48 protein-coding genes (1 of these 48 running past the window's edge) are annotated in these 57671 nt (G+C 61.1%); 15 read left to right on the top strand and 33 right to left on the bottom strand.

Annotated elements, in window-relative coordinates; genetic code table 11:
- From K6T12_RS02135 to K6T12_RS02100, 8 genes are all read right to left on the bottom strand, one after another.
- Nucleotides 1-164, bottom strand: the beginning of a protein-coding gene (locus tag K6T12_RS02135; protein WP_222219031.1) for a DUF4214 domain-containing protein. It extends 1774 nt beyond the left edge of the window; the window shows 164 of its 1938 coding nt (coding positions 1-164); the start codon lies at nucleotides 162-164; its stop codon lies off the left edge, out of view.
- 485 nt (nucleotides 165-649) lie between these two features.
- Nucleotides 650-874, bottom strand: coding sequence for a hypothetical protein (locus K6T12_RS02130; protein WP_222219029.1), 225 nt, complete (start codon nucleotides 872-874; stop codon nucleotides 650-652).
- A 97-nt stretch (nucleotides 875-971) separates the two neighbouring features.
- Nucleotides 972-5777, bottom strand: coding sequence for an NAD-glutamate dehydrogenase (locus K6T12_RS02125; RefSeq protein WP_222219027.1), 4806 nt, complete (start codon nucleotides 5775-5777; stop codon nucleotides 972-974).
- 386 nt (nucleotides 5778-6163) lie between these two features.
- Complete coding sequence (locus K6T12_RS02120; RefSeq protein ID WP_222219025.1) at nucleotides 6164-6883, bottom strand: ABC transporter permease; 720 nt, start codon at nucleotides 6881-6883, stop codon at nucleotides 6164-6166.
- A complete protein-coding gene (locus K6T12_RS02115) occupies nucleotides 6883-7572 on the bottom strand; it encodes an ABC transporter permease (RefSeq protein ID WP_222219023.1) in 690 nt (229 codons plus the stop codon). Before K6T12_RS02115 ends, K6T12_RS02120 begins: the two co-directional genes overlap by 1 nt.
- 78 nt (nucleotides 7573-7650) lie before the next feature.
- The gene (locus K6T12_RS02110) at nucleotides 7651-8409 is read right to left on the bottom strand and encodes an ABC transporter substrate-binding protein (protein ID WP_222219021.1); all 759 of its coding nucleotides are present in this window, start codon (nucleotides 8407-8409) and stop codon (nucleotides 7651-7653) included.
- Nucleotides 8410-8509: 100 nt separating this feature from the next.
- Nucleotides 8510-9280 carry an ABC transporter ATP-binding protein gene (locus tag K6T12_RS02105; protein ID WP_222219019.1) on the bottom strand — a complete coding sequence of 257 codons (771 nt, stop codon included), beginning with the start codon at nucleotides 9278-9280 and terminating at the stop codon, nucleotides 8510-8512.
- A 366-nt stretch (nucleotides 9281-9646) separates the two neighbouring features.
- Complete coding sequence (locus K6T12_RS02100; protein ID WP_315853553.1) at nucleotides 9647-10684, bottom strand: GlxA family transcriptional regulator; 1038 nt, start codon at nucleotides 10682-10684, stop codon at nucleotides 9647-9649.
- Nucleotides 10685-10985: 301 nt separating this feature from the next.
- Here K6T12_RS02100 and K6T12_RS02095 point away from each other — a divergent pair, with 301 nt between their 5' ends.
- From K6T12_RS02095 to K6T12_RS02045, 11 genes are all read left to right on the top strand, one after another.
- A complete protein-coding gene (locus tag K6T12_RS02095) occupies nucleotides 10986-12212 on the top strand; it encodes an aspartate aminotransferase family protein (RefSeq protein ID WP_222219017.1) in 1227 nt (408 codons plus the stop codon).
- A gap of 330 nt (nucleotides 12213-12542) precedes the next feature.
- Nucleotides 12543-13772 carry a hydrolase gene (locus K6T12_RS02090; protein WP_222219015.1) on the top strand — a complete coding sequence of 410 codons (1230 nt, stop codon included), beginning with the start codon at nucleotides 12543-12545 and terminating at the stop codon, nucleotides 13770-13772.
- Nucleotides 13772-14800, top strand: a complete 1029-nt coding sequence (astA, locus tag K6T12_RS02085) for an arginine N-succinyltransferase (RefSeq protein ID WP_222219013.1) — start codon at nucleotides 13772-13774, stop codon at nucleotides 14798-14800. Before K6T12_RS02090 ends, astA (K6T12_RS02085) begins: the two co-directional genes overlap by 1 nt.
- Before the next feature lie 94 nt (nucleotides 14801-14894).
- Complete coding sequence (astA, locus tag K6T12_RS02080) at nucleotides 14895-15926, top strand: arginine N-succinyltransferase (protein ID WP_222219011.1); 1032 nt, start codon at nucleotides 14895-14897, stop codon at nucleotides 15924-15926.
- A 2-nt stretch (nucleotides 15927-15928) separates the two neighbouring features.
- Nucleotides 15929-17398 (top strand): succinylglutamate-semialdehyde dehydrogenase, encoded by a 1470-nt coding sequence (gene astD, locus K6T12_RS02075; protein ID WP_222219009.1) that lies wholly within the window; start codon nucleotides 15929-15931, stop codon nucleotides 17396-17398.
- An 83-nt stretch (nucleotides 17399-17481) separates the two neighbouring features.
- Complete coding sequence (gene astB, locus K6T12_RS02070) at nucleotides 17482-18816, top strand: N-succinylarginine dihydrolase (RefSeq protein ID WP_222219007.1); 1335 nt, start codon at nucleotides 17482-17484, stop codon at nucleotides 18814-18816.
- A gap of 557 nt (nucleotides 18817-19373) precedes the next feature.
- Entirely contained in the window at nucleotides 19374-19931 is a 558-nt protein-coding gene (locus tag K6T12_RS02065; protein WP_222219005.1) for a hypothetical protein, read from the top strand.
- Between the two features lie 76 nt (nucleotides 19932-20007).
- Complete coding sequence (locus tag K6T12_RS02060; protein WP_222219003.1) at nucleotides 20008-20919, top strand: hypothetical protein; 912 nt, start codon at nucleotides 20008-20010, stop codon at nucleotides 20917-20919.
- A gap of 203 nt (nucleotides 20920-21122) precedes the next feature.
- A complete protein-coding gene (locus K6T12_RS02055) occupies nucleotides 21123-21527 on the top strand; it encodes a VOC family protein (RefSeq protein WP_222219001.1) in 405 nt (134 codons plus the stop codon).
- Between the two features lie 110 nt (nucleotides 21528-21637).
- Complete coding sequence (gene hpaR, locus K6T12_RS02050; protein ID WP_222218999.1) at nucleotides 21638-22063, top strand: homoprotocatechuate degradation operon regulator HpaR; 426 nt, start codon at nucleotides 21638-21640, stop codon at nucleotides 22061-22063.
- A gap of 231 nt (nucleotides 22064-22294) precedes the next feature.
- Nucleotides 22295-22702 carry a GFA family protein gene (locus K6T12_RS02045; RefSeq protein WP_222218997.1) on the top strand — a complete coding sequence of 136 codons (408 nt, stop codon included), beginning with the start codon at nucleotides 22295-22297 and terminating at the stop codon, nucleotides 22700-22702.
- A gap of 199 nt (nucleotides 22703-22901) precedes the next feature.
- Here K6T12_RS02045 and K6T12_RS02040 read toward each other — a convergent pair whose 3' ends face one another.
- From K6T12_RS02040 to K6T12_RS02000, 9 genes are all read right to left on the bottom strand, one after another.
- Nucleotides 22902-23564, bottom strand: a complete 663-nt coding sequence (locus K6T12_RS02040; protein ID WP_222218995.1) for a urate hydroxylase PuuD — start codon at nucleotides 23562-23564, stop codon at nucleotides 22902-22904.
- A gap of 177 nt (nucleotides 23565-23741) precedes the next feature.
- Nucleotides 23742-25421, bottom strand: a complete 1680-nt coding sequence (locus K6T12_RS02035) for a BCCT family transporter (protein WP_222218993.1) — start codon at nucleotides 25419-25421, stop codon at nucleotides 23742-23744.
- Nucleotides 25422-25612: 191 nt separating this feature from the next.
- Nucleotides 25613-26611, bottom strand: a complete 999-nt coding sequence (locus K6T12_RS02030; RefSeq protein WP_222218991.1) for an alpha/beta hydrolase — start codon at nucleotides 26609-26611, stop codon at nucleotides 25613-25615.
- 100 nt (nucleotides 26612-26711) lie between these two features.
- Nucleotides 26712-27719, bottom strand: a complete 1008-nt coding sequence (locus K6T12_RS02025) for an ABC transporter substrate-binding protein (protein ID WP_222218989.1) — start codon at nucleotides 27717-27719, stop codon at nucleotides 26712-26714.
- A gap of 61 nt (nucleotides 27720-27780) precedes the next feature.
- The gene (locus tag K6T12_RS02020; protein ID WP_222218987.1) at nucleotides 27781-29118 is read right to left on the bottom strand and encodes an ABC transporter permease; all 1338 of its coding nucleotides are present in this window, start codon (nucleotides 29116-29118) and stop codon (nucleotides 27781-27783) included.
- Nucleotides 29111-30178, bottom strand: coding sequence for a quaternary amine ABC transporter ATP-binding protein (locus K6T12_RS02015; protein ID WP_222218985.1), 1068 nt, complete (start codon nucleotides 30176-30178; stop codon nucleotides 29111-29113). Before K6T12_RS02015 ends, K6T12_RS02020 begins: the two co-directional genes overlap by 8 nt.
- A gap of 145 nt (nucleotides 30179-30323) precedes the next feature.
- The gene (locus tag K6T12_RS02010) at nucleotides 30324-31292 is read right to left on the bottom strand and encodes a 3-hydroxyacyl-CoA dehydrogenase NAD-binding domain-containing protein (RefSeq protein ID WP_222218983.1); all 969 of its coding nucleotides are present in this window, start codon (nucleotides 31290-31292) and stop codon (nucleotides 30324-30326) included.
- Nucleotides 31293-31308: 16 nt separating this feature from the next.
- The gene (locus K6T12_RS02005; protein WP_222218982.1) at nucleotides 31309-32199 is read right to left on the bottom strand and encodes a BKACE family enzyme; all 891 of its coding nucleotides are present in this window, start codon (nucleotides 32197-32199) and stop codon (nucleotides 31309-31311) included.
- A gap of 246 nt (nucleotides 32200-32445) precedes the next feature.
- A complete protein-coding gene (locus tag K6T12_RS02000) occupies nucleotides 32446-33402 on the bottom strand; it encodes a GlxA family transcriptional regulator (RefSeq protein WP_222218980.1) in 957 nt (318 codons plus the stop codon).
- 484 nt (nucleotides 33403-33886) lie between these two features.
- Here K6T12_RS02000 and K6T12_RS01995 point away from each other — a divergent pair, with 484 nt between their 5' ends.
- Nucleotides 33887-34369 carry a thioesterase family protein gene (locus K6T12_RS01995; protein ID WP_222218978.1) on the top strand — a complete coding sequence of 161 codons (483 nt, stop codon included), beginning with the start codon at nucleotides 33887-33889 and terminating at the stop codon, nucleotides 34367-34369.
- Between the two features lie 240 nt (nucleotides 34370-34609).
- Here K6T12_RS01995 and K6T12_RS01990 read toward each other — a convergent pair whose 3' ends face one another.
- The 9 genes from K6T12_RS01990 to K6T12_RS01950 form a co-directional block, all read right to left on the bottom strand.
- Complete coding sequence (locus K6T12_RS01990) at nucleotides 34610-34957, bottom strand: RidA family protein (RefSeq protein WP_222218976.1); 348 nt, start codon at nucleotides 34955-34957, stop codon at nucleotides 34610-34612.
- The gene (locus K6T12_RS01985) at nucleotides 34947-36365 is read right to left on the bottom strand and encodes an FAD/NAD(P)-dependent oxidoreductase (protein ID WP_222218974.1); all 1419 of its coding nucleotides are present in this window, start codon (nucleotides 36363-36365) and stop codon (nucleotides 34947-34949) included. Before K6T12_RS01985 ends, K6T12_RS01990 begins: the two co-directional genes overlap by 11 nt.
- Nucleotides 36355-36687: a (2Fe-2S)-binding protein gene (locus K6T12_RS01980; RefSeq protein ID WP_222218973.1), complete on the bottom strand. Its 333-nt coding sequence runs from the start codon at nucleotides 36685-36687 to the stop codon at nucleotides 36355-36357. Before K6T12_RS01980 ends, K6T12_RS01985 begins: the two co-directional genes overlap by 11 nt.
- Before the next feature lie 3 nt (nucleotides 36688-36690).
- Entirely contained in the window at nucleotides 36691-37794 is a 1104-nt protein-coding gene (locus K6T12_RS01975) for an NAD(P)/FAD-dependent oxidoreductase (protein ID WP_222218971.1), read from the bottom strand.
- A gap of 118 nt (nucleotides 37795-37912) precedes the next feature.
- Nucleotides 37913-38602, bottom strand: coding sequence for an ABC transporter permease (locus tag K6T12_RS01970; protein ID WP_222218969.1), 690 nt, complete (start codon nucleotides 38600-38602; stop codon nucleotides 37913-37915).
- A complete protein-coding gene (locus K6T12_RS01965; protein ID WP_222218967.1) occupies nucleotides 38602-39294 on the bottom strand; it encodes an ABC transporter permease in 693 nt (230 codons plus the stop codon). The genes K6T12_RS01970 and K6T12_RS01965 overlap by 1 nt, the downstream gene beginning before the upstream one ends.
- Before the next feature lie 110 nt (nucleotides 39295-39404).
- A complete protein-coding gene (locus K6T12_RS01960) occupies nucleotides 39405-40178 on the bottom strand; it encodes an ABC transporter substrate-binding protein (RefSeq protein ID WP_222218965.1) in 774 nt (257 codons plus the stop codon).
- A 122-nt stretch (nucleotides 40179-40300) separates the two neighbouring features.
- Nucleotides 40301-41080 (bottom strand): ABC transporter ATP-binding protein, encoded by a 780-nt coding sequence (locus K6T12_RS01955; RefSeq protein ID WP_222218963.1) that lies wholly within the window; start codon nucleotides 41078-41080, stop codon nucleotides 40301-40303.
- 430 nt (nucleotides 41081-41510) lie between these two features.
- Nucleotides 41511-42440, bottom strand: coding sequence for a LysR substrate-binding domain-containing protein (locus tag K6T12_RS01950; protein ID WP_222218961.1), 930 nt, complete (start codon nucleotides 42438-42440; stop codon nucleotides 41511-41513).
- Between the two features lie 230 nt (nucleotides 42441-42670).
- On the opposite strand from K6T12_RS01950, the gene K6T12_RS01945 reads away from it, so the two are divergent.
- The gene (locus tag K6T12_RS01945; RefSeq protein ID WP_222218960.1) at nucleotides 42671-43951 is read left to right on the top strand and encodes a DEAD/DEAH box helicase; all 1281 of its coding nucleotides are present in this window, start codon (nucleotides 42671-42673) and stop codon (nucleotides 43949-43951) included.
- Nucleotides 43952-44332: 381 nt separating this feature from the next.
- Here the strand turns inward: K6T12_RS01945 and K6T12_RS01940 are convergent, their stop codons facing one another.
- The 5 genes from K6T12_RS01940 to K6T12_RS01920 form a co-directional block, all read right to left on the bottom strand.
- Nucleotides 44333-45061, bottom strand: coding sequence for an enoyl-CoA hydratase-related protein (locus K6T12_RS01940; RefSeq protein WP_222218958.1), 729 nt, complete (start codon nucleotides 45059-45061; stop codon nucleotides 44333-44335).
- A gap of 73 nt (nucleotides 45062-45134) precedes the next feature.
- The gene (locus tag K6T12_RS01935; RefSeq protein WP_222218956.1) at nucleotides 45135-46712 is read right to left on the bottom strand and encodes a fatty acyl-CoA synthetase; all 1578 of its coding nucleotides are present in this window, start codon (nucleotides 46710-46712) and stop codon (nucleotides 45135-45137) included.
- Between the two features lie 44 nt (nucleotides 46713-46756).
- Nucleotides 46757-49051, bottom strand: a complete 2295-nt coding sequence (locus tag K6T12_RS01930; RefSeq protein WP_222218954.1) for a 3-hydroxyacyl-CoA dehydrogenase/enoyl-CoA hydratase family protein — start codon at nucleotides 49049-49051, stop codon at nucleotides 46757-46759.
- Between the two features lie 3 nt (nucleotides 49052-49054).
- Nucleotides 49055-50257 (bottom strand): beta-ketothiolase BktB, encoded by a 1203-nt coding sequence (gene bktB, locus K6T12_RS01925; protein WP_222218953.1) that lies wholly within the window; start codon nucleotides 50255-50257, stop codon nucleotides 49055-49057.
- A gap of 183 nt (nucleotides 50258-50440) precedes the next feature.
- Nucleotides 50441-51619 carry an acyl-CoA dehydrogenase family protein gene (locus K6T12_RS01920; protein ID WP_222218951.1) on the bottom strand — a complete coding sequence of 393 codons (1179 nt, stop codon included), beginning with the start codon at nucleotides 51617-51619 and terminating at the stop codon, nucleotides 50441-50443.
- 192 nt (nucleotides 51620-51811) lie between these two features.
- On the opposite strand from K6T12_RS01920, the gene K6T12_RS01915 reads away from it, so the two are divergent.
- Complete coding sequence (locus tag K6T12_RS01915) at nucleotides 51812-52861, top strand: AraC family transcriptional regulator (protein ID WP_222218949.1); 1050 nt, start codon at nucleotides 51812-51814, stop codon at nucleotides 52859-52861.
- 132 nt (nucleotides 52862-52993) lie between these two features.
- On the opposite strand, the gene K6T12_RS01910 is transcribed toward K6T12_RS01915, so the two are convergent.
- Nucleotides 52994-55894 carry a DEAD/DEAH box helicase family protein gene (locus K6T12_RS01910; RefSeq protein WP_222218947.1) on the bottom strand — a complete coding sequence of 967 codons (2901 nt, stop codon included), beginning with the start codon at nucleotides 55892-55894 and terminating at the stop codon, nucleotides 52994-52996.
- Entirely contained in the window at nucleotides 55839-56498 is a 660-nt protein-coding gene (locus K6T12_RS01905; protein ID WP_222218945.1) for a class I SAM-dependent methyltransferase, read from the bottom strand. The genes K6T12_RS01910 and K6T12_RS01905 overlap by 56 nt, the downstream gene beginning before the upstream one ends.
- Before the next feature lie 399 nt (nucleotides 56499-56897).
- Between K6T12_RS01905 and K6T12_RS01900 the strand changes: the two genes are divergently transcribed.
- Nucleotides 56898-57671, top strand: a 774-nt coding sequence (locus K6T12_RS01900; RefSeq protein ID WP_222218943.1) for an IS256 family transposase, incomplete at its 3' end; no start/stop codon positions are given.

Raw genomic sequence — 57671 nt, 5'->3', positions numbered from 1 at the left:
ACCCCGGTTTGATATTCGGTGCTGTCGACAAACGATTGGGTAATGGCGCTGATATCCGTTCGACCGCTGCTGAATTCCTCTTTCCACCAGGCTTTGCCGGCATCGTCCGCCTGACGGAAGAGGAATCGGTTATAGAGCTGATCGATAAATGCTGATGTAGACATAAGGCATCCCTGCTGAAGATCTTCCGAACCGATCGGCTACCTGCGCCAGGGCGCGTATGCCGAACCGGCTATGGTATTCATCAATATTCGGCAGCAAAAGGGACAGCACGCCAAGATCCTGAGGGTACAGCTAACGGGATACTCTCCATACTCTGAACTGAGTACCGTTAACTCGTGATCAGGAAATATTAAAAAAGAAAAAACCACCCGGCCCATAAGGGCCGGGGCTGACAAGATGTCAGGCAAGAGTGAGTTGAGATTAAGCCTACAAGGCTCAGGGCATACGGGGCCATGGGCATGCGCCCAAAGCCGATCTGCCCGATGCTCAGCGTCCAGCTGAACGAGGGACATGGAACACTGCGAAAGCCAATGAATTTCCCAGGCGCGGAACCCCTTCAACACCCGGGTCGATTCAAACAGTGCCCCATGAAGAAATGCGCCCCCGGCCGCCCGGTTAGGGCTGCCGGGGGCGGCTGAAACAGGGATCAGTTATCGGAGAGGACGAATACCGTCTCTTCCTTGTGGCCGGAGATCCAGCGCTCCACTTCGTTGCGGGAGCGGCCGAAGAACACCACCCGCGGCATCGGCTTCAGGTTACCGTCGTTGCCGATCTCCTGGCGGTATACCCACCAGCTGTCGGCAGCGGCTTCGTAGATTTTGTGGACAAAACGGATCGGCGCAAACGGGCGGAAAGCGGTCATCGTTGTCATGGTTTTCGTAGCCGGGTCTTTTTAATTAATTTGGTTAATCGTTATCGGTTTTTATGGCGGCGGTGCTTTACCACCGCCGCCGGTCCTGCAATTGCATTCAGTGGGCCTGGGCCAGCTCCAGCAGTTCGCGGACCGCCACCGTGAAGATGGCGAAGTCCTGCACTGCACTGCTGCGTACCTCGCCCAACAGCCGCTGCCAGCGAACCAGCTGCGGCTCGTTGCCGGCCAGCCACTGGCTGATCAGCTGCTCGCTGTCAGGCTCCCCTTCGGCCCCTTCCAGCACGCTGACGGTGATCGCCCGCTGATGGCTGGTCAGGTCCTCGCGATACGCATCGCGTGCCAGCAACTGCCAATGGTTGGTCGCCTCGAAGGAACGGACCTGCTCATCCAGCCAGTGCAGTTCCAGCTTTTCGGCCAGCGCGTAATGGATCGCCGCCACACAGTCCAGCGGTTGGCCGGTCTGCTCGGTAGCCTGTACCACGCTGAGCAGCGAGTAGAGGCTGTCCGCTGCGGCGGCGTAGTCCGCCAGCTGTTCAGGCACGCCGGCATCTGTCAGCTCGCGGTGCTCAGCCAGCCAGGCATCATGCGACTTACCGATCAGCAGCTGCGGCAACTTGGCACCGATTGCACGGACGCCCGGCTGGAACTTCTCAACCACCGCGGTAACGTTGTTCTCCAGCTGGGTATTGCGCAGGAACCAGTAAGCGGCGCGGCGCACCAGGCGGATCAGGTTGGTCAGCATCAGCTGCTGGATATCGGCGGACACCTTGTTGTCCAGCGCTTCCACTTCCGCCCACAGGCGATCCAGGTCGTAGACATCACGGGCGATCACATAGGCCGCGGCGATGCTGGCGAAATCCATGCCGGAGGTCTGCTGCAGCCGCTGCACGAAGGTGATCCCCATGTGGTTGACCATGCTGTTGGCCACCTGGGTGGCGATGATCTCGCCGCGCAGCCGGTGGTTGGCGATCTGTGCCGGGAACCGTTCGTTCAGCACCGACGGGAAGGCGGTGCCGACCGCGCGGGCCAGGTAATCGTCGTCGGTGATCCAGCTGCTGCTGAGCTTCTCTTTCAGCTCGGCCTTGGCGTAGGAGATCAGCACCGACAGTTCCGGCCGGGTGAAGCCCTGCTGGTCCGCCTTGCGCTGCTGCAGTTCGTCGTCGTCCGGCAGGAACTCCAGCGCCCGGTTCAGCTTGCCCTCACCCTCCAGGCGGTGGATCAGGTGCTGGTACTCGTCCATGTGCTGGCGTGCGTGGCGCAGCGCCAGGCTCAACGCCAGCGCCTGGCTGTAGTTGTTCTGCAGCACCAGCTCGGCGACCTCGTCGGTCATCTCGCGCAGCAGTACGTTGCGCTGCTTGACGGTCATGTCGCCGTTGGCGACCACCTCGTTCAGCAGGATCTTGATGTTGACCTCGTGGTCGGAGCAGTCCACCCCGCCGGCGTTGTCGATGAAGTCGGTGTTGGACTTGCCGCCGTGGGCGCAGAACTCGATCCGGCCGCGCTGGGTGAAGCCCAGGTTGCCGCCCTCGCCCAGCACCTTGCAGCGCAGCTGCCTGCCGTCGATACGCAGGCTGTCGTTGGCCTTGTCGCCGGCGTCGGCGTGGCTCTCGCTGCTGGCCTTGACGTAGGTGCCGATGCCGCCGTTCCAGATCAGGTCGACCGGCGCCTGCAGCAGGGCGTGGATCAGGTCGTTCGGCGACAGCCGGTCGGCCCGGATGTCGAAGCGCTGCTTCATCTGCGGCGTCAGTTCGATCCACTTGGCGGCGCGGGAGAACACCCCGCCCCCTGCGGAGATCAGCTCGGCGTTGTAATCCTCCCAGCTGGAGCGCGGCAGTTCGAACAGCCGCTTGCGCTCGGCGTAGCTGGCCGCCGCATCCGGGTTCGGATCGATGAAGATGTGCATATGGTTGAACGCGGCCACCAGCTGGATATGCTCGGACAGCAACATGCCGTTGCCGAACACGTCGCCGGCCATGTCGCCGATGCCGATCACGCTGAACGCTTCGGACTGGGTATCCAGCCCCAGCTCGCGGAAGTGCAGTTTGACCGATTCCCAGGCGCCGCGGGCGGTGATGCCCATGCCCTTGTGGTCGTAACCCTGCGAGCCGCCGGAGGCGAACGCGTCGCCCAGCCAGAAACCGCGCTCCTCGGCGATCGCGTTGGCGATATCGGAGAAGGTGGCGGTGCCCTTGTCGGCGGCGACCACGAAGTACGGGTCGTCCTCGTCGTGGCGCACCACCTCGACCGGCGGCACCACCTCACCGGCCACCAGGTTGTCGGTGATGTCCAGCAGCGCGCTGATGAAGGTCTGGTAGCTGGCGATACCCTCGGCCTGGATCTCTTCGCGGCTGCCCTTCTCCGGCAGCTGCTTGGCGACGAAGCCGCCCTTGGCGCCGACCGGTACGATCACCGCGTTCTTCACCTGCTGGGCCTTGACCAGACCCAGTACCTCGGTGCGGTAGTCCTCGCGGCGGTCGGACCAGCGCAGACCGCCACGGGCCACCTTGCCGCCGCGCAGGTGGACACCTTCCACCCGGGCGGAGTAGACGAACACCTCGAACATCGGCCGCGGCAGCGGGATATTGGCGATGGCGTGCGGGTTCAGCTTGAACGAGAAGTAGTCCTTCAGCGCGCCATCGGCGTCGCGCTGGAAGTAGTTGGTACGCAGCGTGGCCTTGATCAGCTCCAGGAAACGGCGCAGCAACTTGTCGTCGTTCAGGCTGTCGACCTTGTCCAGCGCGTCCAGAATGCTGTCTTCCAGACGCTGGGCAACCTTGGCGCTCTGACGACCCGGCTCGAAACGGGCCCGGAACAGCGCCACCAGCAGCTTGCTGAGATGCAGATGGCGCGCCAGGGTATCGGCGATATAGGGCTGCGAGAAACCGAACCGCAGCTGGCGGTTATAGCGGGCGTAGGCACGCAGCATCGCCACTTCGCGCCAGCTCAGGTTGGCGCCAATCACCAGCCGGTTGAACTCGTCGTTCTCGGCCTGGCCGTTCCAGATCGCCGCGAAGGCATCCTGGAACACCTCCTTGACCTCTTCCAGCTCGACGGTCTCGGCGTTCTGGTAACTGAGGGTGAAATCGTGGATCCAGAACCGTTCGCCATCACGGCGACGCAACTCGTACGGGTGCTCGCCACGGACGCACATGCCGAGGTTTTCCAGCACCGGGATCACGTCGGACAGCACCAGCGGCTCGCCGGCGTTGAACAGCTTGAAGCGCAGTACGTCGCGGGTCTCCTCCAGCATCCGGTAGAAGCTCATGGTGACCGGGCGACCCGCGGACAGCTCCTCGATCCGCTGGATATCGTAGACAGCGCCGCCAGGCGAGAAGTGATCGCGGTAGGAGTGCGGGAACGCATGGCGGAAGTCGTTGGCCAGACGGTTACCCAGCTCTTCGCCGCAATTCTCGACCAGTGCGTGGTGCAGTTCGTCGTCCCAGGAACGGGATGCCTTGACCACCTCCGCTTCGACCGCGCTGAAATCGAACGCGGCGATCTTGGCCGGATCGGTACGCATCACGAAATGCACCCGCGCCAGGATCGATTCGCTGAAGGTGGTGGTGAATTCGGCGTCGTCGGCCTGCAGGGCCTGGCCGATGATATCCTGCACCTGCAGACGCAGCGCGGTGCTGAACACGTCACGCGGTACGTAGTAAAGGAAGGTACAGAACTTGCCGCAGCGGTCGCGACGCATCAACAGGCGGGCCTTGCGGCGCTCCTGCAGGTTAAAGATGCCCATCGCGATATCGAACAGTTCGGCGTCGGTGGCCAGGAACAGCTCGTCGCGCGGCAGATCGTTCAGAATGGTCAGCAGTGCCTTGCCGCTGTGGGTCTGGGCGCCGAAACCGGACGCCAGCAGGGTGCGCTCCACCTTGCTGCGGATCATCGGAATCAGGCTCGGCCGTTCGCTGTACACCGGCGAGGTGTAGAGGCCATAGAAGCGGTGTTCGCCGATCACTTCGCCCTGCTCGTCGAAGCGCTTGATCACCACCAGGTCCATGTAGGCCGGACGGTGAACGCGGGCGCGGGCGCTGTACTTGGCCAGCAGCAGCGGTGCGCGGTCTAGCATCGAGGCGCGCTCTTCGGCGCTGAGATCTTTATAATCGCGGCGGCGAGCGCGCGAAACCGGCAGTTTCAGGGTACCCAGCTCGCTTTCCTCGACCCGGCTGACGGCGAACGTTTCCCCTTCGCCGCTGAAGCTCAACTCGTCATAGGCCAGGAAGGTGAAGCGGTCCTGCAGCAGCCAGTCGAGGAACGCCGCGGCTTCATCCGCAGTCTCACGACCCAGCCGCTCGGCGTTATTGCCCATCTCGGCAATCAGTTCGCGCACCTTGTCCCGCATCGGCTGGTAGTCGTTGACCGCCGCTTCGACGACGGTCTGCACTTCGGTCAGCACCTGGCGGATCTCTTTCAACCACTCGGCGTCGCTGTGGCGGTCGACCTCCAGGTAGATGAAGGACTCCGGCTGACCGGCTTCGCTGAAGCCTTTCAGTGCCGCGCCATCGCGTTCGACATTGAGAACCGCGTTATGGATCGCATGGATCGACAGTTCGCGCCGGTTCAACTCCATCCGTACCGAGTCGACCAGGAACGGCATGTCGTTGAACAGGATCTGGATCACCGTGTGGTTGCAGTGCCAGCCGTGCTGTTCGAAATCGGGGTTGAACACCCGTACCTTGGGTGCCTTGCGATCGTATTCGGTGATGAACTCCCAACAGGACAGAGTGGCGCCATAGAGGTTATCGAGACGGCGGGCCGACAACTCCTCATCGGGCGAAACCTGATAATACTGTTCTGCGAAGGCTTGGATTTTACTGGCGGCGTCAACGGGCAGGTTCGCCTGGAACTGTTCCGCCAGTTGGGTAAGAAGTTTTTTCTTGTGACTGCGATGCTCGGACATTTTATTTTTCTACCCCGGCCTCTTCCGGTAGCCGCCTGCGGTGCTTGTTGCCCCCGTGTCGGCTGATTCCGCTTGCTTGTTCTGGTCTGATGATCGACGCCACCACCGGCCTGTGGGTCCTCGCCGGTAAGCTTTTGCCGAGCTAAAACTGTAGAACTTTATGACGACAAATTATTGCAAAAAAACGACCCGCTATTTCTATTTCTGTAGATTAAATTTAATTACCAGGCCTGATAAATTTTCTTTTTGGATAGCCAACCACTGACCGGCCCGGGGAATTTGCGCGTTCAGACCCACCGCTCGGCCGCACATTGCACTGCAAGAAAAAACCCGGCTGATCATGGATCAGCCGGGTTTCGAATGATGTATTCGGTTGCTGGCCAGGTTCAGCTGGAAGCTGGCTTGGCACTTACCTTCACGGTCAGCGGTTGCAGGTGGCGGTTGTGCCGCTTCTCCAGCTGACGGAACACCATGATGATGCCGACGCTGATCAGCAGGTAGATCGCACCGGCGGCGAGGAAGATCTCGATCGGGGTATAGGTACGGGCGATGATGGTACGCGCCATGCCGGTCAGGTCCAGTAAGGTGATGGTGGACGCCAACGCACTGCCCTTCAGCATCAGGATCACCTCGTTGCCATAGGCCGGCAGGATCATGCCGAACGCCCGCGGCAGCATAATGCGGCGGTACAGCATCGGCTGGCGCATGCCGATGGTCTTGGCCGCTTCGATCTCCCCTTTCGGAATGGCCCCCAGGGCACCGCGCAGAATCTCGGCGGTATAGGCGGCGGTGTTCAGCGAGAAGGCGATGATCGCGCACCAGTAGGGCTCACGCAGGTAGGGCCAAAGAGCGCTTTCACGTACCGCGTCGAACTGCGCCAGGCCGTAGTAGACCAGGAAGATCTGCACCAGCAACGGCGTACCGCGGAAGAAGAAGATATAGGCATAGGGCAGCGCGTTCAGCCAGCGACGGTGGGAGTGGCGCGCCAGGCCGATCGGCAGCGCCAGCAGCGAGCCGATAATGCCGGAGATCAGTACCAGCTCCAGCGTGGTAACCGCCCCTTCCAGCAGGCGCGGCAGGTATTGAATGACGACGTCGAACTGCATCAGGCTCTCCCCATCCAGCGGTTGTTACGCTTTTCCATGTAGTGGATGAACACCATCGAGACGATGGTCAGGCTCAGGTAGATGAAGGCCGCGAACAGATAGAACAGGAACGGCTCCTTGGTATAGCTGACCGCATCGCGGGTCTTCAGCATCAGGTCGTCCAGACCGACCACCGACACCAGCGCGGTATCCTTCAGCAGCACCAGAAACAGATTGCCCAGCCCCGGCAGCGCCAGCCGCCACAACTGCGGCATAGTGATCCGCATGAAGACCTTGAACTTGCTCATACCGATCGCCAGCCCGGCTTCGCGCTGGCCCGGCGGAATGGCCAGGATCGCGCCGCGGAAAACCTCGCTGGCGTAAGCACCAAAGGTCAGCCCCAGCGCGGTGACACCGGCGGCAAACGGGCCGACTTCGATATACTCGTCGTAGCCGAACATGCCGGCAACGGACATCAGCACCGTGGTGGCCCCGAAGTAGATGATCAGTACGGTCAGCAGCTCCGGAATACCGCGAATCAACGTGGTATAGCCGGTGGAGATTGTGCGTGCCAGCTTATTGTGGGACAACCGGGCGGTGGCGCCCAGCAGGCCCAGTACCAGCCCGAGCGCCAGACTGGCCAATGCCAGCTCGATGGTAATCAGCGTACCGGCCCAAAGCTGATCGCCGAATCCTCTCATATCGATCATCGGGGTAACCTCAAACAATAGGGTGCCGAAACCGGCAGCCAACAGGCTGCCGGGCATCACTTATACAACGGGGCGGTATTAATAGATGGAGAACGGGAAGTACTTGGCGTTGATAACGTCGTAGGTGCCGTCTTTGACAATCGCCATCAGCGCCTTGTCCAGCTTCTCGCGCAGCTTGTCACCCTTACGCACCGCGATACCGATCTTGTCGTTGATATCGATATCGGCGCCCTTGAACTCGAAGCCCTGACCGTCTTTGCTCTGCAGCCAATCATAAGCCGGGAACTTGTCGGACAGCAGGCCGTCCAGGCGGCCGGCGGCCAGGTCCAGGTAGGCGTTGTCCTGAGTGTCGTACAGTTTGACGTTAACTACCTCACCGTATACGTCTTCCAGCTGCTGGCCGGCGATGGTGGCACGCTGAGCACCGATGGTCAGACCTTTCAGGCCATCCTTCGAGGTGTTCAGAGACTTGTCCTTGGGTGCGACGAATGCCAGCACGTTGGAGTAGTACGGCTCGCTGAAATCCACCACCCGCAGACGCTCTTCGGTGATCGACATGGAGGCGATAATGGCATCGTATTTACGCGCCCGCAGACCCGGGATAATACCGTCCCAATCCTGCGCCACGATCTCGCAGTCCGCTTTCATCTCGTCACAGATCGCGCGGGCGATGTCGACATCGAAGCCGACCAGCTCGCCACTGGCATCCACCATGTTGAACGGTGCATAGGCACCTTCGGTGGCGATGCGGATTTTGTCGCCCGCCTGGGCAATACCGGCAGCCAGAGTCAGACCTGCGGCCAGCGCGGCGCCAACCAAAGTGGATTTAAATTTCATACTGTTGATCCTTTGTTATTTTTTGAGGTGTGATCTCGCCCGCCGCTGGGCAGGCAACCACCGCTGCCGGCCAGTAGCCGGCGGCAGTTTCATCGGGAAATCAGAAAATACTGGAGATAAACTCGCGACAACGCTCGGAGGTCGGGTTCTCGAACACCTGCTCCGGCGGCCCGAACTCTTCCACCTGGCCGCGGTGCAGGAACATCACCTTGTTGGAGACTTCGCGGGCGAAGGTCATCTCGTGAGTCACGATCAACATGGTGCGACCTTCGGCGGCCAGGTCACGCATCACACTGAGCACCTCGCCGACCAGCTCCGGGTCCAGTGCCGAGGTCGGTTCGTCGAACAGCAGCACCTGCGGGTCCATCGCCAGGGTACGGGCGATGGCAACACGCTGCTGCTGACCGCCGGACAGCTGGTTGGGGTAATAATCCTTGCGGCTCTCCAGCCCCACCTTGCGCAGCAGCTCTTCGGCGTAGGCCACCGCTTCGTCACGGGAACGACCCAACACCTGGATCGGCCCCTCGATGACGTTTTCCAGCAGTGTCTTGTGCGGCCAGAGATTGAAATTCTGGAATACGAAACCGACCTTTGCACGCATCGCGGCCAACTGACGGCCATCGGCCGCATCCAGGTCGCCGTTCTTGTTACGGGCCAGCTTGAGTTTTTCGCCGGTGATGTAGATCTCCCCTTCGGTCGGGGTTTCCAGCAGGTTGATACAACGCAGGAAGGTACTTTTACCTGAGCCACTGGAACCGATGATCGAGATCACATCATGCTCGTGGGCCTGCAGGTCGATCCCTTTGAGAACTTCGAGATCGCCGAAAGACTTGTGAATATTTTTCAGGCAGATGGCACTGTTTTCAGGCATTTTTATTGTTCTCTTGTTGCCGTGTCATGACCCTGGCAGCTCCCTCTAGCCCGGAAACACAGCCAGGTTTCTCAGTACTTCCCACCACCGCTAGCCGAATGCGGGAAGCCAGGCTCGTCGCCAGCCCCTCGTTGGTTACAGGTTATTTCCAGTTATCAACCTGGCGGGCCGGCCCGCTATGTAAACCAATCGTCCCTGCTGGCGAGACGTCATAACAAAGTAACAAAACGACCGATATGGATATTGCGAAAATCGGCCACCGATTTCAGTCACTGCGACTCAGGGAAAACAGCAAGAAGCAGCAGAAATCAGCGACAAACAGCCAGAAACGGCATTGACAGACTGCTATGAGCGCCGCATTTCTGCTCAGTTTTTCAGCAGCGTCGAGCGGCCCAGCTGTGGGCCGGGCGCACTATCGACCGTCTCATGCTGGCGTTTGCGCTCTTCTCGCGGCGTGATGCCGTAATGGTTGCGATAGGCGGTGCTGAAATAGGAAGCGCTGGAGAAGCCGCAGGCCAAGCCGACCTGCAGTACCGGCTTGTCGCTCTGGCGCAAAAGTTGGCGGGCGTGCTCCAGTCGCAACTCAAGGTAATGCTTGGAGGGCACCGTCTGCAGGTGCTTTTTGAAAAGACGTTCCAGCTGCCGGCGGGAGACGCCAACGTGGTACGCCAGGTCGTCGGTGCTGAGCGGCTCCTCGATGTTGGCCTCCATCAGGGTCACCGCCTCGATCAGCTTCGGCTGACTGGCGCCGATCCGTGCCTTCAGCGGAATCCGCTGCTGGTCGTCACCGGAGCGCATCCGCTCGCAGACGAACTGTTCGGAGATCTTCGCCGCCAGGTCCATGCCATGCTGCTGACCGATCAGGAACAGCATCATATCCATCGCCGCGGTACCGCCACTGCAGGTGTAACGGTTGCCGTCGATCTCGAACAGGTTGTTGGTCACCTGGGTGCCGGGAAACTCCTCCCGCAGGCTGGCCAGATCCCACCAGTGGATGGTGGCGCGGTAGTTGTGCAACAGGCCGGCACAGGCCAGCAGGTAGGAGCCGGTACCGATGCCACCCAGCGCCATCCTGCCGTCGCCCTGGCGACGCAACCAGCCGATCACCGCTTCGTTGCCGGTGCGGGCGATCGGACTGGCGCCGCAGACGAATACCGCATCCAGCGGCGGGATATCGGCCAACGCACAGTCGACCAGGGTCTGTACCCCGAAACTGCTGGCCACCGCTTCGCCGTCGTGACTGATCAGCACCGTTTCATACCACTCCTCGCCGGTCACCCAGTTGGCCATACGCAACGGCTCGATCGCCGATGAGAAGGCGATCAGGGAGAAGTTGGGCAGCAGCAGAAAGCCAAAACGCTGCGGCCTGGAATCCGGCTTGTCGGTCGACAACGGGCTGTCCACCAAAATACTACCTCCTGACAGGAAATTCGGTTAACGTCACAGCGGAAAGGATACTGACCATGCCGGTCCATTACTTCTTTTAGTGCCGTCAATGTCAGCTTATAGCAAGTTCATGTCGCGCTATAGAAATTCCCCCCCTGTTCACCGGCATAGGCTTTTGCTGATACTGAATATAGATGTTCCGGCAGGCCCTCGGGCCAGCGTCGGCGCCAGCGATCCAATCACCGAATAGAATTCCTGCGCTGCAGATATAAAAACCGGATCAACGGCTGCAGCCCGTTAAGCAGAGGTAAGTGACCCAATGACAACACAGCAAGTAAACCGCGCCCTTTTCGATGACGTGATGGTACCGAACTACAACCCGCAGCAGATGGTACCGGTTCGCGGTGAAGGCTCGCGCGTTTGGGACCAGGACAACAACGAATACATCGACTTCGCCGGCGGCATCGCGGTGAACGCACTGGGCCACACCCACCCGGCACTGGTTGCCGCGCTGAAGGAGCAGGCCGACAAGCTGTGGCACCTGAGCAACACCTTCACCAACGAACCGGCGCTGCGCCTGGCCAAAAAACTGAAAGACGCCACCTTTGCCGACAAGGTGTTCTTCTGCAACTCCGGCGCCGAAGCCAACGAAGCGGCCTTCAAACTGGTTCGCAAATACGCCTACGACAACTTCGGCCCGGAAAAGAACGAAATCATCGCCTTCACCCAGGCGTTCCATGGCCGCACCCTGTTCACCGTCTCCGTCGGCGGCCAGCAGAAATACCGTGAAGGCTTCGAGCCGGTACCGGGCGGCATCTCCCACGTGCCGTTCAACGACATCGAAGCGCTGAAAGCGGCGATCTCCGACAAGACCTGCGCGGTAGTGATGGAACCGATCCAGGGCGAAGGCGGCATCCACTCCGCCGACCCGGAATTCGCCCGCCAGGTACGCGAACTGTGCGACCAGCACAACGCCCTGCTGGTATTCGACGAAGTCCAGACCGGCGTCGGCCGCACCGGCAACCTGTATGCCTACATGGGCCTGGGTGTCACTCCGGATGTGCTGACCACCGCCAAGGCACTGGGCGGCGGCTTCCCGGTCGGCGCCATGCTGACCACCGACAAATGCGCGCCGAGCCTGGGCTTCGGTACCCACGGCAGCACCTACGGCGGCAACCCGCTGGCCTGCGCGGTCGCTGAAACCGTGCTGGACACCATCAACACCCCGGAGGTACTGGCCGGCGTCGCCGACAAGCGGGCGATCTTCGTCGAGGAGCTGAACAAGCTGAACGACAAGTACGGCATCTTCAAGGAGATCCGTGGTGAAGGCCTGCTGATCGGCGCCGAGCTGATCGAACAGTGGCACGGCAAGGCGGCCAAGTTCCTGGCCGCGGCCCGCGAAGCCGGCACCTTGCTGCTGGTTGCCGGCCCGAACGTGCTGCGTATGACCCCGTCGCTGATCATCCCGGAACAGGATATCCGCGCTGGCATGGCCGGTCTGGACAAGGCGATTGCCCAGGTACTGGAAGCCGGTCCGGACGCCTGATCGCGTTCTGAGTTAAATTAGAAAACCTTAAAAACCACGCTCCGGCGTGGTTTTTTGTTTTCTGGCAGCCGGTCGCTCCAGCCCGTGGCGATGCAGGGCGTCACCCGGGGCGCCACCACAGCAGGCGATGATGGGGCCGCCAGCCGATACCGGTCGCTCGCGGCGCGAGCTGCCAGGTGCGGCGAAGCCTGCGGCCAAATTTTATATTTGGCCACTTTAGATTCCTCCCCCTGCCCGCCGGTCGCTTATATGAAAAAAAGGTCGCATCACTGACAGAACCTATCGCTGTGATCACCAATAATGACTACAACTGCACAAAAGGATTGAGAGATGACGACTGACTTCACCCCCTGGCTGGAATGGCTGGACGCTCAATACGACGAGATGCTGGCCAACACCATCGAACTGGCCGAAATCAACTCCGGCAGCCTGAACGCTGCCGGCGTCAACCGGGTACGCGAAACCCTGGCCCGTTACTGCGAAGCGCTGGGTGGTGAAGTCGAAGTGATCCCGGTGGCGCCCTACCGCCACCTGAACGCCGGCGGCGAGATCGAAGAGTTTCCGCTGGGCGACGCACTGCGTATCCGCAAGCGTCCGCAAGCGCCGCTGCAGATCTTCTTCTGCGGCCACATGGACACCGTGTTCGCCGTCGACCACCCGTTCCAGCAGGTGACATGGCTGGACGACGAAACCCTGAACGGCCCCGGCGTGGCCGACCTGAAAGGCGGCCTGCTGGTGATGATCAAGGCGCTGGAAGCGCTGGAGCGCAGCCCCTGGGCCGAGCAGATCGGCTGGGAGATCCTGTTCAACCCGGACGAGGAGATCGGCTCGCCGGGCTCCGCACCGCTGATCGCCGACGCCGCCAAACGGGTGCATCTGGGGATGATCTACGAACCGAGCTTCCCGGACGGCAAACTGGCCGGCGAGCGCAAAGGCAGCGGTAACTTCAGCGTGCTGGTTCGCGGCAAGGCGGCACACGCCGGCCGTGAGCACCACCTGGGCCGCAACGCGATCCGCGCGATGTGCGACTTCATCGCCAAACTGGACGACCTCAACGGCCAGCGTGAAGGAGTGACCATCAACCCCGGCTTCATCGAAGGCGGCGGCGCGGTCAATATCGTGCCGGAGCTGTGCATCTCCCGTTTCAATATCCGCCTGGAGCGACCGGAAGACGAGCAGTGGTGCCTGGATCACCTGGAGCGTCTGCTGGCCGAGATCAACGACCGCGACGGTATCAGTATCGAACTGCACGGCGGCTTCGGTCGCAAGCCTAAGGTGCTGAGCGGCGCCAACCAGAAACTGTTCGAACTGGCCCGCGAATGCGGCGCCCAGCTGGGCATGAGCCTGCAGTGGCTGCCGACCGGCGGCTGCTGCGACGGCAACAACCTGGCGGCGGCCGGCATCCCGAACATCGATACCCTCGGCGTGCAGGGTGGCAAGATCCACTCCAGCGACGAGTACCTGAAAGTGAAAAGCCTGACCGAGCGCGCCAAGCTGAGCGCGCTGATGCTGATGAAACTGGCCGCCAGCGATGACCGTCGCTGGCTGGAGGAACGATAATGTTGCTACTGCGACCGCTGAACTTCAACGATATCCAGGGGCTCGAGCGCCTGGCCGTGATCTCCGGCGGCAGTATGACCACCCTGCCGGCCAACCGCGACCACCTGTGCGAGCTGATCAACAGCACCCAGCAGTCGCTCGGTAAAGAGATCGAGCGGGCCGGCAGCGAAAGCTACCACTTCGTGCTGGAGGATACCGACAGCGGCGAGATCGTCGGCGTGTCCGGCATCGACGCGGCGGTCGGCATCGACACCCCGTTCTACAGCTACCGGCTGGAAGAGGTGGTACACGCCTCCAACGAACTGCAGATCCACAACCGGATCCCGGCGCTGCACCTGTGCCAGGATTACACCGGCGTGTCGCGACTGTGCACCCTGTTTCTCGACAAGGCGTTCCGCAACAGCCGCAACCTGCACCAGCTGTCCCGTGCCCGGATGCTGTTCATCGCCCAGCACCGCGAGCGGTTCGCCGCCCGGCTGATCGCCGAACTGCAGGGGATCGCCGACGAGCAGAACCGTTCGCCGTTCTGGGAGTGCCTCGGCCGCCACTTCTTCAATATGGATTTCACCAAGGCCAACTATCTGACCGGCATCAACTCCAAAGGCTTCATCGCCGACCTGATGCCGCACTACCCGGTCTACGTGCCGCTGCTGACGCCGGAAGCCCAGGCGGCACTGGGCAAACCGCGGCCGGACATGGCCGAGGTGATGACGCTGCTGGAGGACGAAGGCTTCAACTACCACGGCTACGTCGACATCTTCGACGCCGGCCCGACCCTGGAAGCGCGTATCGACAGCACCCGCACCGTCAGCCAGAGCCGCAACGTGAAGATACAGGTTGGCGAGCCGGCCGGCGACGCGTTGCAGCCGGTACTGGTCAGCAACAACGGCCTGCGCGACTACCGCTGCCTGGCCACCCGGCTCGACCCGCAGGCGCCGGTGTTGAGCGCCGAGCTGGCCGACAAGCTGCTGGTCGAAGACGGTAGTGAAGTACGGCTGATAGTGCTGGATGAACAGATCCTCGGCTGAACCGCCCGCACCGATACATCCATTCAATAAGAACTGAACACCCCGGACCTGAGCCTCGGCCAGGTCCGGCCAACCGACGGAGTTACAACCGCCCATGATGGTAGTACGCCCCATTCAGGAACACGACGGCCCCGCCCTGCGCGAGCTCGCCCGCAAGACCGGGCCGGGTTTCACCTCACTGCAGGACAACGACCGTCAGGTACAGCAGAAGCTGGAGAGCGCGCTGGCGGCCTTCAATCCGGACGAGGTACCGGAGGAAGCTCTCTACCTGTTCGTGATGGAAGACACCGACAGCGGCGAAGTGGTCGGCATCTGCGGCGTCGAAGCCGCGGTCGGTCTGTCCGACCCCTGGTACAACTACCGGGTCGGCACCCTGGTGCACGCCTCGCGCGAGCTGAAGGTCTACAACCAGATCAACACCCTGACCATCACCAACGACCACACCGGCTACTCGGAACTCTGCACCCTGTTCCTGAGCCCGGATGCGCGCCACAGCAAGAACGGCTCGCTGCTGTCCAAGTCGCGCTTCATGTTCATGGCGGAGTTTCCACAGCGCTTCAACGAGCATCTGATCGCCGAGATGCGCGGCTACTCCGATGAAAACGGCGTGTCTCCGTTCTGGGAGGGGCTGGGCCGCCACTTCTTCTCGATCGACTTCACCCAGGCCGATCAGCTTTCGTCGATGGACAAGGTGTTCATTGCCGAGCTGATGCCGAAGAACACCATCTACACCAACCTGCTGCCCAAGGATGCACAGGAGGCGATCGGCAAGACCCACGAGGCTACCACCCCGGCCCGTCGGCTGCTGGAAAACGAAGGGATGCGCTACACCGGCTACATCGACATTTTCGACGGCGGCCCGACTCTGGAAGCGCGGCTCAATGATATCCGCGCCATCCAGGACAGCCGCTACGTCAAGATCCATATCGACAGCACGCTGGAACCGGAAGGCGAGCTGTACCTGGTCAGCACCACCGGCTTCACCGATTTCCGCTGCTGCATGACCCCGCTGACCGCCGTGGGCAACCACGTGGTCACCCTGCCGGCCAAGGTGGCCGAGGCACTGAACATCACCGAGGGGAGCACCGTACGCGTGGTGCCCCTCTCCTCTGGACGGAGATTCTGATTATGAGCGCTTCACTTTTCATTAACGGCCAGTGGCTGGAAGGCCAGGGCCCGGCATTCGCATCGCTGAACCCGACCACCGGCGACACCATCTGGCAGGGCAAGGCCGCCGACGCCGAGCAGGTTAACGCGGCCGTTGCCAGCGCCCGCGCCGCCGCGACCGACTGGGCCGACCTGGGCTTCGAAGCGCGCTGCGCGCTGGTACGCCGCTACGGCGAGCTGCTAGCGGAAAACAAGGAGCAGCTGGCGGTCACCATCGCTGAAGAGACCGGCAAACCGCTGTGGGAGACCCGCACCGAAGCCGGCGCAATGGTCGGCAAGATCGAGATCTCCATCAAGGCATACAACGAACGTACCGGCGAGCGCAGCAGCGAAATGCCCGGCGCCCGCGCGGTACTGCGTCACAAGCCGCACGGCGTGGTGGCGGTATTCGGCCCGTACAACTTCCCGGGCCACCTGCCGAACGGCCACATCGTACCGGCGCTGCTGGCCGGCAACACGGTGATCCTGAAGCCGAGCGAGCTGACCCCGAAGGTCGCCGAGAAGATGGTCGAGTTCTGGCAGCAGGCCGGCCTGCCGGCCGGCGTACTGAACCTGGTACAGGGCGAAAAGGACACCGGCATCGCGCTGGCCTCCCACCCGGAGCTGGACGGCCTGTTCTTCACCGGCAGCTCGCGCACCGGTCACCTGCTGCACGAACAGTTTGCCGGCCACCCCGGCAAGATCCTGGCGCTGGAGATGGGCGGCAACAACCCGCTGATCATCGACCGGGTCAGCGATATCAAGGCGGCGGTTCACGAGACCATCCAGTCCGCCTACATCACCTCCGGCCAGCGCTGCACCTGCGCCCGCCGGCTGTTCGTGCCGAACGGCGAACAGGGTGATGCTTTCCTGGCCCAGCTGCAGAAAGCGGTCAGCCAGATCAAGGTCGGCGGCCAGTTCGACGAGCCGGCGCCGTTCATGGGCAGCCTGATCTCGGAAGCCGCCGCCGACGGCATCCTGGCGGCCCAGGACAAGCTGATCGAACTGGGCGGCAAGCCGCTGCTGAAAGCCGAGAAGCTGCAGCCGGGTACCGGCCTGATCTCTCCGGCGCTGATCGACGTAACGGCGATCGCCGAGCTGCCGGACGACGAGTACTTCGGCCCGCTGCTGCAGGTGATCCGCTACGATGACCTGAACGACGCCATCGCGCAGGCCAACAACACCAGCTACGGCCTGTCCGCCGGCTTCTTCGGCGACGACGAGGCGCGTTTCGAGCAGTTCTACAGCCGCATCCGCGCCGGTATCGTCAACTGGAACCGCCAGACCACCGGCGCCAGCAGCGCGGCACCGTTCGGCGGTATCGGCGCCAGCGGCAACCACCGCGCCAGCGCCTACTACGCGGCGGACTACTGCGCCTACCCGGTGGCCGGCATCGAAGCCGACCAGCTGAACCTGCCGAAAACGCTCTCCCCCGGCCTGAGCATCGATTAAAGCCAGCTCTGAACCGCCGGCCCCGCGGGGCCGGCCCTCCCCCCGCGGGCATATTCAGAGCCACCTCGCGAGGTATAGATTGAATGAACGCATTTGAAGCAAACTTCGACGGCCTGGTGGGCCCGACCCACAACTACGCCGGGCTGTCGTTCGGCAACGTAGCCTCCCAGAGCCACCAGGCCGAGCTTTCCAACCCGGCGCTGGCCGCCAAGCAGGGCCTGGCCAAGATGAAGGCGCTGCACGACATGGGCCTGGTGCAGGGCGTACTGGCGCCGCAGGAGCGGCCGGACATCCACACCCTGCGCCGGCTCGGCTTCGGCGGCAGTGACGCCGAGGTACTGGCGGCGGCCGCCAAGCAGGCACCGCGTATCCTGGCCGCCTGCTGCTCCGCCTCCAGCATGTGGACCGCCAACGCCGCCACCGTCTCGCCCAGCGCCGATACCGCTGACGGCCGGGTGCACTTCACGCCGGCCAACCTGACCAACAAGTTCCACCGCTCCATCGAGCACGAGGTGACCGGCCGCATTCTGAAGGCCACCTTCAACGATGAACAGCGCTTCGCCCACCATGCCGCGCTGCCGGGTGCCGAACACTTCGGCGACGAGGGTGCCGCCAACCACACCCGCTTCTGCCACCAGTACGGTGACGCCGGCGTCGAGTTCTTCGTTTACGGCCGCTACGCCTTCGACAGCAGCAAGCCGCAGCCAAAGCACTTCCCGGCCCGGCACACCATTGAAGCCTCGGAAGCGGTCGCCCGGCTGCACGGCCTGAACCCGGCCAAGGTGGTCTACGCCCAGCAGAACCCGGACGTGATCGACCAGGGCGTGTTCCACAACGACGTGATTGCGGTCGGCAACCGCAACCTGATGTTCTGCCACGAGCAGGCGTTCCTCAACCAGGCCGAGATCAAGCAGCAGCTCGACCAGGCACTGGGCGGCGGCTTCCAGGTGGTCGAAGTGCCGAGTTCACGGGTAACCGTCGACGATGCGGTGCGCAGCTACCTGTTTAACAGCCAGCTGCTCAGCCTGCAGGACGGCCGCACCCTGCTGGTAATTCCGGAAGAGTGCCGCAACAACGCGGCGGTCTGGGACTACCTGTGCGAACTGCGCGACGGCGACAGCCCGATCGACGAGCTGAAAGTGTTCGACCTGAAGCAGAGCATGAGCAACGGCGGTGGCCCGGCCTGCCTGCGCCTGCGCGTGGTGTTGAACGACGCCGAACTGACGGCCTTCAACCAGTCCACCCGAATGAGCGACAGCCTGTTCGACACCCTGAACCAGTGGGTCGACAAGCACTACCGCGACCGCCTCAGCGAAGCGGACCTGGCCGACCCGGCGCTGCTGGTCGAATCCCGCACCGCGCTGGACGAACTGACCCAGATCCTCAAGTTGGGCTCGGTCTACCCGTTCCAGCGCTGATAGCGTCTTCGTTCTGCTTTATCCGTTTAAAAGCCGGTCTTCGAGACCGGCTTTTTTTGGTTCATCGCGGAATGGAACTTTAGACACCAAGTTTCAGGCTGCACGCAGCCCGCTCGGAGGGCGCACTTATCCGTCTGCGCCAGTCCCGTGGCGGTCGGAGCCCATCGCTACGGGAGGCGCGTTTAGTAGCAGCCCGCTCCGCGGGCGACACACGCGAACTATACCTTGCCAGTCGCGGTTGGAGCCCGCCGCAACAGTTGCCGCGCCCGGGACGTTCAGCGGCGGCATAAACGGAGGTGCCCGGCGAGGGGTGCCCGGATAGGGGCGCCTGGCTAAGGATCCAACGCCAAGCTTATGGCTGATGCGGATGTTTCCCGCTAATCCGCGAAGGATCATTTTTTAACTTCTCGAATATCTTTGTCAAAAGTGCCCCCCTCCCTCTGTCAATAATGCCACCCCGCTGATACTAAAATGATACCGAATTGATACTGCCCACCCTGCCTTCCATCTTTACAATGATTCAAGATCAAACCAAAGCCATTACAAAGGAAACTGTGATGCCTACTAAACGACATGCCCAAGCCCGAATCATTAACCAGACCGGCAAAGATATCCTCGTCGCGAACATCGCCCACAAATACAGCGACAACTATCAACAAAAGAAAGACTTCAAGTTGATCAAGAACGGGGAGACCAGCACTGAATCACTGGACGTCATGTACAATACCGGCGCCTTTACCACCGGCCGCGACTGGTGGCTGGTATCCTGGATAAATAGCGACAATGAATTCTGCTATACGGACCCCAATAACTTCAGGGGCCTTTTCGATTTTGCAGAACAAGCCCTCAAAGACGGGATCAATATCTCAGCAGCAATTGGCACAGCAATTACTGATCTGCCGATGGATAAAACGGCCCCTTCTCTGCTCAGCAAAGCCGTATTGAACGACAGCAGCACAGCAGGCTTCAAACAGCACATTCTCCGGCCGGAGGATGAGGGTCATTATGTCGACTTCATTCTGAAGAAAGGCAACCAGGTGCTGATCAAATCACCGTCCGGCCCCTCAGAAACCGTTTACTCGGTTAACAAAGCCAAGACAACCGCCACCGCGTAGCGTCTGTTTGCCAAGCAGGGGACAGCGATCCGTCGCTGCCCCCTCCTGTTCTTTAATTACCCCCTGGAGATTAGAGATGAGATTGACAATCCTTGGCTTCTTGTTGGCCGTATTCGCTCTGTCCTCTGCCTATGCCGATGAAGAATCGGGCTTCTTCAACATTGCCCATATGACCAATACGGTGGAGGCGGTCGAATACGCACTCGCCAGCGGCGCCAATGCGATCGAGATCGACCTTCAATTCGCGGGTGACCAGCCGGAGGCATTTCAGCACAGCACCAACATAACTCAACCCTGCGACTGCAGTTTCGAATTCACCGCCAAAACAACAACCGACATCTGCGGCGTTTTGAAAAGCTGTCGCGCAAAGACTGACGCCCGCACACTGCTTAACCATATCGCACAGAATAAAAATATAGCGCTGGTCATCATTGACAGCAAAGTATCATCCAGAGACAAAGACCTAGAAGAAAAAGGCAAAAACGCGGTAAAACTAATCAACCAGGAACTATTTAACAAAGGCTACCGTGGCAATCTGATTATCGGTGTATCTAAATCAGAGTCCTTTGCCTACTTGAAATCCGCCGCAAAGCAAGCCACCCAATATCCAAATAAAAGCAATTACTATTTCAGCATAGATCAGGAGGGTAATAATGTTCCTGAGACCATAAACCTACTCAAAACACTCAGCCCAATCACAGAAAACAGGGTCTATGGAACCGGCATCACAGCACTCCTTCCTGATCAACATGAACGCGCCATTTATTTTGCAAGCCTGTACTATGAAAATAAAGATATAGGAACAATCTATACTTGGACCATCGACAAAGAGTCAACGATGAAAAGCCATATAGAAAGCGGCGTCTTGGGCATCATAACCAACAAGCCGAAAACCTTAAGAGATATTCTGATTCAAAAGAAAATCTCTCTCGCCAAACCCGGCAGCAGAATTCCATCCGCCAATGTAGCCTATCAGGCAGAAAGATAAGCGGGCCCATAGCTCAGCTGCCAAAACCCATGCATTCTGCAGCTATGGAGATAGCAACCGCGGGATTTACCACAGGACTGCGTTCGATCTCGGCTCTCTGATTTGCAACATCGCGTCCTGCCAGAGCGGCTACACTAAAACATCATTGCGGATCAGTCGCAGACCACCTGGTCTGCGAGGCCCGCATTCACAGGGAGCCACCCATGAAGATCGAACCCTACCTCTGCTTCAACGGCCAATGCGAACAGGCGATCGAGTTCTATCGCCAGGCACTGGACGCTGAAGTGCCGCTGATGATGCGCTTCAAGGACAGCCCGGAACCGCACAATTGTGCCGATGTCGACCCGGAACTGATCATGCACGCCAATGTGCAGATTGGCGGCAACACGCTGATGATGTCGGATGGCAATGGCAAAGGCGGGCCGGAGTTCCGCGGCTTCTCGCTGACAATCGCCCCCGCCGACCGGGCCGAGGCGGAGCGTCTGTTCAATGCGCTGGCGGACGGCGGCACCATCGAGATGCCGCTGAGCGAGACCTTCTGGGCCACCTGTTTCGGCATGGTCACCGACCGCTTCGGCGTCTCCTGGATGATCAACCTGGAAGGCTGAGCAGGGGCAAGCAGTGCTGCCGGTTGCATAACCACGCCAAGATGGACGGCGGGGCCACTTGTTAATATATTAAGCACCACTGCCAGCAGCCTGATGCAAGCCTGAGCCCGATGCGCAAATTCGACGACTCCCTGCCCCTCCAGTTACTGAAAGCCCGTGAAGCGGCAATGAGCTTCTTCCGCCCGCTGCTACAGGAGTACGCCGTCACCGAACAGCAATGGCGCATCCTGCGGGCACTGGACGAGTACCAGGAGCTGGAATCCAAGCAGCTGGCCGAACGTTGCTGCATTCTCAGCCCCAGCCTGACCGGCATCCTCAACCGGCTGGAACAGGTGGGTTATATCCAGCGCCGTAAATCCAGCGAAGACCAACGCCGCAGCTGTATAAGCCTCAGCGAACAGGGTCGCCAGCTGGTCGACACCCTGAGCCCACAGGTCGAACAGCGCTACAAGCAGCTCACCGACAGTCTGTCGCAGCAGAAACTGGAGCAGCTCAGTACCCTGCTGCATGAGCTGAGCCAGCTGCGCAGCCTCTGATCCGCCCCAGAGCCGAGTCTATCGATCGGCATCAGTACTGTTTCATCGGAGTCGTTCCAGAGCGTCACTTGACACTAATGAATACATTGACGACTTCAGTCGCCAAATTTCAAATATATTGATTAACCTATTACGGCTTGCTTATCTGCCTGCCGGCCGCCTGTCCGGCCAGCGCCTTCTCTGGCATTATCGCTGTCAAGCAATTGTCAGGATAGATAACCGGAGGGAACCATGCCTGAGACCTTGACCGGCAGCTGCCTGTGCGGCGCCATCGCCTACCAGATCGACAGCATCGATATACCGATCGGCCACTGCCACTGCCGCACCTGCCAGAAGGCCCATGCCGCGCCATTCGCCAGCTACGCCGGGGTGATGCGCGAAAACTTCCGCTGGCTGCGGGGCGAAGAGTTGCTAAGCACCTATGAATCTTCACCGGGGAAAAATCGACACTTCTGCAGCCGTTGCGGTTCGCAATTGCTGGCCGAGCGAGTCGGTCAGCCTCACGTGATTCCGCGGGTGGCTACCCTGGATCAGGCCCCAGGCCAAATGCCCCAGATGCATATCTGGTGTTCGCATGACCTGCCCTGGCTGGCGTACGAAGATCAATCGGAACACCCGGAGTGGCCGCCGGGACGTTGAGCCTTGCAGGACGGGCACGTTTTTATGCCCACGCGGCTTGATATAGATGTTTCCCGCTCATCCGCGAAGAACCTATTCCAAGGCGTTTATTCAACGCTACCGGGCTGCAAAGAAACCGTAACTACACCCGCTTCACCCGCTGATAATAAAAAACCGGCCGGATAGCTATCCGACCGGCTTGTGCTCGCAAAGGCAATCCCTACAAAAACTGCAGAATCAGATAGAGAATCAGCGTCAACACCAGGCTCGATACGATCACCCCTTTCACCGTGGTGATCGGTCCGGTCTTGCCCCAGATCGCATTGGCCTCGATCGCCAGGATTACCAGCACCGTCACCAGCAGCGCAGGCATACTGGCACCGGCGGCCAGCGAGTAGGCGCCATCGGGCATACTGCCAGCCGGCAGGTGGCTCGAGGCGCCCATAAAGAACAGCATCGGGCCGGAGAACAGGGTATTGGTGCGTGACGCCAGGCCCGCCTTGGCCCCGGCGCTGGCAGCATCCTCGGCCCCGCCAATCACCTTCTGCTGGTTGGGCCAGATGATCAGCCAGACGTTCAGGAACATCAGGATGCCCATCAGGGCGCCGGCATATAGATAAAGGTTGGAACTCGGCCCTTTGTAGAACAACAGGATCAGGCCGGTCAGGAAAGTGAACATAGCGCCCCAGCGGAACCACCAGAGGGCACGCGGCGCCAGCTTCTGCAGTGCATCGGCCTTGGCGGCCGGTTCGGCTTCTTTAAAGTATTCAGTCTGTACAAAGTTGAAGTAATACAGCAGGCCAATCCAAGTCACTCCAAACAGAAAGTGGCCCCAGCGGGCCAGGTACTCAACGCCGGATGAACTCAATATGGCGATTTCCATACCACTTCTCCCCTTGGTTGAAGATATTCTGGAGTATAGCAGTAGGTTATTAGCATAAGAGGTGATATGCCGATCCACCGCTGGGATCGGCATAGCAGGTCTCCCGGTTGCTATTTCCAAGTGGAGCGGCCAGCCGATCCTCCGCTGGCCGACAGCCACTGCAACAGCCAAAACGGGCTAGTCATTCTGCAGCAGCTGCGCAGGTTTCGGACAGGCGGGCTCATCCGAGCGCGCCTCCTGGAACAGCGATTTCAGCACCCCGGCGGTCATCAGCAGGATCACCAGGCTCAGCGGCAGCGCGGCGGCGATATTGGCCGTTTGCAGGGCGCCCAGCCCGCCGGCCACCAGCAGCGCGGCGGCCACCAGCCCGATGATCAGCCCCCAGAAGATGCGGAAACGCTTGGGCGGATCTTCATTGCCGAGCGACAGGATGGTGGTCAGCACCAGGGTACTGGAATCGGACGAGGTGACGAACCAGCTCAGCAGCAGGAACACCATCATCGCCGACAGCAGCCAGCCCAGGGTACCGTCGCCGGCGATCCCGTCCGAGCTGGCAAACAGCGCGGAAGGCAGGTTCCACTGCCGTACCAGCTCGATGATGCCGGCCGTCCCCGGGCCGCCACTGGCATGCAGTTCCTGGTAGAGCGCGGTGCCGCCGAAAATACCCAGCCAGATGAAGATCAGCATCGTCGGCACCAGCAGCACGCCGATGACGAACTCGCGCAATGTGCGGCCACGGGAGATGCGGGCGATGAACAGGCCGACAAAGGGCGCCCAGGCCAACCACCAGCCCCAGTAGAACACGGTCCAGCCCTTCTGCCAGTCGGCCGGCCCCTGCTCCTGCGGGAACCAGAGCCCCATCTGGATGAAATTCGCCAGGTAGTCCGCCAGCGACTCGCCAAAAACGCTCAGCAGCCAGGCGGTCGGACCGCCGAAGATGAAGAAGGCAATCACCAGGATCGAGATGATGATGTTCCACTCGGAGATGATCTTGATGCCACGGCCGACACCGGACAGCGCCGACAGGATCGAGATAATTGAGATCACCGCGATCAGCACCAGCTGGGTGGTCAGGCCGGAGTCGACGCCGATCAGCCGCTCCAGCCCCACCGCCATCTGGCTGACGCCCAGCCCCAGCGAGGTGGCGACGCCGAACACGCAGCCCAGCACGCCGAGGATATCGACCGCATGGCCGATCGGACCGTAGATACGGTCGCCGATAAACGGGTAAAGCGTCGAGCGCAGCGCCAGCGGCAGTTTCTTGCGAAAGGCGAAATAGGCCAGCGACAGGCCGACCATCACGTACACCGCCCAGCCGTGGAAGCCCCAGTGGAAATAGGTCACCCGCAAGGCATCCACCGCCCGATCATGGCCGATGGCGGTAGCACCGGCCATATCGGCATAGGGGTTGTTTGGATAGCCAAATACACCGCTGTTATCCAGGTAGAAGATCGGCTCGGCAACGCCGAAGAACAGGATGCCGATGCCAATACCGGCGGAGAACAGCATCGACAGCCAGGCGAAGTTACTGAACTCGGGCCGGCTGTGGTCATCCCCCAGCCGGATACTGCCGTGCCGGCTCAGCACGATGTAGCAACAGACGGCAATCAGCAGAACGACGGTGACCAGGTAATACCAGCCGAAGGTCGATTCGATCCAGCTGCGGGCGGCGCCGAACAGGGTTCCAGCCAACTCCGGATTGATTCCGGTAAAGAGTACGAAAGCCAGCACCAGCAGCGAGGCAGTCAGGGTCATCCCCTTATGCATCTGCTTGAACAGTCCGTGCTGGCTAAGCAGTTCCGCTTTGAAAATGCTGTGTTGGGTTGATTCAACACTCTGTGGTCGGGTCGATGGCATCTTGTCGTATCCCCTTTGTTATTTTTCTGATGGGTCGTTGGGTTATCGGCATATTCCCGGACCAGGCGCTCCCCTCCGCTTGAAGCTGCGCCACATCCGCCCGAGCATAGCATTCACCCTGGATATAAAAAGGCCGGCCGGTAGACCGGCAATCTCCGGACCTGACGCTGCCTGCCGTGGCGGCAACGCTGTCAATCCGGGGAGTAGCAATACTCACCCTTATTTCCGCTCAGGCTCGGGCTTTCGCCTTCTCCACAAGCGACATCTGCCGACTCGGTTGCGACGCCAAGGCGTTCAACCGCGGCACAGATCAGCCGATACAGCTGGTCGGCCTCGCTGGCCCGATTCACCGCACGTAGCGCCCCGTGTACCAGCCCCGCGATCTGCCGGTACTCGGCATCGACGCCGGCGGCATTCAGGACATCGCCATAGCAACGGGCATCGTCACTGAGCGGATCGAACTGCGCGGCAAAGATCGCCGCCGGCGGCAATCCATCGAAGGAATCTGCCGACAGCGGCGCCTGTTCCCCCACTACCGCACCGCGTTGAGGACCGTAGCATTGCCAGCAGAACTCGATAGCGGCCCGGTCCAGCAGCGGAGCATCGGCCATTTCCTGATGCGATGGCAGGCTGCCCGGCACCGCCAGCGCCGGGTAGACCAGCACCTGCCCCACCGCCTGCGGCAGCCCCAGCCGGCGACAGCGTAGGGTCAGCGCGGCGACCAGGTTACCGCCGGCGCTGTCACCCAGCAGCAGCGGGGCGGCAGCCTGCTCGGCCAGCAGCGCACGATAGACCGCGCTCAGATCATCCAGCGCTGCCGGAAAGGGCGCTTCCGGTGCCAGCCGGTAATCCACCGCGATCACTTCCCGCCGACAGTCCTGCGCCAGCTGGGCGCAGAAGCTGTCATGGCTATCCAGGCCGCCCAGATACCAGCCGCCGCCGTGGGCAAACAGTATTTGCGTTGCCGCGCTATCGCCTTGCGGGCGGTAGCGCCGTACCGGCACCCCATTCAGCGGTTGATCCCACACCTCGACGGTTGGCGGACGCGGCAGACTGAAATAGTCAGCCATCGCGTCATACGCGTCGCGCTGAGCCGCAATCCCCCGGTCGATCAGCTCGGCGGGATAAAAACTTTCGGTTTGCTCGACAAACGCCTGCATGGCAGGACTTAGCGGGAATCTACGCGTCATCTCGCTGTACCCATCACTCGGACGTTAAGGAGGGAGAGCGCGCACCACTGCTCACCTCCCCCACCTCTTGCCCTTCTATTGCCCTACTCTTAGCCAACGCTTACTTCAGCCAGCCCTTCACCACGTCCGGGTTCTGGTAGACCCACTCCTTCGCCATGTAGTACGGGTCCTGGCCCTGCTCGGCGATGTTGTAGATCCACCGACTGACCACCTTGGCATCCAGTGCCACATTGCTGAGGAACCGGGCCACCTGCGGGGCGCGTTTTTCCAGCTTGCCGGAGTAGGCGATATGCACCTCGGTACTGGGGGCGTTACAGGTGATCGAGCTCTCCTCCAGCCAGTTTTCGGTATCGACGAAGTTGTAGCAGCCGTTCGGGTTGTACAGCGGGTGATCCTTCTTGTTGTCACTGGCGTAACCGGTGAATTCAGGTTCCTCCAGCTGGCGCAGGTCGTAGGCGGAGTGGATCGACTCCGGTGTCCAGGAGAAGAACAGGATGCCCTGCTTGCGGCGCACGGCATTTTTCAGCTGCGCCTTGATCACCGAATCGGAGACGATCAGCGGCTCGAAATACTTGTCGAAGCCGTAGCTCTTGGCCTTGATCTGGTTCAGCTTGACCGCGCCCCAGCCCGGTGCGCCCGGCCAGTAGTCCCCCTTGCCGTCGCCATCGCTGTCGAACAGCTTGGCGATCTCCGGCTTGGCCAGGTCCTGTACGGAGCGGATGTCGTAGGTATCCTGCATATAGCCGGTGATAAACAGCCCTTCGGTGCCGTTGTAGGGGGTCTTGTTGGACTTGATCGATTCCTTGGAGCCGGCCACCACGAATTTCTGCCAGGGTTCGGCCTGGGCCGAGGTCCAGACATCCGGGTGCACGTCGATCGCCCCTTTGCCCTTATCCATCGCCGCCCAGATCGCCGACTGGTCGGCCGCGATGATCTCGACGTCGACGTCGAGGTTTTCCTCCATCACCACCTTGAGCACGTTCTCGATCGCCAGCGAGGCATCCCAGCTGACTTCGCCGATCCGGATGGTTTCCTTGGCCTGTGCAGAGCTGGCAGCGGCCAGCACGACGGCTGCACTAAAACCAAGGGATAGGATTTTGTTATTCATATTATTTATTCCTGTTGCTTGAGGTTGGGTCGGGCTTCGCCCTGGGCGAAGCCATTGGAGATCAGTTGTTGTTGCGGCCGCCCTGAATGATGCGGTCGAGGATCATCGCGCAGAGCACGATGGCGATACCCGCCAGCAGGCCTTTACCCGCTTCCATATGCTGCAGCGAGAACAGCACGTCGTAGCCAAGACCGCCGGCACCGATCAGCGCGGCGATCACCACCATCGACAGGCTCATCATGATGCTCTGGTTGATGCCGGCCATGATCGACGGCACCGCCAGCGGCAGTTCCGCCTTGACCAGGATCTGCCGAGGGCTGGCGCCGAAGGCCAGCATCGCCTCGACCACCGATGCCGGTACCTGGCTGATACCCAGCGTGGTCAGGCGGATCATCGGCGGCATCGCGAAGATCACCGTGGCCAGTACCGCCGGCGGCTTGCCGACCGAGAAGAAGGCGATCGCCGGGATCAGGTAGACGAAGCTCGGCATGGTCTGCATCAGGTCCAGCAGCGGCGTCAGCACCGCGTTGACGCGACGGTTCTTGGCGGCCCAGATGCCCAGCGGGGTGCCGACGATGAAGCAGATGAACACCGAGGCGGCAACCAGCGCCATGGTGCTCATCGCCTTATCCCAGAAACCGAAGAAGCCGAGGTAGCTGAGCGCACCGGCGGTGAACAGCACCACCCGGATACCGGCCATCCGCCAGGCCAGCAGCATCAGCAGCAGCGCCATCACCGGCCAAGGGGTGCCGATGAACACCAGCTCGAGGAAGTTGAGGATCTCGCGAATCGCCAGGGTGATGGCGTCGAACAGCCCTTCAAAGGTCAGCGTCAGCCAGTCGACCAGGGCGTCGATGCCATGGGCGGTAACACGCGCCAGCTCCCGGTTGCCGGGGAAGGTCTCGATAAAGCTGGCCACCTGCTCGGCGCTGAAGCGGTAGATGGTCAGCGGATAGGTGGCCAACATCAGCAGCAGGCCCTGCAAGCGGCGCTGCTGGCTGACCCCGCAGTTGAGGCTGGTGTTGATCCGCCAGCGGTTGAAATAGCGGTGGTAGAGCGGGTTGGCGACGATCGCCACCAGGCCGCGGAACAGGCCGAACAGGAGGATACCCAGGCCGAGGCGGCTGCCATATTGTTCAGCGCCCCACAGCCCCTGCGCGACAAAGATCAGGCTGAACACATCCAGCACTGCGGCCAGCCAGAACAGGCTCCAGAGGTTGCGACCGGCGGCCCACAGCGGTCCGGCGATCAGCGCGGCGCTGTTGAAGGTGAAGGCATGGCGGTTATGGGACAGGCGCTCGAACTGGCGCAGGTAATAGTCGCTGGACTGGCCGAGGAACTGCTCCAGCAGCGCCAGTTCGCGGCTTCGTTTGCTGGTGATACTGTCGTGGTTACTCATGGCCGTCGTCCCCCTTGATACCGCGCAGCAGGTCACGTCGGGTGACATAGCCCAGCGGCTGTTGCCCCTCCATCACCAGGATTGGCGCGTCGTGCTCGATCGCTAGGTCGGTCAGCGTGCCCAGGTCGGCCTCGGGCGAGGCCACCGGGCAGTGTTCGGCGGTCAGTGGAACCGCTCCCCGATAGCTGTCCAGCGGTTGCATCACGGTATGGGCGAACACCAGTTTCAGCCGCGAGATATCCTTGACGAACTCGGCCACATAGTCGTTGGCCGGCGCGGTGATGATCTCCTCCGGGGTGCCGATCTGGACGATCTCGCCATCCTTCATGATGGCGATGCGGTTGCCGATACGGATCGCCTCATCCAGGTCGTGGGTGATGAACAGGGTGGTTTTCTTCATGCTGCGGGACAGCTCCAGGAACTGGTCCTGCAGCTGGCGGCGGATCAGCGGGTCCAGCGCGCTGAACGGCTCGTCCATCAGCAGGATCGCCGGATCGGCGGCCATCGCCCGGGCCAGGCCGACCCGCTGCTGCATGCCGCCGGACAGCTCCGACGGCAGGCGGTCCTCCCAGCCGCTCAGTTGCACCAGCGCCAGCTTCTGCTCGGCGATGCCGAGGCGCTTCTCCTCGTCGACACCGCGCAGCTCCATGCCCAGCGCGACATTTTCACGCACGGTACGGTGCGGCAGCAGCGCGGTATGCTGAAACACCATGCCGATCTTCTCGGCGCGCATCTGGCGCAGCTGATCGGCGTTCAAGGCGTTGATATCATCGTCGCCGATCAGGATCTCGCCGGCGGTGGGTTCGATCAGTCGGTTGATATGGCGCACCAGGGTGGATTTTCCGCTACCGGACAACCCCATGATGCAGAAGATCTCGCCTTCGTCGGCATGGAAGGAGGCATCCGCCACCCCGACCACGCAATCGAATTCATCCTGTACCTGCTCTTTGCTCAGGCCGCGGCTCCTGACCGCTTCAAGCGCTTCCTCGGCCCGGTCGCCGAAGATTTTCCAGACATTGCGGCACTCAATCGCCGGTCTGGCAGAGTGTTGCTCGATCATGATTTGGCTCACCTGCTTTAACCGCTCGGCTAACCGATAGAGTCTGCCGACGGGTGTTGTTTTTATTGTTCGGTTTACCGCTGCCAACAGCAGCGGCCGTGTGGCCATTAGCCCGCTCCGGGGACAATCGGAGCGGGCGCGGGTATCAGCGGCTGATACCCTGCTGTTCGCGATACTCCTGCAGGGTCTGCATGATGCGGATCAGGCAGTCGTCCCGCTCGCGAATCAGTTCGTTGATAGAGGCACCGTTGGCCTGGCTCAGGCAGCCGGCCACCATGTCGTCCTTCAGCTGCTGGGTCAGCTCCGGCGCCTCGAGCCGGGTCCAGGGTTCTTTCAGCGACTCCTCGAAGTGATCGAGCAGATGCGCCATGCCGCCCTGGCCACCGCCCAGGTGGTAGGTCAGGCAGTGGCCCATGATCGCCCAGCGCAGACCCGGCCCGTAGGCGATCGCCTTGTCGATGTCCTCCACCGAACACTCGTTGTTGGCAACCATGTGCAGCGCCTCGCGCCAGAGCGCTTCCTGCAGGCGGTTGCCGATGAAGCCCGGCAGCTCCTTGTCCATCTTGGCGACCTTCTTCTCGGTCGCTTCGTAGAACTCGGCGGTCCAGTCCACCACCGCCTGGCTGGTGCGCTCACCACCGCAGACTTCGCAGAACGGCACCAGGTAGGGCGGGTTAAACGGGTGGCCGACGACAAAGCGCTCGGCGTGCTGCGCCACCTCGACCGCCATATCGGTCATCGCGAAACCGGAGGTGCTGGAGATGATCACAACCTCCGGCGGCGTCAGCCGGTCCAGCTCGGCGAACAGGGCGCGTTTCGCTTCGAGATTCTCAGGAGTGCTCTCCTGGATCACCTGAACGCTGGTCGCCAGCTCCTCCAGGCTGTCGGCAAAACTCAGCCGCTGCGGGCTGGCGCCTTCACGCAGCCCCAGCTTCACCATGGTCGGCCAGATATGGTCGACCATCGCCAGCAGCTTTTCGCGGGCATCGGGGCCGGGGTCGTAGGCAACGACATCCATCCCCATGCGCAGGAAGTGCAGCGCCCAGGCGCCGCCGATCACGCCGGTGCCCAGTACGCCGGCTTTGGTTACGTCAGTTGGTTGTGGTCGGTTCATCAGAGCTCTCCGGCTATTACTGAGTGCCGCGCAGGCGCAGCTTTTCACGGGCTTGGGCCGGACTCAGCACCTTGCCACCCATGTTTTCGACGATATTGACGGCCCGCTCGACCAGCTGGCCGTTGGTGGCATAAACGCCGCGATCCAGGTAGAGGTTGTCTTCCAGACCGACCCGGACGTGGCCACCGAGCAGCACCGACTGCGCCGCCCAGGGCAGCTGATGGCGGCCTAGCGCAAAGCTGGTCCAGTTGCTGTCGGCCGGCAGCATATCCACCATCCCCTTCAGCAGGCTCAGTTCCGGCGGGCAGCCCCAGGGGATCCCCTGGCAGAGCTGGAACAGCGCGTTGTCATCCAGCAGCCCCTCCTTGCGCATCTGCAGTGCGAACCAGAGGTTGCCGGTGTCGAAGATCTCCAGCTCGACGGTGACATCCAGCTGTTTGATGCGGGCGGCGGCGGCACGCAGCATGTCCGGCGTGGAGACGTACACCAGGTTGCTGTCGCCGAAATTCAGCGAGCCGCAATCCAGCGTGCAGATCTCCGGCTTCAGCTCTTCAATATGCGCCAGCCGCTCGAGGCCGCCGACCAGATCGGTCTCTGGACAGAATTCCGTAGGCTTATCCTCGGGGCCGATATAGAGGTCGCCGCCCATGCCGGCGGTCAGGTTGATGATCAGATCGCAGTCGGCGGCACGCAGCCGTTCGCAGACCTCGGCATAGAGATCGAGACGGCGCGAGCACTGCTTGGTATCCGGATCGCGAACGTGAATATGGGCGATGGCGGCGCCGGCGTTCCAGGCTTCGATCGCCGCGTTGGCGATCTCTTCAGGGGTGACCGGCACATGGGGACTGCGATCTGCGGTATCGGCCGCACCGGTGACGGCACAGGTGATGATTACATCCTGATTCATAGCGTGTTGGGCTCTTTTGTTGTTATTCGATGCTATTTGATGCGCCGGCCGGGGAACCCGGATGCGGCTCCCGGCGCTGGCGTGATATTCAAGCTACGCTTCTGAGAAGGATGTTTTTGACTAATACCGAAGATAGATTGACTAAAAACGAAGACATTTAGCAGAGGTCGCTAACGGATATGCCGTTGGTCGTTTTCGGTGATTCGGGGGGCAGCAGTCGCCAATCACTGCCCTCCGTGGACAGGATCAGCGCTCCTGGCTGGGCTTCTTGTTGAAGCGCTGCTGGTAACAGCGGGTGAAATGGGACAGCGAGGCGAAACCGCAGGCGAACGCAATACTGGTAACGCTATCGGTGCTCTGCTGCAGCATCCAGCGGGCCTGGTCCAACCGCAGATTGCGGTAGTAGGCGTTGGGGGTTTCCTGCAGGTAGTGCTTGAACAGCCGCTCCAGCTCGCGGGAGGAGATATCCAGGTACTGGGCGATCTCGGGAATGCTGAGCGGCTCCTCCAGGTTGCGCTCCATCAGCTGGACCGCGTTGACCAGCTTCGGGTTGCGGCTGTCGAGCCGCTGCTGCAGCGAGGTCCGCTGCGGATCGGTATGGGCCCGTTTACGGGTGTAGATCAGCTCGTCGGCCACCGCCGTGGCCAGACCGTGGCCATGCTGGGTGGAGATCAGGTGCAGCATCATATCCAGTCCGGACAGCGCGCCGGGGCAGGCAAAGCGGTTGCGATCGACCACCAGCAGTTCCTGCACGATCTCGACACCCGGAAACTCATTGGCGGTACTCTGCAGGTTTTCCCAGTGCATGGTGGTGCGGTAGCCATCCAGAATACCGGCCGCGGCGAGCAGATAGGTGGCCGTATCCTGACTGCCGATATCGGCACCGAAACCGGCCTGTTGGCGGATAAAGCTCAGCAGCGCCGGCGTCACCTGCGCCTGCGGCTGCTCGCCGGCACAGACGATCAGCGTTTCGCACTTGCCGGCATCGCGGATACTGGACTGGCTCATGATCTCGATGCCATCGCTGCTGGTGACCAGCCCGCCCGGTTCCGAGATCAACTGCCACTGGTACAGCTCTCGCTGGCTGGCCCGGTTGGCGTGGCGCAGCGGGTCGAGCATCGAGGTCAGCCCGAACAGCGAGAAGCCGGGCACCAGCAGGAAACTGATCGTCTGGGGGTATTTCAGCGGACGGTTACCGAACATCTGCCACCTCGGCCGGCCAACCGGCAATTTTTGTTATCGTCATAATCCGTCGATATTTAACACTTGGTATTCGGATATAGGCAAATCCTTCCATTGACTGATCATTAATATCCTTCAAATCTTCCTGTGACGATAAGAACTAAGGAACCTGTGAACAAGTCCCTTGGGCCTCTGGCTTTCGGAGCGACCAGAGATCAATACCCACACGCAAGGGCATAAAGGCAACGATTACAGGCGTACTGGTTGTCCCCGGAGCGCCGGCCGGACGTAAATCGTTAACGCAGAGCTCTGCTCGCCCGGGTGCCGGACCACCGAAAGCCCCGGAGGGCGGGCCCTATAACGGCCATCTGCTTTGTCAGGCAGCTTGGAAAGGACGCGTCATTCCGCTGCGCTGCCTTTCGTGCATCTGGCCGTTCTAGAGCCCGCAGAGAACATAAGGGACTTATTCACAGGTTCCCCAACAATCAGCAAGAGTGATCCACTGATGACAGAAACACTGGTGGTATACGAGGGGCGCGTCAGCCCCGACTGGATCGACTACAACGGCCATATGAACGACGCCTGTTACGTGCTGGTGTTCAGCAAGGCGATCGACGAATTCATGGTGCAGATCGGTTTGGACGAAGCGTTCCGCGAGGAACATCAGGTATCGATCTACACGCTGCAGAGCATGGTCCACTACCTGCAGGAGGTTGGCGAGGCCGAGCCGCTGCAGGTGCGGGCCCAGCTGCTGGAAAGCGACGGCAAGAAACTACGAGTGTTCTTCAGCATGTGGCAGCCGGAAACGGCGCTGGAGCTGGCGGCGATGGAGACCCTGCTGCTGCACGTGGACATGAACGCCCACCGGGCGGCGCCCTTCCTACCGGAAACTCAAGACAAGGTCAGCCAACTGCAACGGCTGCACAATACCCTCGCCTGGCCCGAGCTGGCCGGCCGCAGCATCGCGCTGAAACGCCCGGCCAGCTGAACAATCGCCGAATACCTATACTTAGTACAGGAGTGCCAGTAATGGCCTCCAGCGGCCCGGGGTCCCCCGACACCATGCGGAGGGGTTCTGGGCCGTCAATTTTTGCATTGCTTACGGGCAGGTTCCCTCGTTCGCCACCGCCGCAGGAATTTTATTACGTCAGACCTGCAACCGATCCATGGCTTCCGGTTTGATCGCACAGATCGCATGGGTGGTTGCGGTGACCTCAGCTGTCGAGCTTCAAACCGCCGCGATCACCGAGATTTCCACCAGCAGTTCCGGCCCAGCCATCGCGGCCTGCACGCAGGCCCGAGCCGGGGCATGGCCGGCCGGCACCCAGCTGTCCCAGACGCTGTTCATGGCATCGAAATGCTGCATATCCGCCAGATAGACGGTGGCCGACAACATCCGCTCCCGGCTGGAGCCGACGCTCGCCAGCAGTTCATCCACCTTTTCCAGCATGGTCGTGGTCTGGACGAGGATATCTCCGGTTTCATCCTTAGTGACCTGGCCGCACAGATAGGCCACACCGTTGTGGACCACCACCCGGCTCATCCGGCGGCCGGTTTCAAAGCGTTCAATGTTCATTCGCTGTCTCCTGATCAATAGTTGCGGCCGGGTCGGCCAATGTCGCCAACTCACCGAGATTTAAGGGTTTCACCGGCGCACGCAGCCGGTAATAGCCGCTGTCCTCAACCGGTTGTTGGTTCAGCTCGGCCATCAGCTCGGATACCGTCAGGCCACATTGGCGCCCCTGGCAGGGCCCCATGCCACAGCGGGTGAAGCTCTTCAGCTGGTTGGGCCCCATACAGCCCTGGGCTGCAGCGGCGCGGATATCACCCAGCGTCACCTCTTCACAGCGGCAGACCATCACCTCTTCCCGCACCGGCTTGCGGAACGGCTCCGTCGGACGATAGAGGGTGTCGAGAAACGGTCGGAACGCCAGCTCGCGCTGCAACTGTCGCCGCCACTGACGGCTGCTGGCATCGCGTTGCGCCGCCGTTTGCCGACCCAGCAGACAGGCGATCTGCTGCACCGCCAGCCGTCCGCGCAGGGCAGCCGCCACCGCACCGCCGATACCGCTGCCGTCACCGGCGATGCTGATATGGGATTGGCTCGATTGTCCCCACGGGTCCAGCTTCGGCGTCCAGCAGAGCTGTCGGTCGTTCCAGCGGTGTTCGCAGCCGCTGGCCATTGCCAGGTTGACGTTGGGCACCACCCCCTGATGCAGGAACAGCTGGCGGGTATCGATCAGCGCCTGCCGTCCCTTGGCGCGGTAACGCACCTGGCTGACGCCGCTGCCGGAGTCGCCCAATGCTTCCAGCTCGGTTACGCCACGGATGAATGGTATACCGGCGCGCTTGATCTCCCTGAACAGCTTCAGCCCCTTGATCAGATAGTGCCGGCCACGCAGTGCGCCGCCCAGCTGACGCAAAGCACTTCGGTAGTTGCCGGCCGGCATGGTATCCAGCACCGCCTTTACCCGAATGCCGGCCTGCAGGTACTGCCAGACGATCAGGTAGAGCAGCGGTCCGCTGCCGGCGAATACCGCATCCTGCGCCGCCAGTCCCGGATTTTTCAGCAGAATCTGCGCGGCACCGGCGGTCATCACCCCCGGCAGCGTCCAGCCGGGAATCGGCATGGGCCGCTCCTGGGCGCCGCTGGCGATCAGCACATGGCGGCAGTTGAGCGATGCGCTGGCTCCTTCGCTGGAATAGAACAGCTGCCCCTCCGGGGTGATCTGCCACACCGTGGCGCCGCTGATATGACGACAGCCGCTGTCACGAAACGCCTCGGCCAGCTGCGCGCCGGCGTAGTAATCCGGTCCCAGAATGGCCCGGTCACGCAGCGCTGGGCGTTCGATATTGCGGTAGATCTGTCCGCCGGCGCGAGGCTGTTCGTCCAGCAGCACCACCGACAAACCGAGCTGGCGAGCCTGCACCGCCGCCGCCATCCCGGCCGGCCCCGCCCCGACGATCGCCAGATCAGCGTCCATCACCCACCTCCTGCTGCTCGGTCGCCTGGCCTACGACACCGACCCCCTGCTGGCGGCGGATCGCCATGCCGTCACGGACCTCGGTCATACACCCCTGGCGGTTAGGGATACCGTCCACCTCCACCAGGCACTCGTAGCAGACGCCCATCAGGCAGTAGGGGCCGCGTGACTGGCCGGACACCAGCGTGCTGCGGCTGGCATTGCGACCCGTTGCCAGCAGTGCGGCGGCAACCGTGTAACCTTCGGGCACCTGGTGGATTACGCCATCGATAGTGATGCTGACCGTAGCTCGGTCAGCGCGTTGACTGACATCTTGGAACATCGCTTAATCCTGAAAACGCCGGGGACAGAATGCGGACAGCGAGCTGTCCAGTTCACCTTGCAGCAGCATCGGCGCCAGCTGCAGCGCATGGGCCGCCGCCAGCGTGACGCCGCTATGGCAACTGAATGCGAAAGCCTGGGGGCCGGCTTCGGCGGAACGGTCATACAGCGGATAGCCGTCCGGACTGAGCACCCGCAGCGCGCCCCAGCCCCGCACGATGCGGCGCTGGCGCAGTGCCGGCAGCAGTCGGATTGCCCGAGCGGCCAGCTCCGCCATCACGGTAACCGTATTGCTGTCATCGAGGCCGCTGTTCTCCGCCGAATCACCGATCTGGATGGTCCCCTCGCCGGTCTGACGCAGATAGATGGAGGGGTACTTCAACAACGGCGGCAGCCGCTCGGTGATCAGCAGCTGGCCGCGCTGCGGATGCAGCGGCTGTTGCAAACCCAGCATCGGCGCCAGTCGCTGGTTGTCCAGCCCGGCGGCCAGGATGACCTTGCCGGCGCGCAACTCGCCCTGTTCGGTCTGCAGCAAGAAACCGTCAGCCAACCGCTCGATGGACTGCACACTATGGCGTGGCCGGTAGCTGCCGCCATGGGTCACGAAGCCGGCCTGCAGCGCACGCAACAGGAACAATGGATTCACATGGCCGTCATTGGGCGAGTAGCCGCCGCCCGGCAGGTCCGGCGCCAGGTTAGGTTCGAACGCCTGCAGCTCCCGGGCATCGAGCATCTGGTACTGGAACGCGCCGTCACTTACCGCTGCCTGCCGGGCCAGCTCGTCAGCATAGTCGCTGAGTTCCCGGTCATCGAGGCAGTAGTGGATGCCGCCACGGCGTTGATACTGGACATCGATGCCGGTCAGCTGCTTCAGCTCCTCGGCAAAGGATGGCCACAACCGGGTCGACAGCAGGGTCCAGTGCGCATAGGCCGGGCAGTCCGCCCCCTTGCCCTGCACCCAGAGCAGGCCGAAGTTGCCGCGTGCCGCCCGCAGGTCTCGGTCGCCCTGATCGAGCATCACCACCTCGGCGCCAGCCCGCGCCAGACCATAACCCAGCGCCGAGCCGACCATGCCGCCACCGACAATGGCCAGGTCGCATTCATTCATCAATCACACCTCCTGCGCTTCGAGCGGGCGCATGAAAAAGGCCCGGCACCCTGACAGGTACCGGGTAAATGGCTGAACATTCGTCAGCCAGGATCAATCGATAGAAAAGGTCGGCGCCTCAGCTCCGGGCCCGCAGGTGGCCGAGCCAGCGATTCTCCAGCCGCTTGAACAGCCAAATCACGACAAAGGTCAGCGCCATGTAGAACAGCGCCGCGGTGATGAACGCCTCGAAAGGGTTGTAAAAACGGGAGTTGACGATCCGCGCAGCGCCGGTGATATCGACCAGCGTGATGATCCCGGCCACCGCACTGCCGTGCAGCAGGAAGATCACCTCGTTACTGTAGGCCGGCAGCGCCCGCCGGAAGGCGCTGGGCAGCAGGATACGACGAAAGATTTGGCCGTGGCTCATGCCGAACGCCCTGGCCGCCTCCAACTCCCCCTCGGGAGTGGTTTCAATGGCGCCGCGGATGATCTCGGCGGTGTAGGCGGCGGTGTTGAGCGTGAAGGCCAGCAATGCACACCAGTACGCTTCCTGGAAGAACGGCCAGAGCAGGCTTTGCTTGATCGCCTCCAGCTGGCCGAAGCCGTAGTAGATCACGAACAGCTGTATCAGCAGCGGGGTGCCGCGAAAAACGTAGATATAGCTCCAGGCCGGCAATCTCAGCAACGGATTGCCGCTGCGCCGCATCACCGCCAGCGGCAGTGCCAGCAGCAGGCCGAGCAACAGCGACAGGGTCACCAGTTTGACGGTGGTCAGCGCCCCCTGCCAGTAAAGGTCCAGGTTTTCGAAGATCAGCAGGAAGTCCATCACAGGCTCCGTTTCAACTCAGGGCTGTAGCGGCGCTCGGCCCACTGCAGCAACAGGGTGCTGAGGGTGGTGAAGGCGAGAAACACGCCGGCCACCAGCAGGTAGAAAGTAAAGGGCTTCTGTGTCGCACCGGCCGCCAGCGAAGCTTTGCGCACCATGTCATCCAGGCCGATCACCGATACCAGCGCGGTGGTCTTGAGCAGTACCAGCCAGTTGTTGCCGAAGCCCGGCAAGGCGTGGCGCATCATCTGCGGGAACAGGATGCGACGGAACACCTGAAAGGCGCTCATACCGTAGGCATAGCCGGCTTCCAGCTGGCCCGGCGGTACCGCCAGGATGGCGCCGCGAAAGGTCTCGGCCAGATAGGCGCCGAAGATAAAACCGATGGTGCCGACACCCGCCACGAACGGGCTGATCTCGATGTAGTCTTCATAACCGACCGCGTAGGCGGCCTGATTCACCACTGCCTGGCCGCCGAAGTAGATCAGCAGCATCAGCACCAGGTCGGGAATGCTGCGTATCAACGTGGTGTAGCCCGCCGCGAGCCGGCGCGGGAGCGGCTTGCGCGACAACTTGCCCAACGCCCCCAGGATGCCGAGCAGCGTTGCCATCACCAGCGAGGCCAGCGCCACTTCAATCGTCAGCAGTGCACCGTCCAGTACGGCGGGTGCATAGCCATCAAAGTTCAACATAAATCACCGTTACTAGCTGTTCGATAACCCGGCCGGTTAAGCGTCTTGCGAGCAGTCGGGAGCCGGTCCGCCCGGCTCCCATCGTTCGCGGATTACCCGTCGCCGGGCGATCAGCCGCCGTAGATATCGAAATCGAAGTACTTGTCCTGAATCCGCTGGTAAACGCCGTTGGCGCGGATCGCCTGGATGGCGTTATTGAACTTCTCCCGCAGCGTCGGCGAGTTCTTTCGGATGGCGATTCCCACCCCTTCGCCGAACCACTCGCGGTCGGTAATCATCGGTCCGACCAGCTGGTACCGATCGCCACCGTCCTTCTCCAGCAGGCCTTTTTTCACCGCCGGGATGTTGCTGATCACCAGGTCGACCCGGCCCGCCTTCAGGTCCAGGAAGGCGTCATCCTGGGCGCCGTAGCGTTTGATCTCGGCGCCCGGGAAGTTGGCGGTGACATACTTGTCTTGCGTACTGGCGCGCTGCACGCCGATCTTCTTGCCGTCCAACCCGGCCGCGCTGAAGTCGAAGTCCTGGCCCTTTTTAACAACGAAACGGGAAGCGACCTGATAATACTTGTCGGTGAAGTCGACCTTCTGCTTGCGCTCTTCGGTGATCGACATGGACGCCACGATGGCATCGAACTTACGGGTCATCAGCGCCGGAATCATACCGTCCCAGTCCTGCGCCACCAGCTTGCACTTGGCCTGCATCTCTTCGCACAGTGCGTTGGCGATATCGATATCGAACCCGGCCAGCTCACCGCTCGGGGTAATCCAGCTGTACGGAGGGTAGGCGCCTTCCACGCCGATACGGATCTCATTCCACTCCTTGGCGGACACGTTGGCGGCACTGAATGCGGCGGCGGCCGTGATAACGGCGAGTAACTTTTTCATCTTCGATCTCCTTTATTATTTTTTTGCGTCTCTAACCGGGAAAATTAACCGGGAAAATTAACCGGGAAGTTCACTGGCAAAACCAGCGGGAAAATCTGTCGCCAGAGTCGCCGGCGGGCGGCTCAATAACTGCTGGCAAGGAACTGTTGCAGACGCTCCGAACGGGGCGCGTTGAACAGTTGATCAGGCGCGCCCTGCTCTTCGATGCGGCCCTGGTGGAGAAACAGCACCTGGGAGGAGACATCACGGGCAAAGGCCATCTCATGGGTTACCACGATCATGGTGCGGCCCTCGGCGGCCAGCTCGCGCATCACCTGCAGCACCTCGCCGACCAGTTCCGGGTCCAGCGCGGAGGTGGGTTCGTCAAACAGCATCACCTGCGGATTTACCGCCAGTGCGCGGGCGATCGCCGCGCGCTGCTGCTGGCCGCCGGACAGATGACCGGGATAGGCGTCCTTGCGCGGGTAGATACCCACCTTGTGCAGCAGTGCCTCGGCCTGCTCGATCGCCTCTTTACGGGGGACGCCCAGTACCTGCACCGGCGCTTCGATGACGTTTTCGAGGATGGTCATGTGTGACCAGAGATTGAAACCCTGGAACACCATCGCCAGTTTCGAGCGAATCCGCTGTACCTGCTTCTGCTGCTCCGGATGGAGCAGCCCCTTGCCGTCCGGCTTCAGGCGAATCTGCTCTCCCGCCACCCGGATATCGCCCCCGTTGGGCATCTCGAGCAGATTGATGCAGCGCAGGAAGGTGCTCTTGCCGGAACCGGAGGAGCCGATCAGCGAGATCACATCGCCCTTATGGGCAGTCAGCGACACCCCTTTCAACACTTCGTGGTCGCCGAAGCGCTTGTGCAGATCGGTAACTTTGATCGCTTCCTGTGAATCTGATGCTGGCATCTGGAGCTCTGAGTTTATGTTTATATTTGTCATTGAAGAGTCCTGGTAGCGGTTAGCCGGGGTCCACTTTACAAAGCCGACCGAGCCCCCACCAATGCCAATGCCACCACACCCTATGCCTAAACCTTATATCCGTTCTTTAGGCAACCAGCGCTGCGAAGAACCAGCGCTCAAAAACATAGCCTTAGCAATCAATAGGGGTAGACCGTTAAAACTGCTGACGAATTCGGCCACGGCGGCAAAGCAAACAGCTATGCGGCAGGGGAATAGGATATTGATCGTGTGCCACAGATCCCGCCATAGATCCGGCCATGGAAAAACCTTGTAGGGCGGGCAGTTTATTTGTGCTTACACGGCGCTTGTTCAGCCGAGGTCGATGGTTTCCCGCCAGCCCGCCAAGAACTAAAAAATTCCGATCCGGCAACGCATCTCAGGGACGCGGTGGTTCCGATCTCAGCTGAATGCCCGCCGCCTCGGCCTGGGAGAAGAAGTACTGAACGAACGCCTTGGTGATGCCCGAGACCGGCCGCAGTGCGGGATAGAGGATATGGAACTGGAATGACACGCGCGGCTTGAACGGCTTGATCAGAATCGGCTGACCGGTTCTCTGCGCATGCAGTGCGGTAAAGGGATCGACCATCGCAACCCCGATCCCCTGGCCGACCAGCATCGCCGCCACATTGGCGAAGGACACCTCCAGAATATCGTTACTGCGCACGCCTTGCTGGCGTAACAGCTGATCCAGCTCCTGCTGGGTGGAGTCCTCGCTCTCATAGCGAATGAACGGGATATCGGCCAGATCCTCCGGCACCAGCTCTGCCTTATCGGCCAGCGGACTGTTCTGCGGCAGGATGCAAACGCAATCGCCCTCGACCGCCTGTTGGATGATACTGGCGCTGGCGGTGAACGAATCGATCAGCGCGAAACCGACATCGCAGGACTGGATCTCCGTGCGCCGCAGCACCTCTTCGGAACGGTAGCTGGTCAGCGACGCCTTCAGGCTGGGCGCACTGCTGAGGAACTGGCCCAACACCCCCGGCAGGAAACTGTTGGAGAGCATCGGAAAGGCGGTGATATGCAGGCTGCCATGATGGTGGGAACGGATATCCCGGGCACTGTCCTCCAGCGTTTCCAGTGCGGAAAACGCCTTGGCGACCTCGACATAGAACGCCTTGCCCTGGTCGGTGGGCACTAGCCGCCCCTTGATACGCTGGAACAGCTGAAAACCGAGCTGATGCTCAAGACTGGCGATCAACCGGCTGATCGCCGGCTGGGTCACATGGATATGCTTGGACGCGGCGGTCATCGTGCCCAATTCATAGACGGCCTTGAAGGCGCTGAGCTGCTGGAATTTCAACATGGTGCAAGGAGATTCGCGACGGACAGAGCGGCAATAGTCGCGAAAACGCTACCGGCGCGCAAGGTATCAGCCCCGACAGCAACCATTCACTTCAACCAGACGCGCATGCCCCCTCGGATTTATTATTGGAAGCCAGAGCCTGACCCTTGCTGCCGCTTTGCCATATAATGGCGCTCCGAACACGGCCATCGTTTCTTCCCCCATCAGCCGCCAGCCAACAGAGATCGTCTATGTCATTTACCTCATTGGGTTTATCCGATTTTTTACTGCGTACCCTTGAGGAGCAAGGCTATAAACGACCGACACCGATTCAGCAGCAGGCGATCCCGCTGGTACTGGAGGGGCGCGACCTGCTGGCCGCCGCCCAGACCGGTTCCGGAAAAACAGCGGCGTTTTCCCTGCCGATTCTGCAGAAGCTGAATGAGCAGCCAATAGCCGGCTATCGCGCCGTGCGGGCATTGATTCTGGTACCGACCCGGGAGCTGGCCGCCCAGGTGGCAACCGCGGTGCAAACCTATGCCCGCCACCTGCCCCTGTCGCTGAAGATCACGGCGGTATATGGCGGCGTGAAGATCAACCCGCAGATGATGGCGCTGCGTGGCGGTAGCGACATCGTGATCGCCACACCGGGTCGCCTGCTGGACCTGCTTGATCAGAACGCCGTTAAACTGTCGTCGGTCGAAACCCTGGTGCTGGATGAAGCGGACCGGATGCTGGACCTTGGCTTTGCCGACGAGCTGAACGGCGTTTTGCGGCGTCTGCCGAAAAAACGCCAGAACCTGCTGTTTTCCGCCACCTTCCCCGACGAGGTGAAGGCGCTCACCAAGCAACTACTCGACAACCCCGGCCAGATAGCCGTGGAAAGCGAGTACAAGGTCGCCGACCGGGTTCAGCAGCGGGCAATCGAGGTCGACCGACACAACCGTACCGCCCTGCTGAGCGATCTGGTCAAACAACAGGGTTGGCAACGGGTACTGGTGTTCGTGGCGAGCAAACGTGGTGCCAACAACGTCGCCATGAAGCTGGCCAAGAGAGGGATCAATGCGCAGGCACTGCACGGTGACATGAACCAGAGCGCTCGCAATCGCGCCCTGGCCGACTTCAAGGCCAAGAAGGTGCAGGTACTGGTGGTGACCGATCTGATCGCCCGCGGCATCGACATCGCCCAACTGCCCTGCGTGGTCAATTACGACCTGCCCCGCTCACCGGCCGACTACGTTCACCGCATCGGCCGCACCGCCCGTGCCGGCGAACAGGGACAGGCGCTGTCGTTCATCGGCCACGAAGATGACAACCACTTCAAGCTGATCGAAAAACGCACCGAACAGGAGATCGCCCGCGAACAGATACCTGGCTTCGAACGTTCCGAAACGCCACCGGCCGAGCTTGATGCCCCGAAAGGGCCGGTCAAGGGAAAACGCAAAAGCAAAAAGGACAAAGCACGGGAAGCGGCGGCGAAACAGCAGCAGCTGGAAGCAAACCAGCAGATATGGAAAAAGACTCAGCCATAAGCCACTGCTGTTTTCACTTAGTTGCCGCGTGGGCACAAAAAACGTGCCCACCCTACAAGGCTGTAGGGTTGACTCCGGCCGGGCAGGTTTAGTCGACCAGGAGCCCGCAGGGCTTCACAACCGCCTGCGGCGGTGGCGCCCCGGGTGACGCCCTACTATGAGGGCCAATCATGTAGGGTTGGCTTCAGCCGACCAGGAGCCCGTAGGGCTTCATAACCGCCTGCGGCGCTGGCGCACTGAAGTACGCCCTACAAAACTACGCAATTCCCGATAGAGACTTTGCCCAAATCGCAAAAGCACATTGCCTTAAATGAACGGTATTACAACCATAGGCCACTGCTGTTTTCAGTTGGCGATCCTGCCGACCGCAAAGAACCTTATTTACCCAAGCTGTTCATTCCTTGCCTTTAACAGGCCAACCAGGCAATCGAGTTCATCCCGCATGCTGTCGTGCGCTGCCTCGCTGAACCTTTTCTTCAGCAGGCTTTTGGTAGCGGTTACCGGCTGCGGATTCATCTGCGCAATCTCCAGGGCTGCGGCCATTGCACTGTCGAACGCTTTGCCATCCGCCGTCAGCTGGTTGATAAAACCGGCCTCTCTGAAACGGTCCGCGCTGCATCGTTTGCCCAGCATCAGCATCTCGGCGGCAAAGCGATGGCCGGCACATTGGGGAATGACGAAGGTGGCGGCAAATTCGGGGCACAGGCCCAACCTGGTAAACGGCATCTGAAAGAAGCTGCTTTCACCGGCATACACCAGGTCGCAATGCAGCAGCAGGGTCGCACCAATCCCGACGGCAAAGCCTTCCACCGCCGCTATGACCGGCTTGCTGAACCGGCTTAGCCTAAGCATGAACTGGAAAACGGGGTGGTGGTCGTCTTCGATGGGATTTAACGAGAAATCCTCGAGGTCATGGCCGCTGCAAAAATACTGATCACCGCCGGTTATCAACACAGACGTAATGTTTTCGTTGCCTTCGGCATAGTCGATACACGCCGATAAACACCGGTATGCCTCGATATTCAGGGCGTTCTTTCGGGACGGGTTGGCGATTCTGATAACCAGCACAGAACCGTCCACCTCCCGGATCACGTGAGAATCGGCTCGCATAGCTTGTGGTCCTTTGAGAAAGTCCACCGGAGCCGCAAACCGGCCCCGGCGGAGATTGTCTGCAGGTGTCGGCTCAGAGCGCGGAGAACTGCTGCCGCAGCGTGCGTTTCAACAGCTTGCCGGAGGTGTTCTTCGGCAGCTGTTGCACAAAATGCACTTGCTTCGGCACCTTGAAGGGCGCCAGATGGGCTTTGGCATGCTGGATCAGGCTATCCGCATCCGGGTCGGCTTCCGGGCGCAGCACCACCACCGCGGCGATCGCCTCGATCCATTTCTCATCCGGCACCCCGATAACCGCTACCTCGTCCACATCCGGATGGGTGTAGAGCGCCTCCTCGACATCGCGGCTGGCCACCAGCACGCCACCGGTATTAACGATGTCCTTGATGCGGTCGACGATCCAGATATAGCCCTGCTCGTCGCGGTAGCCCAGGTCGCCGGAGTGGAACCAGCCGCCGGCAAAGGCTTCCTCGGTTTCCTGCGGCTTATTCCAGTAGCCAACCATCAACTGCGGCGACCGGTGAACCAGTTCGCCCTGCTCGCCCGGCGCACAATCCTCGCCGGTCGCCGGATTGATGATCCGGGTCTCCACGTTGATCACCGGACGACCACAGGACGCCGGCCGCTGCCGATGCTCCTCGGGCGACAGTACCGTCGCCAACGGTGCGATCTCGCTCTGGCCGTAGCAGTTGTAGAGGCCGGACTGCGGCAGCCGCTCACCCAGCTCCCTGACGATCGGTTCGGGCATGATCGACGCGCCGTAGTAGAGCTTCTGCAGATGCTGCAGCTCGGCTTCGACAAACTGCGGATGGTGCAGCAGCGTGATCCAGACCGTGGGCGGCGCAAAGAAGCTGTTCAGCTGTTTCGCCTTCAGCAGCTGCAGGATCACCTCCGGCGTCGGCGTATCCAGCAGGCAGCTGTAGGCGCCGGCCAGCAGCGAGGGCATGGTGAACACATGCATCTGTGCCGAGTGGTACAGCGGCAGCGCCGCCAGGCAGCGGTCCGATGCCTTGATGTCCAGGTGCAGCAGGCAGCTGCTGTACTCCGCCATCAGCGAGCGGTGAGTGTGCATCGCGCCCTTCGGATCAGAGGTGGTGCCGGAGGTATACAGAATCTGCACGGTGTCAGTCTCGGACAACGCCACCGCCGGCGGCTGATCGCTGCCGGGCCCGGTTGCCACCGCCAGGATATCGATCCGGTCATCGGCGGCGAATTCGCTGTGCAGACGGCCATGGATACCGACCTGCAATTGATCACAGACCTCATCCACGTGGGTTTTCAGGCTGTCATCGGCGAACAGCGCGCGGGCGCCGGACTGGCTCAGCACGTAGACCAGTTCGCGTTCGGTCAGCGAGAAGTTGACCGGCACATGGATCAGACCGGCCCGGGCACAGGCCAGCCACAGCAGCAGGTAGGCATCGGAGTTCTTGCCGTAGGCCGCCACCCGGTCGCCTTTCTGCAACCCCTGCGCCAGCAGCTGGTTGGCCACCCGGTTGACCGCCTGGTTCAGCGCCTGGTAACTCCAGACACGGCTGTTGTACTCAAGCGCCGTCTGCTGCGGGCGCTGCATGGCGATGCGATTCAGGGCATCACCGATGGTATTGCGGGTGGCCTGATCGATCAGCGTTTGGGTTTCAGTTGCCAGATTCATAACACACCTCGAATTATTATTGTTTTGCCGGTATTCGGATCGGTTCAGTTGCGTAGCGGCCTGCCGGTTTCCAGCAGCGCCTGCATACGGTGCAGCGACGCCGGATTCTGTAGCAATTCCAGATTGCATTGACGTTCAAGATCGCCGAAGCGATCGAACCAGCCCGGCTGTGCCGCCTGGTTCAGCAGTTTCAGCAGGCGTTGCTCCAGCTGCTGTTGGTAGCTGCCCACCTCAGCGGTGATTGCCGGCGTCGCAGCCCGCAGCGCCGGCGGGCTGTCGATGTCAGTCCGCTCTGCCGTATCGCGCAGCCGCCGGGCCTGCTCGACCGCATCGGACAACAGCCGGTCGCGATTCATGCTGATGCCATCCAGCTCACGCAAGATGCCAAGCTGTCGGGCCTCCAGCGCCGAGCCGCTGACCCGGGCGCCGGCGAGCAGGGTAAATGCCTGCTCGACAACCTGTTCAGGGCCGAGCCGCTCGCTGCAGCGGGCCAGCAGCTCCCGGCAGCCGCCCCAGCCCGGCACGATGCCGACGCTGGTTTCGACCAGGCCGAGATAGGCTTCGGCATGCGCCTGAATGCGGTGGCAGTGGAAGATCAATTCCAGCCCGCCGCCCAGCGCCTTGCCGGCGACGGCGGCAACCACCGGCACCGGCGCCTTGCGGATGCTGGCAAACAGCGCTTGGCCGCGGCAGATGTAACGGTCGATCGCCCCGTCCTCGGCAGTCATCGCCAGGAACTCTTTCAGGTCGGCACCGGCCGCGAAAATGCCGCTATCGCTGTAGAGGATCAACGCCTTGTCGGCGGCAATCGCTTCTGCCAGCGCGCTTTCGATCTCGTCCAGCAGCTGATTGCTCAAGGCATTGACCTTGCTGTTGAACTCCAGGCACCAAGTGTCCCGGTCCAGCTCGCGCAGCACGCTGCGGCTGAAGCTGCGGACCGCTGGCCGTTGCACAACCTGCTGCCAGTCGATGACGCCATCAACCGTTGTTCTGCGCTGGTAGCGGCCCAGGTGATCCAGCTGCTGGTTATCTTGGTAGCAGGGCTGCCCTGCCGCCTGTTGCAGGAACTCGCTATGCTCAGCCCCCTCGGCGCTCAATCGGTCGGTGAAAGCCGCGACACCGATCCGGTCCATCAGTTCGAACGGCCCCCAGCGCCAGTTGTAGCCGAGCCGCATGGCGGCATCCACCGAGTCGATCTCGGCCGCTACATCGGGCACCAGACGGCTGGCGTAATCCAGCACCCTGGCCAACACCCGCCAGGCGTAACGGCCGCCGGCATCGTCGCAGCCGACCAGCTCACCGAGCTGGCCCGGTTTCAGCTGCGCCGACGCCAGCGTGGAGCGTTGCGGCGCCCGGTACTCCAGCCTGTTCAGATCCAGCACTTCACGCAGCTTGCGACCGTCACTGTCGAGCCGCTGCCGATAAAACCCCTGCAGCACCCGTCCCTTACGGCCGTACCAGCCGTTCCTGACCATCTGCTCAATCACCGGGACCGGCCCGGCATAGGTCTGGAACGGATCATCCGCAGGCAGCAGACGGCTCAGGCTGGCGGTCACCTCCGGCATCAGGTCGATACCGACCAGGTCCCAGAGCCCGAAGATACCGGTTTTCGGGAAACCGCAGACCTGCATCACCGCGTCGGCGTCCTCGACGCTCAGCCCCTGCGCGATCGCTTCCTGCAAGGCCACCTGCATCCAGTACACGCCCAGCCGGTTGGCGATGAAGCCGGGGCGGTCGTTACAGCGGATCACCGTCTTGCCCATGCAGCGATCGATGAACGCCTGCACCCGCTCCGGCACCTCCGGGCGGGTTTCAGCGGAGGTCACCAGTTCCAGCAGGCGCATGTAACGCGGCGGATTGAAGAAATGGGTCACCACGAAATGCTCACGCAGGCCCTGTGGTATCCCTTCCACCAGCGTCGCCAGTGGGATGGTGGAGGTGTTGGAGGAGACAATGGCGTCGGGCGCCCGGACCTCGGCGATCCGGCGGTAAAGGTCCTGTTTGACATCCAGCCGCTCCACCACCACCTCGACGATCCAGTCCGCCTCTCGCAACAGCGCCAGATCATCCTCGGTATTGCCCACCCGGATACGTTTGGCCACGGATGCATCCATCAGCGCACCGGATGGGCCGGCCTTCAGCATCCGCGCCAGCGCGCCGCTGGCGATCGCGTTGCGCTGCTCAGCCGGGGCGTCGGCCGCCACACCGGCCGGCGGGATATCCAGCAGCAGCACCTCGGCTCCGCCGTTGGCGGCCTGGACGGCGATCCCGGCGCCCATCACGCCGGCACCGATAACCGCCACGGTACGGATCGGTTTAACTCTGTTCAGATCGTTCACCACTCAACCCTCCAGCCGTTCCAGAATCAGCGCGATCCCCTGACCGCCGCCGATGCACATGGTGATCAGCGCCCGCCGCTTACCGAGCCGTTCCAGCTCATACAGCGCCTTGAGGGTAATGATCGAGCCCGTCGCGCCGACCGGATGACCGTGGGCGATGGCACCGCCGTTGACGTTGACCTTGGCCGGATCGAACTCCAGGCTCTGCGCCACCGCCATCGCCTGTGCCGCAAAGGCCTCGTTGGACTCGATGATGTCGATATCGGCCATGCTCAATCCCGCCCGCTGCAGTGCCTGCTTCACCGCCGGAATCGGCCCCAGCCCCATCAGATGCGGCTCCACGCCGGCGAAAGCGTAGCTGACGAAGCGCGCCCTGGCGCTCAGGCCGCGCACTTGCGCTTCCTGCAGGGAGGTCAGCACCAGCGCCGCGGCGCCGTCGTTGATGCCGGAGGCGTTGCCGGCGGTGACCAAACCATCCTGCTTGAAGGCGGCACGCAACGTCTGCAAGCCCTCGAAGGTGACATCCGGCCGGACATGCTCGTCCTCGCTGAACGACAGCGTCTCGCGCCCTTTTTTCACCGGCACCGGCACGATCTGGCTGGCCAGATGGCCGGCACCGATGGCCGCCGCAGCCTTGCGATGGCTGTCGCAGGCATACTGGTCCAGCTGTTCGCGACTGAAGCCGTACTGGGCGGCAATATTCTCGGCGGTGATGCCCATATGGCCGCTGCCGAAGGGATCGCTGAGAATGCCGACGGTCATGTCCAGCGCCTTGGCATCGCCCATGCGTTGGCCGAAACGCAGCTTCGGCAGCAGGTAGGCGCCCTGGCTCATGCTTTCGGCGCCGCCAGCCAGCGCGATACGACTGGCGCCGGCCTGGATCAGCAGGGCGGCGGAGATCAACGACTGCACCGAGGAGCCGCACAGCCGGTTGACGTTCAGTGCCGCCGAGCTGTCCGACAGACCGCAGTTCAATGCGATATGGCGCGACAGGTAAACATCCTGCGGACTGGTGGTAATGATGTGGCCGAACACAGAGTGGTCGATCTCTGTGGCGTCTATGCCGGCCCGTTCGATGGCGGCGCGGCCGGCAAAGCTGCCCAGTTCAGCCGGGCTGTAGGCGGACAGGCTGCCGCCGAAATCGCCGATGGCGGTACGTGCGCCGGCGACAATCACCACATCCTGCAGTTTGAGTGTATCGGTCATCAGGGTTGCTCCTTTTATATGTTCCGATTGGCGGTCTTCAGAGGGTGTCGCAAAACTACTGCGCTCGGTGATACTGCGTTAAAATTCGGCTCAAAATGCTCATTTACAGAACGTAAACTCCGCTTTTTCGCCGATTTTTGCCTTGTCTCACCTTCGCTCGCTACATTTTGCCCCCCCCCTCTTTCAGGCCGTCCGGCCCAACATGTCGCGGGCGATCACCTCTTTCATGATCTCGGAGGTGCCGGCATAGATGGTCTGGATACGTGCATCCACGTAGAAACGGGAGATCGGGTATTCCAGGGTGTAGCCGTAGCCGCCGAACAGCTGCAGACAGCGGTCGATCGAGCGGCACTGCATCTCGCTCAGCATCAATTTGAGGGTGGCCGCATCCATGCCGCTCATCTCGCCGACGGCATAACGCTGCAGGCACTGATTGAAGTAGGCGCAGCCCATCTCCAGCTGCGCCCGCACCTCCGCCAGGGTAAAGCGGGTGTTCTGGAAATCGGCGATCCGCTGACCGAAAGCGCGGCGCTGCTGCACATAGTCCAGCGTCAGCTGCAGCGCCCCTTCGATCGCGCCCAGCGCCTGGGCACCAACCCCCAACCGTTCGCGCGGCAGCTCCTGCATCAGGTAAACAAACCCCTTGCCCGCCTCGCCCAGCAAAGCGTCATCGGGCACGATCAGGTCATCGAAGAACAGTTCGGCGGTATCGCTGGCATGCTGGCCGATCTTGCGGATCGACTTGCCACGGGAGAATCCCGGCAATGATGTATCGACCAGGAACAGCGACACGCCTCGGGCGCCAGCACTGGGATCGGTCTTGGCGCAGACGATCACCATATCCGCCAGCTGGCCGTTAGTGATGAACACCTTGGCGCCGTTGAGCTTCCAGCCGCCGTCGACCCTCTCCGCCGTGCTGCGCATGGCGGCCAGGTCGCTGCCGGCACCGGGCTCGGTCATGGCGATGGCGCCCAGCACCTCGCCGCTGGCCATGCGCGGCAGCCAATATTGCTGCTGTGCTTCGCTGCCCAGATGCAGGATGTAGGGCATCACGATATTGGCGTGGATGTTGTAGCCACTGGCCAGACCGCCGAAACCCTGGCGGGAGATCTCCTCGCAGATCATCAGGCAGATCTCAACCCCGGCAGCGGAGCCGCCGAGCGCTTCCGGCAGGTCAACGCCAAGCAGCCCGGCCTCGCCCAACCGGTACCAGAGTTCGCGGGGCAGCTGATGCGCTTGCTCCCAGCGTTCATAGTCCGGCGCCACCTCCTGTTCCAAGATGCGCCGCACCATCTCTTCAAAGAGAGCCTTATCCTCGTCGCCGACGCCAGTGTCGGCCACGGGCTGTGCCTGTACGTTCATACTGAGCCCTTCGTATTGTTTTTCTGGTAAAGGGGCCACCGGCCGGTTGACCATTAAGGCCATTAAAGAGCTTTAATCTGGCCCTTTGAATGACAGCTCCGGTCGTTTTTATTGATCGAACAGGCCAACAGTTGCAGACTGCTGTTGAACGGACGGACACTTGGCTACCGCGAAAACGTACAGGACTGCATGATGAACTCCGGGGATCTGCCTCAGCCTTCCGGCAAGGCCCATATTGCCAACCACTACATCCGCGCCACCGTCAGGGGCGCGCTGCGACAGGGGGCCGATCCGATACAGTTGCTCTCCGAAGGAGGGATTCCGGCGGACTGGCTAGACCGGCCGGAACGGCAGATCACCGAGCGCCAGCTCAGCGATCTGATCAAGGCGGTGTGGCGCTTCAGCCGCGACGAGTTCATGGGGCTGTCACCGACTATCTGCAAGCGTGGGGTGTTCTCGCTGATGGCGGAATTGGCTCAGGGGGCCAAAACCCTGGGCGGCATGCTGCAACAGAGTTCGCGTTTCTATACCGCCGTTTCGGATGACCTGGAACTCGGCCTGGAGCTGGACAACCCCAGCCAGCCACCGCTGGTGTTTTACCGACTGCACCTGCACCACCAGGGACGGGATCCGGACCATTTCCTGCAGGAGTTCATCATGCTGATGTGGCAGCGCTTCGCCAGTTGGTTGGTGGGCCAACAGATCCCCGTAGCCAGCACCTGCTTCGGCTATCCGGCACCAGAGCATGCGCGGGAATACCGGGTGATGTACCTGGGCGAGCTGCTCTACGACCAGCCCCGGTGCGGCTTCTACCTGCACCCGCGCTTTCTGCAACTGCCGATCATCCGCAACGCCACCGAATTGCAGACCTTCCTGCGGAACTGCCCCGCCGAGATTCTGCACCGGCCGGTACGCGACAACAGCCTGCAGACCCGAATCCGGGTGCTGCTGCAACGCTACGACCTTGAACAGATGCCCGAGCTGGACGAGATCAGCCGCCTGCTGCTGATCGCACCGCGCACCCTGCGCCGCCGACTACAGGAGGAAGGCAGCTCGATCCGCCAGATCAAGGAAGCCCTGCGCCGCGATTTCGCACTGAAACTACTGGCCAGCGAACATCTGAACGTACAGGAGGTGGCGGAACAGAGCGGCTTTACCGAGGCGGCGGCCTTCTGCCGCGCCTTCAAGCGCTGGACAGGGCTGTCACCTGCCCAGTGGCGGAAGGCTAGGCGGAAGAGCTGAGGGGGTGCAAAGACTGAGGTTTAGACCACTCCGTCCCCACCCGTTCTCCCTGTCCATAGCCGTTTTATACGGGCCGGCACAGGTTACAGGCGCTTGTTCCGCGTATGCAAATCAGGTCGGGTCAGGGCGTGATCATTCGAGCACAGGCTGGATCTCATCTGTAGATAACACGGCGCGCAAGCGTGCAAAGGTCATCATCTCTTCACTGGCAGGCAGATCCGCGTAATCCGGGTTGTTGGCTCTTAGCAAGTATTGACCGGGCCCCGTTTTCAGCACTTTACGCAATAGATACTGGTTATCGCCCGCGCTGTCCTGACGTTCGATCGCTACGATCTGGTCACTGATCTTCCCTGCGTTATCCGGCGTAATAAACTCCAATAACAGCAGATCTCCGTCCGCAATTGGATACTTGCCACCATTCATCGACTCCCCAGCCGCCGCCGCGATGAAGTGACGCTGTGGATCCAGCCGCCCGTAACCATCCCCCACACGGGCCATGGTGGCAGACTCAGCGCTAGACGTTCTGAAGTGGCCGCAGGCGATACGGAGGGTGTCGAAAAATGGTACCTGTTGTCCGGGCGGCACTGCCGCATCAAGTTTCTTGTCCTTCTCAGGGTCTGCCTCTGCCACCAACCTTTCCTGCTGATATACCGCCATTCGCCACTGCAAGATTTCGGAGGACATCCGCAGCCAGCCCTCGACCAGTTCCTCGGCAATCAACTCGCTGAATCTGAAGGCCCCATCCTCCACAATGAACCAGCTTGTATTCGAACGCCGCTCAGGTCGAGTCCAGGCTTTAACGGGGTTGGAACTCCAATAGGTTCGCCATCGCCCTTCCGGTACGGCGTCGAGCGGCAAAAGCTTCTCCGATATCTCAGATTGCCAGTGCGGATTGGTTAAAAACCAGTCCCTCGACCATATGGCCAGCTCGGAAACCGTTGCGCCGGTACCAATACGCTGTTGTTCTATAAATGTATGCAGCAGCACCAGTTTGAAGCACTTGGAGAGCTGACTGATTGTCAGGTCCTGAAACCAATCATCAAAGGACGCCAGCACTTCCAGCTCCTCCGGCAACAGCTCGCCCAACTGATCCAGAAACGCCCACCAGCTGCCATAGGTTTTCCTTAGACGCCCCAGCGTCTCCGGGTACCTCTGCCAGAACTCTTTCAGCGACGGACGTCGTCCTAATGACTCGCGGTGCGAACGATAGTCCCGTTCCTGCGGCAGACTGCTAATCTGTTGCAGAAACTCGATAAACGCCAGATCGTAGTTAACGAAGCAGCCATCGGGAAGCAGACTCTCGCCTCGACAGATTTTGCGGATAACATCGTTGCGTGATTCATTCCCCTGCCGGCCACTCAGCAATTGAGGGCGGTTCAGAAAACTCTGGTGGTTTGCAACGAAGTCCAGGACGACCAGATGCGACTTGTCAGGGGAACGTCTTAAACCGCGCCCCAACTGCTGAAGAAAAAGAATGCCGGACTCTGTTGGCCGCAACATCATGATTGTATCGATCGCCGGAAGGTCCATCCCTTCGTTAAACAGATCTACGGCAAACAGTACAGATAGCTCTCCCTGTTCCAGCTGCGCCAGTGCCGTTTCACGACTTAGCGCCGATCCCGCATACACGGCTGCCGCCGACACCCCCGCCCGCCTGAACTGATCGGCCATGAAATCAGCATGTTTACGTGAAGCGCAGAAAGACAAGGTTCGCGTACCGGCTCTGTCACGCCACTCCTTCAGTGCATGGCGTGCACGTTTGACTGTCGCCAGTTTTGCCGTGAGCGCATCGGGATCAAAACGCCCACTTCGCCACGGGATATGTGCATAATTCACATCGTGATCAAAAATACCGTAGTAATGAAACGGCACCAGATGACCACCATCGATTCCCTCGAACAGATCCATCCGATACACCAGATTATCGTCACACAATGCGAGAATACTTTTGCCGTCCCCGCGCTCAGGCGTCGCCGTCAAACCCAGCATGAATGTCGGCTCGAAGTAATCGAGAATGCGTTGATAACTGGCGGCGGCGGCATGGTGAAACTCATCGACCACGATGTAATCAAAATGATCAGGTGAAAAGCGTTTGAAATGAACACGGCGTCCCAGCGTTTGCACCGATGCGAACAGTAGGTCGGATTGCCGGGTCTTTTCGTTCCCGCCATAAAAGCCACTGCTGACATCGGGAATCACCGACATAAAACTGCGCTGCGCCTGTAACAAAATCTCTTCCCGGTGAGCGATGAAAAGCACTTTTTTTGCGCCCATCTGCAGCGCATCAAACGCCGCCAGCCAGGTTTTCCCCAACCCCGTCGCCAACACCACCAACCCTTTACGTTTCCCCAGCTCCCTGTTGCTCGCTAGCGCGTCCATCGCCTGCTGTTGATATACCCTGGGGACGGGCGGCGCGTCATCCAGCTCCTCGGGGGCAGGCTGAAGATATTGCAACGGAACAACCTTACGGCGTTGCTGATAAGCCTCGATCCATTCAAAACTGAGCGGTTTTACCCGACGATCCGAAAAGCGTTCCTGAAAACGATACCTGACCTCCTCAATACGCTGTCGCGCGGATACATCATGAGGGTCTGGCCAGTGCAGCCTGTAATTCCACTCCAAACCATTCGTCAATGCAGGCCTGCTCAGGTTACTTGAACCGATAAAGGCACTCGCCTGCAGCCAGTTGGCCTGCTCCGTTTCCAGAAACAGATATGCTTTGAGGTGGAAGCTCTCGCCGGCGGGCACCTCGTGCACACGAATATCGGCACCACGCTCGACCAACAGCATTAACGCCTTCAAGGCACGGGGATCCGTTATGCAGAGATAATCGCTTGTCAGTATAGAAAGCTGCTTGCAACGTCCCGATTCCATGGCAGAAGCGAGATCGTCAAAGATAAGGTCGAGACCGCTGCGTTTTATAAAAGAGACCGCAATCTCAATATGGTTAGCCTCAGCGATGGCATAACGCAGTGCGTCAACCAGCTGACGATCTTCCTGACCGTCCAACAGACGGGAACAGACTTCGTTCACGCACAAACTTCCTGTGTCGCAGAATAACAGTCTGCCAGTATACGTGATTGCGTTGCAGGCAGTCCCGCTCTCCCGCCACAAGCTCCTGTACGGTGAGCCCATGCGGCGCGGACAGCCGTATCAATTCATCCATCGATACCGGATACATAGGCCTTCCCGGTTCTGAGGGACCATGGCGCAAACTGATCACCAACATACCCTCTGGCGCAAGCAGCTCCACCAGCCTGGCCAGAGCCTCTGGCCGCTGCTGTTCTGGAAGGTGCATCCAGACGGCCGACAACAGAATAAACCCAAAGGAATGATGAGCAGCTTTCAGATTCGACAACGCCGGCAACTGGTCATCCAGCCAACAGATCTCATCTGCTTTCCTGGCCCCCAACGCTCGTAACGATGCCGCCGGTTCCACCGCCGTCACACGCCACCCCCTCTGATGGAGCGCACAAGCGTCACGGCCGCTTCCCGCCCCCACGTCGAGCGCAGCACCGACCGGTATCGAAGACAGCTCCGAAAGCCAAGTGCCATGCACCTGCCGGAATGTCAGCGAGTCATACTGGGCTGCCAAGGCTTCTGCGTGCTGATCATAAAAACGGATCGTGTCGTTCACTGGCATCCTGCTGCGTTATAAGCGGGGCTTTACAGTGCCTGATTTATCTCACCCGTTCAATGATCCGATGCCCTGATTACCGAGCGCTACGGACGGAACTACAGCCTGAGGCAAACCGACGGAAACCGGACATTCTGGACTGATGAAAAGCTAGCAAATTAGGCTGGTGTGACAATTTGAAACGTGGGTAGTTGTGGTGGGTCTGGCCCCACCCTTTGCTGACACAGGGGGCAGGCAGAAGACTAAATAGCTCGAAACGATTACCGATGTAGCAGGCCAACTGCTGCAGAGCCGTTTCAGACTGATAACTGTCGAGAGAGGTATCACTGGGCGCACGGACGGTAGTGTTCAGAGTTCTGTGTCGTTTCCTACACTGACTGAAAAAGGGAGCGACACATCATGGCTGATAAGTACGAAATCGATATCCAGGCGTTTGCCAAGGCACTTCAGGCCGGTCAGAGCCTCAATGGCAAGGATGGCCTGCTCACACCGCTGATCAAACAGATCACTGAAGCGGCACTGGGTGCGGAGTTGGACGAGCATCTGACCAATGACGCCTCGACCAACCGCAAGAACGGCACCTCCAAAAAGACCGTCAAAACGGCGTCCGGCGAATTTGAACTGGAGACGCCGAGAGACCGCAATGGCTCGTTCGAACCCCAGACGGTCAAGAAGTATCAGACCCGGTTGACTGATGAGATGGAGGGCAAGATCCTCTCCCTGTTCGCGCTCGGCAACAGCTATCAGAGCATTCGTGAGCACATCATGGACCTGTACGGCATGAACGTCTCCAACGGCACACTCAACGCCATTACCGACCGCCTGGTGCCCGAACTCAGGGCCTGGCAGGAACGGGATCTGGAGCCGGTCTATCCCTTCGTCTGGCTGGATGCCATTCACTACAAGATCAAGGAGAACGGCCGCTTCATCTCCAAGGCCGTGTACACCATCCTGGGCCTGACCATCGAGGGCAAGAAGGAGCTGCTGGGGCTGTATCTGTCCGAGAACGAAGGCGCGCACTACTGGCTCAGTGTGCTGACCGACCTGCAAAACCGCGGTATCAAGGACATCCTGATCGCCTCGGTGGACGGCCTGAAGGGCTTCCCGGAAGCGATCGAAACCATCTATCCAAAGACGGAGGTGCAGGTCTGTATCATCCATCAGATCCGCAAC

Source organism: Marinobacterium arenosum (assembly GCF_019795155.1).
Classification (GTDB): domain Bacteria; phylum Pseudomonadota; class Gammaproteobacteria; order Pseudomonadales; family Balneatricaceae; genus Marinobacterium_C; species Marinobacterium_C arenosum.
This window is presented reverse-complemented; position numbering and strand designations above follow the sequence as displayed.

Excerpts from the sequence above, each read along its gene's own strand:
- K6T12_RS02110 (WP_222219021.1), bottom strand. The coding sequence starts at position 8,409 with ATGAAATTTAAATCCACTTTGGTTGGCGCCGCGCTGGCCGCAGGTCTG.
- astB (WP_222219007.1), top strand. The coding sequence starts at position 17,482 with ATGAACGCATTTGAAGCAAACTTCGACGGCCTGGTGGGCCCGACCCAC.
- K6T12_RS02030 (WP_222218991.1), bottom strand. The coding sequence starts at position 26,611 with ATGACGCGTAGATTCCCGCTAAGTCCTGCCATGCAGGCGTTTGTCGAG.
- K6T12_RS02095 (WP_222219017.1), top strand. The coding sequence starts at position 10,986 with ATGACAACACAGCAAGTAAACCGCGCCCTTTTCGATGACGTGATGGTA.
- K6T12_RS01920 (WP_222218951.1), bottom strand. The coding sequence starts at position 51,619 with ATGAACGTACAGGCACAGCCCGTGGCCGACACTGGCGTCGGCGACGAG.
- K6T12_RS02055 (WP_222219001.1), top strand. The coding sequence starts at position 21,123 with ATGAAGATCGAACCCTACCTCTGCTTCAACGGCCAATGCGAACAGGCG.
- K6T12_RS02000 (WP_222218980.1), bottom strand. The coding sequence starts at position 33,402 with ATGTTCGGTAACCGTCCGCTGAAATACCCCCAGACGATCAGTTTCCTG.
- K6T12_RS02125 (WP_222219027.1), bottom strand. The coding sequence starts at position 5,777 with ATGTCCGAGCATCGCAGTCACAAGAAAAAACTTCTTACCCAACTGGCG.
- K6T12_RS01915 (WP_222218949.1), top strand. The coding sequence starts at position 51,812 with ATGAACTCCGGGGATCTGCCTCAGCCTTCCGGCAAGGCCCATATTGCC.
- K6T12_RS02020 (WP_222218987.1), bottom strand. The coding sequence starts at position 29,118 with ATGAGTAACCACGACAGTATCACCAGCAAACGAAGCCGCGAACTGGCG.
- K6T12_RS02025 (WP_222218989.1), bottom strand. The coding sequence starts at position 27,719 with ATGAATAACAAAATCCTATCCCTTGGTTTTAGTGCAGCCGTCGTGCTG.
- astA (WP_222219011.1), top strand. The coding sequence starts at position 14,895 with ATGATGGTAGTACGCCCCATTCAGGAACACGACGGCCCCGCCCTGCGC.
- K6T12_RS02015 (WP_222218985.1), bottom strand. The coding sequence starts at position 30,178 with ATGATCGAGCAACACTCTGCCAGACCGGCGATTGAGTGCCGCAATGTC.
- K6T12_RS02120 (WP_222219025.1), bottom strand. The coding sequence starts at position 6,883 with ATGCAGTTCGACGTCGTCATTCAATACCTGCCGCGCCTGCTGGAAGGG.
- K6T12_RS01975 (WP_222218971.1), bottom strand. The coding sequence starts at position 37,794 with ATGAATGAATGCGACCTGGCCATTGTCGGTGGCGGCATGGTCGGCTCG.
- hpaR (WP_222218999.1), top strand. The coding sequence starts at position 21,638 with ATGCGCAAATTCGACGACTCCCTGCCCCTCCAGTTACTGAAAGCCCGT.
- K6T12_RS01935 (WP_222218956.1), bottom strand. The coding sequence starts at position 46,712 with ATGAATCTGGCAACTGAAACCCAAACGCTGATCGATCAGGCCACCCGC.
- K6T12_RS01980 (WP_222218973.1), bottom strand. The coding sequence starts at position 36,687 with ATGTTCCAAGATGTCAGTCAACGCGCTGACCGAGCTACGGTCAGCATC.
- K6T12_RS01970 (WP_222218969.1), bottom strand. The coding sequence starts at position 38,602 with ATGGACTTCCTGCTGATCTTCGAAAACCTGGACCTTTACTGGCAGGGG.
- K6T12_RS02005 (WP_222218982.1), bottom strand. The coding sequence starts at position 32,199 with ATGAATCAGGATGTAATCATCACCTGTGCCGTCACCGGTGCGGCCGAT.
- K6T12_RS02060 (WP_222219003.1), top strand. The coding sequence starts at position 20,008 with ATGAGATTGACAATCCTTGGCTTCTTGTTGGCCGTATTCGCTCTGTCC.
- K6T12_RS02090 (WP_222219015.1), top strand. The coding sequence starts at position 12,543 with ATGACGACTGACTTCACCCCCTGGCTGGAATGGCTGGACGCTCAATAC.
- K6T12_RS02105 (WP_222219019.1), bottom strand. The coding sequence starts at position 9,280 with ATGCCTGAAAACAGTGCCATCTGCCTGAAAAATATTCACAAGTCTTTC.
- K6T12_RS01995 (WP_222218978.1), top strand. The coding sequence starts at position 33,887 with ATGACAGAAACACTGGTGGTATACGAGGGGCGCGTCAGCCCCGACTGG.
- K6T12_RS02045 (WP_222218997.1), top strand. The coding sequence starts at position 22,295 with ATGCCTGAGACCTTGACCGGCAGCTGCCTGTGCGGCGCCATCGCCTAC.
- astA (WP_222219013.1), top strand. The coding sequence starts at position 13,772 with ATGTTGCTACTGCGACCGCTGAACTTCAACGATATCCAGGGGCTCGAG.
- K6T12_RS01985 (WP_222218974.1), bottom strand. The coding sequence starts at position 36,365 with ATGGACGCTGATCTGGCGATCGTCGGGGCGGGGCCGGCCGGGATGGCG.
- K6T12_RS02065 (WP_222219005.1), top strand. The coding sequence starts at position 19,374 with ATGCCTACTAAACGACATGCCCAAGCCCGAATCATTAACCAGACCGGC.
- K6T12_RS01940 (WP_222218958.1), bottom strand. The coding sequence starts at position 45,061 with ATGCGAGCCGATTCTCACGTGATCCGGGAGGTGGACGGTTCTGTGCTG.
- K6T12_RS01945 (WP_222218960.1), top strand. The coding sequence starts at position 42,671 with ATGTCATTTACCTCATTGGGTTTATCCGATTTTTTACTGCGTACCCTT.
- K6T12_RS02130 (WP_222219029.1), bottom strand. The coding sequence starts at position 874 with ATGACAACGATGACCGCTTTCCGCCCGTTTGCGCCGATCCGTTTTGTC.
- astD (WP_222219009.1), top strand. The coding sequence starts at position 15,929 with ATGAGCGCTTCACTTTTCATTAACGGCCAGTGGCTGGAAGGCCAGGGC.
- K6T12_RS01960 (WP_222218965.1), bottom strand. The coding sequence starts at position 40,178 with ATGAAAAAGTTACTCGCCGTTATCACGGCCGCCGCCGCATTCAGTGCC.
- K6T12_RS01955 (WP_222218963.1), bottom strand. The coding sequence starts at position 41,080 with ATGCCAGCATCAGATTCACAGGAAGCGATCAAAGTTACCGATCTGCAC.
- K6T12_RS02035 (WP_222218993.1), bottom strand. The coding sequence starts at position 25,421 with ATGCCATCGACCCGACCACAGAGTGTTGAATCAACCCAACACAGCATT.
- K6T12_RS02115 (WP_222219023.1), bottom strand. The coding sequence starts at position 7,572 with ATGATCGATATGAGAGGATTCGGCGATCAGCTTTGGGCCGGTACGCTG.
- K6T12_RS01965 (WP_222218967.1), bottom strand. The coding sequence starts at position 39,294 with ATGTTGAACTTTGATGGCTATGCACCCGCCGTACTGGACGGTGCACTG.
- K6T12_RS01990 (WP_222218976.1), bottom strand. The coding sequence starts at position 34,957 with ATGAACATTGAACGCTTTGAAACCGGCCGCCGGATGAGCCGGGTGGTG.
- K6T12_RS02040 (WP_222218995.1), bottom strand. The coding sequence starts at position 23,564 with ATGGAAATCGCCATATTGAGTTCATCCGGCGTTGAGTACCTGGCCCGC.
- K6T12_RS02010 (WP_222218983.1), bottom strand. The coding sequence starts at position 31,292 with ATGAACCGACCACAACCAACTGACGTAACCAAAGCCGGCGTACTGGGC.
- K6T12_RS01950 (WP_222218961.1), bottom strand. The coding sequence starts at position 42,440 with ATGTTGAAATTCCAGCAGCTCAGCGCCTTCAAGGCCGTCTATGAATTG.
- bktB (WP_222218953.1), bottom strand. The coding sequence starts at position 50,257 with ATGACCGATACACTCAAACTGCAGGATGTGGTGATTGTCGCCGGCGCA.